General features: G+C 61.9%; 60 protein-coding genes and 1 tRNA gene (2 of these 61 running past the window's edge). 47 read left to right on the forward strand and 14 right to left on the reverse strand.

The window, feature by feature from the left end; all coding sequences use genetic code 11:
- The 3 genes from tgt to RQ479_RS05260 all read left to right on the forward strand — a co-directional run.
- On the forward strand, positions 1-66 hold the 3' end of the coding sequence (gene tgt, locus RQ479_RS05250; protein WP_292653462.1) for a tRNA guanosine(34) transglycosylase Tgt. 1,065 nt of this gene lie to the left of the window's left edge; 66 of the gene's 1,131 nt are visible here — the last part of the coding sequence; its start codon lies beyond the left edge, outside the window; its stop codon occupies positions 64-66.
- 215 nt (positions 67-281) lie between these two features.
- Positions 282-710, forward strand: coding sequence for a hypothetical protein (locus RQ479_RS05255; RefSeq protein WP_376704342.1), 429 nt, complete (start codon positions 282-284; stop codon positions 708-710).
- On the forward strand, positions 646-1,662 hold the full coding sequence (locus RQ479_RS05260) for a hypothetical protein (protein ID WP_376704343.1): 1,017 nt from the start codon (positions 646-648) through the stop codon (positions 1,660-1,662). Before RQ479_RS05255 ends, RQ479_RS05260 begins: the two co-directional genes overlap by 65 nt.
- A gap of 28 nt (positions 1,663-1,690) precedes the next feature.
- Here RQ479_RS05260 and RQ479_RS05265 read toward each other — a convergent pair whose 3' ends face one another.
- On the reverse strand, positions 1,691-2,110 hold the full coding sequence (locus tag RQ479_RS05265; protein WP_352466436.1) for a DUF4864 domain-containing protein: 420 nt from the start codon (positions 2,108-2,110) through the stop codon (positions 1,691-1,693).
- Between the two features lie 243 nt (positions 2,111-2,353).
- Here RQ479_RS05265 and RQ479_RS05270 point away from each other — a divergent pair, with 243 nt between their 5' ends.
- The 16 genes from RQ479_RS05270 (at position 2,354) to RQ479_RS05345 (ending at position 19,362) form a co-directional block, all read left to right on the forward strand.
- Positions 2,354-2,590, forward strand: a complete 237-nt coding sequence (locus RQ479_RS05270; protein ID WP_023674883.1) for an Lrp/AsnC ligand binding domain-containing protein — start codon at positions 2,354-2,356, stop codon at positions 2,588-2,590.
- Positions 2,591-2,760: 170 nt separating this feature from the next.
- Positions 2,761-4,173, forward strand: a complete 1,413-nt coding sequence (locus RQ479_RS05275; RefSeq protein ID WP_023674884.1) for a circularly permuted type 2 ATP-grasp protein — start codon at positions 2,761-2,763, stop codon at positions 4,171-4,173.
- 164 nt (positions 4,174-4,337) lie between these two features.
- The gene (locus RQ479_RS05280; protein ID WP_376704344.1) at positions 4,338-5,279 is read left to right on the forward strand and encodes an alpha-E domain-containing protein; all 942 of its coding nucleotides are present in this window, start codon (positions 4,338-4,340) and stop codon (positions 5,277-5,279) included.
- A 61-nt stretch (positions 5,280-5,340) separates the two neighbouring features.
- Complete coding sequence (locus RQ479_RS05285; protein WP_352466439.1) at positions 5,341-6,135, forward strand: transglutaminase family protein; 795 nt, start codon at positions 5,341-5,343, stop codon at positions 6,133-6,135.
- A 31-nt stretch (positions 6,136-6,166) separates the two neighbouring features.
- Positions 6,167-6,898 (forward strand): peptidase, encoded by a 732-nt coding sequence (locus RQ479_RS05290; RefSeq protein ID WP_376704345.1) that lies wholly within the window; start codon positions 6,167-6,169, stop codon positions 6,896-6,898.
- Positions 6,899-6,956: 58 nt separating this feature from the next.
- A complete protein-coding gene (locus RQ479_RS05295; protein WP_352466441.1) occupies positions 6,957-8,369 on the forward strand; it encodes a pyridoxal-dependent decarboxylase in 1,413 nt (470 codons plus the stop codon).
- A gap of 128 nt (positions 8,370-8,497) precedes the next feature.
- The gene (locus RQ479_RS05300; RefSeq protein ID WP_023674889.1) at positions 8,498-9,265 is read left to right on the forward strand and encodes a DeoR/GlpR family DNA-binding transcription regulator; all 768 of its coding nucleotides are present in this window, start codon (positions 8,498-8,500) and stop codon (positions 9,263-9,265) included.
- A 125-nt stretch (positions 9,266-9,390) separates the two neighbouring features.
- Positions 9,391-10,917 (forward strand): glycerol-3-phosphate dehydrogenase, encoded by a 1,527-nt coding sequence (gene glpD / locus RQ479_RS05305; RefSeq protein ID WP_352466442.1) that lies wholly within the window; start codon positions 9,391-9,393, stop codon positions 10,915-10,917.
- Between the two features lie 39 nt (positions 10,918-10,956).
- Positions 10,957-12,036, forward strand: coding sequence for an ABC transporter ATP-binding protein (locus RQ479_RS05310; RefSeq protein ID WP_254817350.1), 1,080 nt, complete (start codon positions 10,957-10,959; stop codon positions 12,034-12,036).
- 9 nt (positions 12,037-12,045) lie between these two features.
- A complete protein-coding gene (locus RQ479_RS05315) occupies positions 12,046-13,113 on the forward strand; it encodes an ABC transporter ATP-binding protein (RefSeq protein ID WP_352466444.1) in 1,068 nt (355 codons plus the stop codon).
- Between the two features lies 1 nt (position 13,114).
- Positions 13,115-13,981: a carbohydrate ABC transporter permease gene (locus RQ479_RS05320; RefSeq protein WP_023674893.1), complete on the forward strand. Its 867-nt coding sequence runs from the start codon at positions 13,115-13,117 to the stop codon at positions 13,979-13,981.
- 1 nt (position 13,982) lies between these two features.
- Positions 13,983-14,897 carry a carbohydrate ABC transporter permease gene (locus RQ479_RS05325; protein WP_023717772.1) on the forward strand — a complete coding sequence of 305 codons (915 nt, stop codon included), beginning with the start codon at positions 13,983-13,985 and terminating at the stop codon, positions 14,895-14,897.
- Between the two features lie 173 nt (positions 14,898-15,070).
- A complete protein-coding gene (locus RQ479_RS05330) occupies positions 15,071-15,337 on the forward strand; it encodes a DUF2160 domain-containing protein (RefSeq protein WP_031211283.1) in 267 nt (88 codons plus the stop codon).
- A 78-nt stretch (positions 15,338-15,415) separates the two neighbouring features.
- Complete coding sequence (locus RQ479_RS05335) at positions 15,416-17,143, forward strand: carbohydrate ABC transporter substrate-binding protein (protein WP_376704346.1); 1,728 nt, start codon at positions 15,416-15,418, stop codon at positions 17,141-17,143.
- Between the two features lie 146 nt (positions 17,144-17,289).
- Positions 17,290-18,783 (forward strand): glycerol kinase GlpK, encoded by a 1,494-nt coding sequence (gene glpK / locus RQ479_RS05340; RefSeq protein ID WP_376704347.1) that lies wholly within the window; start codon positions 17,290-17,292, stop codon positions 18,781-18,783.
- 102 nt (positions 18,784-18,885) lie between these two features.
- A complete protein-coding gene (locus RQ479_RS05345; RefSeq protein WP_376704348.1) occupies positions 18,886-19,362 on the forward strand; it encodes a DUF6882 domain-containing protein in 477 nt (158 codons plus the stop codon).
- Positions 19,363-19,483: 121 nt separating this feature from the next.
- On the opposite strand, the gene RQ479_RS05350 is transcribed toward RQ479_RS05345, so the two are convergent.
- The gene (locus RQ479_RS05350; RefSeq protein ID WP_376705873.1) at positions 19,484-19,942 is read right to left on the reverse strand and encodes a BA14K family protein; all 459 of its coding nucleotides are present in this window, start codon (positions 19,940-19,942) and stop codon (positions 19,484-19,486) included.
- Positions 19,943-20,250: 308 nt separating this feature from the next.
- Here RQ479_RS05350 and RQ479_RS05355 point away from each other — a divergent pair.
- Positions 20,251-20,326 (forward strand) — tRNA-Lys (locus tag RQ479_RS05355).
- Positions 20,327-20,858: 532 nt separating this feature from the next.
- Here the strand turns inward: RQ479_RS05355 and dprA are convergent.
- The 4 genes from dprA to RQ479_RS05375 are packed head-to-tail and all read right to left on the reverse strand — an operon-like array spanning position 20,859 to position 24,872.
- Positions 20,859-21,983, reverse strand: a complete 1,125-nt coding sequence (dprA, locus tag RQ479_RS05360; RefSeq protein WP_376704349.1) for a DNA-processing protein DprA — start codon at positions 21,981-21,983, stop codon at positions 20,859-20,861.
- Positions 21,980-22,567 (reverse strand): glycerol-3-phosphate 1-O-acyltransferase PlsY, encoded by a 588-nt coding sequence (gene plsY, locus RQ479_RS05365; RefSeq protein WP_376704350.1) that lies wholly within the window; start codon positions 22,565-22,567, stop codon positions 21,980-21,982. The genes dprA and plsY overlap by 4 nt, the downstream gene beginning before the upstream one ends.
- A 56-nt stretch (positions 22,568-22,623) precedes the next feature.
- Positions 22,624-23,910 carry a dihydroorotase gene (locus RQ479_RS05370; RefSeq protein ID WP_376704351.1) on the reverse strand — a complete coding sequence of 429 codons (1,287 nt, stop codon included), beginning with the start codon at positions 23,908-23,910 and terminating at the stop codon, positions 22,624-22,626.
- Positions 23,907-24,872 (reverse strand): aspartate carbamoyltransferase catalytic subunit, encoded by a 966-nt coding sequence (locus RQ479_RS05375; protein WP_376704352.1) that lies wholly within the window; start codon positions 24,870-24,872, stop codon positions 23,907-23,909. The genes RQ479_RS05370 and RQ479_RS05375 overlap by 4 nt, the downstream gene beginning before the upstream one ends.
- Before the next feature lie 155 nt (positions 24,873-25,027).
- Here RQ479_RS05375 and RQ479_RS05380 point away from each other — a divergent pair, with 155 nt between their 5' ends.
- From RQ479_RS05380 to RQ479_RS05390, 3 genes are all read left to right on the forward strand, one after another.
- The gene (locus RQ479_RS05380; protein WP_376704353.1) at positions 25,028-26,656 is read left to right on the forward strand and encodes a DNA alkylation response protein; all 1,629 of its coding nucleotides are present in this window, start codon (positions 25,028-25,030) and stop codon (positions 26,654-26,656) included.
- A gap of 160 nt (positions 26,657-26,816) precedes the next feature.
- Positions 26,817-27,371, forward strand: coding sequence for a hypothetical protein (locus tag RQ479_RS05385; protein WP_376704354.1), 555 nt, complete (start codon positions 26,817-26,819; stop codon positions 27,369-27,371).
- The gene (locus RQ479_RS05390) at positions 27,371-27,682 is read left to right on the forward strand and encodes a DUF6105 family protein (RefSeq protein WP_352466454.1); all 312 of its coding nucleotides are present in this window, start codon (positions 27,371-27,373) and stop codon (positions 27,680-27,682) included. The genes RQ479_RS05385 and RQ479_RS05390 overlap by 1 nt, the downstream gene beginning before the upstream one ends.
- Here the strand turns inward: RQ479_RS05390 and ruvX are convergent.
- The gene (ruvX, locus tag RQ479_RS05395) at positions 27,649-28,134 is read right to left on the reverse strand and encodes a Holliday junction resolvase RuvX (RefSeq protein ID WP_376704355.1); all 486 of its coding nucleotides are present in this window, start codon (positions 28,132-28,134) and stop codon (positions 27,649-27,651) included. The genes RQ479_RS05390 and ruvX overlap by 34 nt on opposite strands.
- A gap of 116 nt (positions 28,135-28,250) precedes the next feature.
- On the opposite strand from ruvX, the gene RQ479_RS05400 reads away from it, so the two are divergent.
- From RQ479_RS05400 to RQ479_RS05425, 6 genes are all read left to right on the forward strand, one after another.
- Positions 28,251-28,958 (forward strand): metal-dependent hydrolase, encoded by a 708-nt coding sequence (locus RQ479_RS05400; RefSeq protein WP_376704356.1) that lies wholly within the window; start codon positions 28,251-28,253, stop codon positions 28,956-28,958.
- Positions 28,959-28,982: 24 nt separating this feature from the next.
- Positions 28,983-29,399 carry a hypothetical protein gene (locus tag RQ479_RS05405; RefSeq protein WP_352516870.1) on the forward strand — a complete coding sequence of 139 codons (417 nt, stop codon included), beginning with the start codon at positions 28,983-28,985 and terminating at the stop codon, positions 29,397-29,399.
- 76 nt (positions 29,400-29,475) lie between these two features.
- Positions 29,476-29,763, forward strand: coding sequence for an Asp-tRNA(Asn)/Glu-tRNA(Gln) amidotransferase subunit GatC (gene gatC, locus RQ479_RS05410; protein ID WP_292653488.1), 288 nt, complete (start codon positions 29,476-29,478; stop codon positions 29,761-29,763).
- 7 nt (positions 29,764-29,770) lie between these two features.
- Entirely contained in the window at positions 29,771-30,229 is a 459-nt protein-coding gene (locus RQ479_RS05415; protein ID WP_376704357.1) for a GNAT family N-acetyltransferase, read from the forward strand.
- Positions 30,229-31,794 carry an amidase gene (locus RQ479_RS05420; RefSeq protein WP_376704358.1) on the forward strand — a complete coding sequence of 522 codons (1,566 nt, stop codon included), beginning with the start codon at positions 30,229-30,231 and terminating at the stop codon, positions 31,792-31,794. Before RQ479_RS05415 ends, RQ479_RS05420 begins: the two co-directional genes overlap by 1 nt.
- A gap of 28 nt (positions 31,795-31,822) precedes the next feature.
- The gene (locus tag RQ479_RS05425; protein WP_376704359.1) at positions 31,823-32,617 is read left to right on the forward strand and encodes a YdcF family protein; all 795 of its coding nucleotides are present in this window, start codon (positions 31,823-31,825) and stop codon (positions 32,615-32,617) included.
- Here the strand turns inward: RQ479_RS05425 and RQ479_RS05430 are convergent.
- Complete coding sequence (locus RQ479_RS05430; protein ID WP_352801719.1) at positions 32,566-33,309, reverse strand: DUF599 domain-containing protein; 744 nt, start codon at positions 33,307-33,309, stop codon at positions 32,566-32,568. The two genes, RQ479_RS05425 and RQ479_RS05430, sit on opposite strands and share 52 nt — an antisense overlap.
- Positions 33,310-33,479: 170 nt before the next feature.
- On the opposite strand from RQ479_RS05430, the gene RQ479_RS05435 reads away from it, so the two are divergent.
- The 4 genes from RQ479_RS05435 (at position 33,480) to RQ479_RS05450 (ending at position 36,959) form a co-directional block, all read left to right on the forward strand.
- Positions 33,480-34,883 carry an L-serine ammonia-lyase gene (locus RQ479_RS05435; protein ID WP_376704360.1) on the forward strand — a complete coding sequence of 468 codons (1,404 nt, stop codon included), beginning with the start codon at positions 33,480-33,482 and terminating at the stop codon, positions 34,881-34,883.
- Positions 34,884-34,967: 84 nt separating this feature from the next.
- Positions 34,968-35,405 (forward strand): DUF1489 family protein, encoded by a 438-nt coding sequence (locus RQ479_RS05440; protein WP_376704361.1) that lies wholly within the window; start codon positions 34,968-34,970, stop codon positions 35,403-35,405.
- Between the two features lie 124 nt (positions 35,406-35,529).
- Positions 35,530-36,261, forward strand: coding sequence for a VWA domain-containing protein (locus RQ479_RS05445; RefSeq protein WP_352720207.1), 732 nt, complete (start codon positions 35,530-35,532; stop codon positions 36,259-36,261).
- Positions 36,261-36,959: a DnaJ domain-containing protein gene (locus RQ479_RS05450; RefSeq protein WP_352720209.1), complete on the forward strand. Its 699-nt coding sequence runs from the start codon at positions 36,261-36,263 to the stop codon at positions 36,957-36,959. The genes RQ479_RS05445 and RQ479_RS05450 overlap by 1 nt, the downstream gene beginning before the upstream one ends.
- A gap of 48 nt (positions 36,960-37,007) precedes the next feature.
- On the opposite strand, the gene RQ479_RS05455 is transcribed toward RQ479_RS05450, so the two are convergent.
- Positions 37,008-38,396 (reverse strand): D-alanyl-D-alanine carboxypeptidase, encoded by a 1,389-nt coding sequence (locus RQ479_RS05455; RefSeq protein ID WP_376704362.1) that lies wholly within the window; start codon positions 38,394-38,396, stop codon positions 37,008-37,010.
- Between the two features lie 299 nt (positions 38,397-38,695).
- Between RQ479_RS05455 and RQ479_RS05460 the strand changes: the two genes are divergently transcribed.
- The 3 genes from RQ479_RS05460 (at position 38,696) to clpA (ending at position 42,099) form a co-directional block, all read left to right on the forward strand.
- Positions 38,696-39,025, forward strand: a complete 330-nt coding sequence (locus RQ479_RS05460; RefSeq protein WP_352466467.1) for a phasin family protein — start codon at positions 38,696-38,698, stop codon at positions 39,023-39,025.
- A 272-nt stretch (positions 39,026-39,297) separates the two neighbouring features.
- On the forward strand, positions 39,298-39,624 hold the full coding sequence (gene clpS, locus RQ479_RS05465; RefSeq protein ID WP_023717744.1) for an ATP-dependent Clp protease adapter ClpS: 327 nt from the start codon (positions 39,298-39,300) through the stop codon (positions 39,622-39,624).
- A 6-nt stretch (positions 39,625-39,630) separates the two neighbouring features.
- Positions 39,631-42,099: an ATP-dependent Clp protease ATP-binding subunit ClpA gene (clpA, locus tag RQ479_RS05470; protein WP_376704363.1), complete on the forward strand. Its 2,469-nt coding sequence runs from the start codon at positions 39,631-39,633 to the stop codon at positions 42,097-42,099.
- 93 nt (positions 42,100-42,192) lie between these two features.
- On the opposite strand, the gene RQ479_RS05475 is transcribed toward clpA, so the two are convergent.
- From RQ479_RS05475 to RQ479_RS05490, 4 genes are all read right to left on the reverse strand, one after another.
- Complete coding sequence (locus RQ479_RS05475) at positions 42,193-42,624, reverse strand: HIT family protein (protein WP_376704364.1); 432 nt, start codon at positions 42,622-42,624, stop codon at positions 42,193-42,195.
- A gap of 120 nt (positions 42,625-42,744) precedes the next feature.
- Complete coding sequence (locus RQ479_RS05480) at positions 42,745-43,959, reverse strand: GNAT family N-acetyltransferase (protein ID WP_376704365.1); 1,215 nt, start codon at positions 43,957-43,959, stop codon at positions 42,745-42,747.
- Between the two features lie 40 nt (positions 43,960-43,999).
- Entirely contained in the window at positions 44,000-44,728 is a 729-nt protein-coding gene (locus tag RQ479_RS05485) for a glycerophosphodiester phosphodiesterase (RefSeq protein ID WP_292653501.1), read from the reverse strand.
- 14 nt (positions 44,729-44,742) lie between these two features.
- A complete protein-coding gene (locus tag RQ479_RS05490; RefSeq protein ID WP_352516873.1) occupies positions 44,743-45,207 on the reverse strand; it encodes a RidA family protein in 465 nt (154 codons plus the stop codon).
- 138 nt (positions 45,208-45,345) lie between these two features.
- Between RQ479_RS05490 and RQ479_RS05495 the strand changes: the two genes are divergently transcribed.
- The 5 genes from RQ479_RS05495 (at position 45,346) to tsf (ending at position 49,974) form a co-directional block, all read left to right on the forward strand.
- Positions 45,346-46,173: a cell envelope integrity EipB family protein gene (locus RQ479_RS05495; RefSeq protein WP_292653503.1), complete on the forward strand. Its 828-nt coding sequence runs from the start codon at positions 45,346-45,348 to the stop codon at positions 46,171-46,173.
- A gap of 135 nt (positions 46,174-46,308) precedes the next feature.
- The gene (locus RQ479_RS05500) at positions 46,309-47,607 is read left to right on the forward strand and encodes a hypothetical protein (protein WP_376704366.1); all 1,299 of its coding nucleotides are present in this window, start codon (positions 46,309-46,311) and stop codon (positions 47,605-47,607) included.
- Between the two features lie 43 nt (positions 47,608-47,650).
- Positions 47,651-47,929, forward strand: coding sequence for a DUF4031 domain-containing protein (locus RQ479_RS05505; RefSeq protein ID WP_376704367.1), 279 nt, complete (start codon positions 47,651-47,653; stop codon positions 47,927-47,929).
- A 204-nt stretch (positions 47,930-48,133) separates the two neighbouring features.
- Positions 48,134-48,931, forward strand: coding sequence for a 30S ribosomal protein S2 (gene rpsB, locus RQ479_RS05510; protein ID WP_031211288.1), 798 nt, complete (start codon positions 48,134-48,136; stop codon positions 48,929-48,931).
- 119 nt (positions 48,932-49,050) lie between these two features.
- Entirely contained in the window at positions 49,051-49,974 is a 924-nt protein-coding gene (tsf, locus tag RQ479_RS05515; RefSeq protein WP_376704368.1) for a translation elongation factor Ts, read from the forward strand.
- A gap of 1 nt (position 49,975) precedes the next feature.
- On the opposite strand, the gene RQ479_RS05520 is transcribed toward tsf, so the two are convergent.
- Positions 49,976-50,914: a LysR family transcriptional regulator gene (locus RQ479_RS05520; protein ID WP_376704369.1), complete on the reverse strand. Its 939-nt coding sequence runs from the start codon at positions 50,912-50,914 to the stop codon at positions 49,976-49,978.
- Between the two features lie 201 nt (positions 50,915-51,115).
- Here RQ479_RS05520 and RQ479_RS05525 point away from each other — a divergent pair, with 201 nt between their 5' ends.
- The 6 genes from RQ479_RS05525 to RQ479_RS05550 form a co-directional block, all read left to right on the forward strand.
- Positions 51,116-51,457 carry a nuclear transport factor 2 family protein gene (locus RQ479_RS05525; RefSeq protein ID WP_376704370.1) on the forward strand — a complete coding sequence of 114 codons (342 nt, stop codon included), beginning with the start codon at positions 51,116-51,118 and terminating at the stop codon, positions 51,455-51,457.
- Between the two features lie 55 nt (positions 51,458-51,512).
- A complete protein-coding gene (locus RQ479_RS05530) occupies positions 51,513-52,619 on the forward strand; it encodes an aldo/keto reductase (protein WP_376704371.1) in 1,107 nt (368 codons plus the stop codon).
- 132 nt (positions 52,620-52,751) lie between these two features.
- Entirely contained in the window at positions 52,752-53,474 is a 723-nt protein-coding gene (gene pyrH / locus RQ479_RS05535) for a UMP kinase (RefSeq protein ID WP_023674934.1), read from the forward strand.
- Between the two features lie 96 nt (positions 53,475-53,570).
- Entirely contained in the window at positions 53,571-54,125 is a 555-nt protein-coding gene (frr, locus tag RQ479_RS05540; protein WP_084640965.1) for a ribosome recycling factor, read from the forward strand.
- 32 nt (positions 54,126-54,157) lie between these two features.
- Positions 54,158-54,880: an isoprenyl transferase gene (locus tag RQ479_RS05545; RefSeq protein WP_023674936.1), complete on the forward strand. Its 723-nt coding sequence runs from the start codon at positions 54,158-54,160 to the stop codon at positions 54,878-54,880.
- A gap of 3 nt (positions 54,881-54,883) precedes the next feature.
- Positions 54,884-55,699, forward strand: the 5' portion of a protein-coding gene (locus tag RQ479_RS05550; RefSeq protein ID WP_376704372.1) for a phosphatidate cytidylyltransferase. The gene runs 18 nt beyond the window's last position; only the first 816 of its 834 coding nucleotides appear in the window; it begins with the start codon at positions 54,884-54,886; its stop codon lies beyond the right edge, outside the window.

The following is a 55,699-nucleotide window of genomic DNA, read 5'->3' on the forward strand; positions in this document are numbered from 1 at the left end:
AGGTTCGCCGAACAAGCCGAGATCATCACGCAGCAATGGGCAAACGGTGACCTCGCCGTCCGGTAGGCATGCTCGCCAGGAATCCGGCTCCAACGAGGAGCTGCACCTGCCATGAACTGTTTTGAAACGTCTGCCTAATAAGCATTGCCGGACAACGTTGGGCGAGGATCAAGAACCTGTTCGTCTCGGGGCAAGTTTCAGTTCCTGGCACGACGGTGCGGACGAATGGCATCGCTTCGCCTTCGTCTTCCGTGGCGGTCCAGCAATGGACGGCGGGGTCGTTGCTTGCCGCTCTGGTGATCGCCGTGACCGGTCTGGTCTTGCGCTTGCTTGGCGCGCGCGGCGACCTTTGGCTGGACGAGATCTGGAGCTTTGCACTGATCGAGCCGCTGACCTCGATCGATCAGATATTCTGGCGCGTCAATCACGACAACAATCATTTCCTCAACTCGGTCTATCTCTATCTCATCGGCCCCGACGCTTCGCCGCTGATCCAGCGAGGCCTGTCGATAGCATTAGGTGTTGCCACGATCGGTGCGGCGGCAGCGAGCGCCGCATCGCGCGGACGACAGGCGATGATTGCCACAAGCCTGTTGTTTGCCGTGAGCTATCCAATGGTCCATTACGGCTCGGAGGCGCGCGGCTATGCCGGCCCTTGTGCTGTTCACGCTGCTTTCGGTGGTTTTTCTAGAGCGCCGGCTCGACAATAAACGGTGGTCTGGAATGGCCTTGGCAGCGGCGATCCTTTTCGGGTTCCTATGCCACCTCACCATGATCGGAATGGTGGCAGTCCTCGCAACCTGGACCGCGTGGCTCGCCTGGCAGCGTACGGCGCGGGCCGGCCGTGTCGTTGCGGACCTGGCGTCGATCTTCCTGCCGGCCCTGCTTGCCGTGCTGCCGCTGGCTGTCTGCGTGTTTGTCGGCGGCAGGCTGTTCGGCTTCAGTGTCGGTGGTGTTTCGCCGTTCTCGATTGCCGCCTTCGCGCAGGGCTATGGCGGGATGATCCGCTCTCTGTTCGGGCTGCCACCCTGGTTCGGCGACGGGCCCTATATCGTTGCCGCCTGTGGTCTTGTCGGCCTCTCCGCCGGTGTCTGGCGCGGTCGCCGGGCCAGCCTTTATGCCATCGGGATTATCGGACTGCCTTTGCTCATGGCGGCGGCACATCTGCCCAACCTCGAGTTCCCGCGCTATTTCATCATCAGCGGAACATTGCTGCTGCTCTGGGCCGGCGAGATGATTGGCCGCGGCCTGGATGCGCGCGGGACTGCCAGGCTACTTGCGATGGGGGCGCTGGCGATCGTGGTGAGTGGAAGCATTTCGTCGCTGCTCCAGTTCTATCAGTACGGACGCGGCTCGTACGCTGCTATGGTCGACGAGATGACCAGAAGTGGCGCTGCCACCTATGCCAGCAACAGTGATTTCCGCACCGCCATGGTCGTCGACTATTTTGCGGCGCGAATGGATCGTCGGGCATTGCTGGTTCCAGACGACAGGTTGTGCACCGAACGGCCCGCCTGGCTGATCCTCGAGGGGGACGTGGACAAACAAGCCGAACATGTCGAACCGGCGGCCGCATGCGCTCTGGCCTATGAACGGGCCGACGCGTCGAGACACTGGGGGTTTTCAGGCCTGAGCTGGACGCTCTACCGGCGACAGGAGTGAGACAGCTTTGCCCCTCCTCAAGCGCCCCTCAGGTGCTGAGCGACGTGGACGCGCGCAAGCTGCAGCCGGTGATCCGAAAGCTGCCGTCAGGCTGTAATTCGAGCGTGTAGACCGCCTCGTAGTCCTTGCCATCCGGGCCGACGATCAGCACCTGCTGGACGATCGAGGTCGGGCTCGTCTCGCGAACCTTGCCGAAGGAGTAGGTCTGCGGTTGGCGCACCGGCGGATAGCCGTTGGTCACCATGTTCATGAAGGTATCGACGGTCGGAAAGATGCGTTTCACATTCGGTGCGGCAAAGCTGTAGGCCGTCGCTCCATCATTGGCGATGAAGGCCTTCAATTGACCATCGATGACCGTCTGCGCCGCCGTGACTTCGGCGTCGCCGGCAAAGGCCGGGGAGGCGAAAATGAATGGAACGACTGCGAATGCGAAAAACGCGCGGCGCATGGCCTGTCTCCGTTGTCCCTGAGAAATCGCTGTCCGAAGTTACATGATACCATACGCTTTGCCGTGCTTCAGGGTTTCAGCCGAGCGCAAACATTCGGCGCCGCAGTCCGTGTCCAGACCGAGAACGCATTGTCGAGGCGAGAACAGCCTGAGCGATGCCCGATGCTTGAAAGGCGAACGGCAGTCTGCCACAAGGGCCGCTCGATTATACCTAGAGCGTGCGATCTTGGGCAGGACCAGGCAATGAAGGCATTTTTCGTGCAGATAAAGTGCGATCTGGGCAAGGCCTATGACGTTGCCAGCGCTTTGGCCGATGCCGAGATCGCTTCGGAAATCTACTCGACAGCCGGAAACTACGACCTGCTCGCCAAATTTTATGTCGACGACGAGGAAGACATCGGCCACTTCGTCAACGAGAAAGTGCAGATTCTTCCCGGCATCAAGGACACTTTCACGGTCGTCACCTTTCGCGCCTTTTGATCTCGTCCGGCATTGCCCGGACACGAGGCAAAGCCTGATCAAGGCCCTATTGGTGCTGCCTTAATTTTAGGCAACCGCGATATACTGATCGCCGGCGCCCGTCAAATCACCGATTGCGCTTGATTTTCTCCAGAGAGGCCAGTGAAATGGCGTCACAGGGGAGTATGCGATTGGCAGCGTTCGACGAAATGCTTCCGGAAGTTTCCGGGCTGAGAAAACCGTATTCGGCTTACGATCGCTGGCTGAAGGAACAGGACCCGGCCAGGCTTACCGAGAAGATGCAAGACGCCGAACGCGTCTTTCGCAAGACCGGCATCACTTTCGCCGTGTACGGCGAGCAGGAAGCGTCGGAGCGTCTGATACCCTTCGACATCGTTCCGCGCATCATTTCGGGCAATGAATGGCGACGGCTGACGCAAGGCATCGAGCAGCGCGTCCAGGCACTGAACGCCTTTCTCGACGACATCTACCATCGCCAGGAGATCTTGCGCGCCGGCCGGGTGCCGAAGGAGTTGATCGCCAAGAACGAGGCGTTCCTGCCCGAGATGATCGGGGTGCGGCCGCCGGCCGGCGTCTATACCCACATCATCGGCGTCGACATCGTACGCATCAGCGAGAACGAGTTCTACGTGCTGGAGGACAATGCGCGCACGCCGTCCGGCGTCTCCTACATGCTGGAGAACCGCGAGACGATGATGCAGCTCTTTCCCGAGTTGTTCCAGCAGATCAAGGTGCGGCCGGTGGAGAATTATCCGCAGCTCTTGCGCCAGTCGCTGGCGGCGGTGCGGCCGCAAAGCACCAAGGGCGCGCCGACCATTGCCGTGCTGACGCCGGGCAGCTTCAACTCAGCCTATTTCGAACATGCCTTCCTTGCCGACCAGATGGGCGTGCAGCTTGTTGAAGGACAGGATCTGCGCGTCGTCGATGGTCATGTCGCGATGCGCACTACCGAGGGCTACAAGCAGATCGATGTGCTCTACCGGCGTGTCGACGACTCGTTCCTCGATCCGCTGACCTTCCGCCCCGACTCGGCACTTGGCGTGCCGGGCATTATGGACGTCTACCGCGCCGGCAATATCACCATCGCCAATGCGCCGGGAACCGGCATCGCCGACGACAAGGCGATCTATTCGTACATGCCCGAAATCGTCGAATTCTACACCGGCCGCAAGGCGATGCTTGGCAACATCCCGACCTGGCGCTGCTCGGAGCCGGACAGCCTGAAATATGTGCTGGAGCACATCGACGAACTGGTGATCAAGGAAGTCCACGGGTCCGGCGGTTACGGCATGCTGGTCGGTCCGGCGGCGACCAAGAAGGAATGCGAAGAGTTTTCCAAAAAGCTCGCAGCAAAACCGTCGAACTACATTGCCCAGCCGACGCTGGCGCTGTCGACCTGTCCGATCCTGACGGACAAGGGACTGGCGCCGCGCCATGTCGATCTGCGCCCCTATGTGCTGGTTTCCGACCGTATACAGATCGTGCCCGGCGGGCTGACCAGAGTAGCGCTCAAGGAAGGCTCACTGGTCGTAAATTCCTCGCAAGGCGGCGGCACGAAGGATACGTGGGTGTTGGATGATTAGAGAGTGAATAGTGAATAGTGAATAGTGAATAGTGAATAGATAAGGATATGTGTCGTTGATGTTGGTGAAATACCCTGAAGTGAAGCACGCGGCATCGTGCCCTGGAATCTGGACAGTCACCATTCGCTATTCTCCATTCACTATTCACCGCAGGACCGCCTGACATGCTTCTCGGCCGCACCGCCAACGGGCTCTACTGGATGAACCGCTATATCGAGCGGGCGGAAAACATGGCGCGGCTGGTGGACGCCGGCTTGCGCATGGCGCTAACTCGTACTCAGAACGCTTCGGAGGAGTGGAATTCGGTGCTGCTCAGCGCCGGTTCGGACGCCGCCTTCACGCAGAAATATTTCGACTACACCGCCGCCAATGTCGCCGACTATCTGCTGCGCGATACGTCGAACCCGTCGAGCACGATGTCGTCTATCGAAACGGCCCGTAACAATGCCCGCATGGTGCGTACCGCACTGACGCGTGAAACCTGGGAAAGCATCAACGAAGCCTGGATGTCGCTGAAGCGGATGCTGGCCAAGCCGATCGACGAGCGCGACCTGCCCAACGCGCTCGACGCGATCAAACGCGAGACGGCGCTGATCCGCGGCTCGTTCTACGGCACGATGCTGCGCAACGAGATTTTCGATTTTTCGCAGCTCGGCACTTATGTCGAACGCGCCGACAACACCGCGCGCATCCTGGATGTGAAATACTACGTGCTGCTGCCGTCGATCTCCTGGGTCGGCTCGACGCTCGACAACTACCAGTGGGAATCGATCCTGCGCTCGGTGTCGGCGCACCGTTCCTATCGCTGGGTTTATGACGCCGACTACAAGCCGAGCAACATCGCCGATTATCTGATCCTCAACGTCCGCATGCCGCGCTCGCTGACCTTTTGCTACCGCTTCCTGACGGAGCATCTCAAATTCCTGGGTGACGACTATGGGGAGCGCCACGCCTGTCATGCGACGGCTGCCAAGACCCAGGCCATGCTGACGGCCGGCTCGATCAAGGATATTTTCGACGCCGGCCTGCATGAATTCCTGGCCAATTTCATCCGCGACAACACGAGGCTCGGCGACGAGATCGCGCAGGATTACAGGTTCTATTGAGCATGACCCCAAAAAGCGGAGACCGGTTTTCGGAAAAGCTCATGCTCCAGGGACGAGTGCGATGCGGCTGAAGATCACCCACCGGACGGAATACCGCTACGATGCGCCGGTGCATTATCTGTTGCAGCGTTTGCGGCTGCTCCCGGTGAACGGGCGCACCCAGACGGTACTGTCCTGGGCGCTGAAGATCGAAGGCGCACGCGAGGAAGTGCGCTTCACCGACCATTTCGGCAATGATACCCGGCTGTTGAGCGTCGAGGGCGAGCGCGACTTCATCACCGTCGAAGCAGCCGGCGAAGTGGTGACGCGCGACACCGCCGGCGTCTGCGGGCCGCACCAAGGTTTCGCGCCGCTCTGGCTGTTCGGCCATGAAACGCCGCTGACGACGATCGGCAGCGGCATTCGCGAACTTGCTGCCTCGGTCGGCAAGGGTACCGACATCGAAAGGCTGCACCGGTTGATGGCGGTGATCGGTGAGCGTGTCGCTTATACGCCAGACACCACCAACGCGACGACGCCGGCCGAAGAGGCCCTGGCGCTCAAGACCGGCGTTTGCCAGGACCACAGCCACATCTTCGTTGCCGCGGCGCGCGCCATGGATTTCCCGGCGCGCTACGTCAGCGGCTATCTGATGATGGATACAGCGATCGAGCAGGCAGCAAGCCACGCGTGGGCCGAGGCGCATGTCTCGGGCCTCGGCTGGGTCGCCTTCGATGTCGCCAACGGCATTTCTCCCGACGAACGCTATGTAAAGGTAGCGACCGGCCGCGATTATCGCGACGCAACCCCGGTATCGGGAATTCGGCTGGGACAGGCGGAAGAACAGCTTGCGGTCACCGTCACCGTGGAGCAGTAATCCCCGGCAAGATTGTTGCCAAAGAGATTCGATGACCTATTGCGTCGGCCTGAAAATCAATCGCGGGCTCGTGTTCATGTCGGACACGCGCACCAATGCCGGTATGGATTCGATCTCGACCTTCAGGAAGATGCATGTCTGGGAAGAGCCGGGCGAGCGTGTCATCGTTTTGATGTCGGCCGGCAATCTGGCGACGACGCAGGCCGTAGTCAGCCTGCTCGACGAACGCACCAAGGCAGTGGCGGAGCGCCGTGCCACGCTGCTCGAAACGCCCTCCATGTACCAGACAGTCCGGTTGGTCGGAGACACCGTCAAGGAGGTCATCGCCAGTTCGTCGCCGGCGGGCGAAAAGGCGGATTCCTACTTCAACGCCTCCTTCATCCTCGGCGGTCAGATCAAGGGCAGCGCCCCGCGCCTGTTCATGATCTATCCGGAGGGCAATTTCATCGAATCGACCGACGACACGCCGTTCTTCCAGATCGGTGAGACCAAATACGGCAAGCCGATCATCATCCGGGCTTATGAAAGGACGATGAGTTTCGCCGAGACGGTGAAGTTGCTGCTGGTGTCGTTCGACTCGACGCTGAAGTCGAACCTGTCGGTCGGCCTGCCGCTCGACCTGCTGTTCTATGAAGAGGACACTTTCAAGGTCGGCCTCAAAAAGCGAATAACCCAGGACGACCAATATTATCGCACGATCTCGGATAGCTGGTCGAACGCGCTGAAGACCGCCTTTGCCAGCTTGCCTGATTTTCCCGAATGAAAACCTTCGCTTTTCGTGCTCTTTGATCGCGGCTCGATGAGGCGCTACGGAGGCGAAGATGAATAGCAACGAATTCCGCGAATGGTCGCTGCGAGCGGCTGAATGGGGCGCCGACTACAGAAACAGCCTTCGCGAAAGACCGGTGCGGCCGCTTGTCGAGCCGGGCGAAATCTTCAAAAGCATCGATGCCGCGCCGCCGGAAGACGGCGAAACGATGCAGGCAATCTTCGCCGATTTCGAGCAAAAGATCCTGCCAGGCATGACGCACTGGCAGCATCCGCGTTTCTTTGCCTATTTCCCGGCTAACGCGGCACCGGCCTCCGTCGTGGCCGAGTATCTGGTTTCCGCGATGGCTGCGCAATGCATGCTCTGGCAGACCTCGCCGGCGGCGACCGAGCTCGAGATGCGGGTCGTCGACTGGATGCGGCAGGCGCTTGGTCTGCCGGCGGGATTCTCCGGCGTCATGCAGGATTCGGCTTCATCGGCGACGCTTGCCGCCGTGCTGACCATGCGCGAGTGCGCGCTCGACTGGCAAGGAAACAAGAACGGCCTGCAAGGCCAGCCTATCGTGCGGGTCTATTCTTCCGACCAAGTCCATACTTCCATCGACCGGGCGATCTGGGTGTCGGGCGTCGGCGAGGCGAACCTCGTGCGCATTCCGGTCGCCGGACGCTTTCGCGCCATGCAGACGGCGGCTCTGGAAGCGGCGATCGTCGCCGACCGCGAAAACGGCATGCTGCCGGCCGGCATTATTGCCAGCGTCGGCGGCACAAGTACCGGCGGCACCGACGATGTCGCGGCTGTTGCCGCGGTGGCGAAGCGGCACGGGCTCTACCTGCACGTCGATGCCGCATGGGCCGGCTCCGCCATGATCTGCCCCGAGTTCCGGCATTTCTGGGCCGGCGTCGAACATGCCGATTCCATCGTCTTCAACCCGCACAAATGGCTGGGCGCACAGTTCGATTGCTCGATGCAATTCATCCGCCAGCCGGAAGACCTCGTGCGCACGCTGGCGATCAAGCCCGAATTCCTCAAGACGCATGGCCGCGACGGGGTCATCAACTACTCCGAATGGTCGGTGCCGCTCGGCCGAAGGTTCCGCGCGCTGAAACTTTGGTTCCTGCTGCGTGCGCATGGCTTGGAAAATCTGCGGAACATGATCCGCAACCATGTCGCCTGGAGCGAGGGCCTCGCCGCCTGGCTGGCTCGGGAACCGGATTTCGAGATCGTCACGGAACCGATGCTGTCGCTGTTCTCATTCCGCCATCTCGCGGCTGCGGGAATCGACCTTGACGAGCACAATTTGCGGCTGGTCAACGCGATCAACGATGACGGCCGCATTTACCTGACGCAGACCCGGGTGGACGGGCAGGTGGCGATCCGCTTCCAGGTCGGGCAGTTCGAAACGACTGCGGCGGACGTCGATACTGCTTTCGAGGTCATCACTGAGATCGCGCGGGGCCTGAGTTGATAGCCTCGTCGAGATTGCGCCGGAGCTTTTCTCTCTGCAGTCGCCCGATTTTCATTAGCCGGCTCATACCTGTTCATGGCTTTCGTTTTCAGCTATAGACGAGAAAAACGAAAATGAGAGGTTGCTAGATGTATCTGTCGCCGCGTCATTCCGAAATCATCCAGATGGCCAAAGATCATGGCCGCGTACTGGTCGAGGAGTTGGCGACGCATTTCAACGTGACGCCGCAGACGATCCGCAAGGATCTCAACGATCTCTGCGACCAGCGGCTTTTGTCCCGCATTCATGGCGGGGCATTGTTCCCGTCCGGCATCGAGAACATGGAATATGAGGCTCGGCGCAAGATCGCCGCCGAGGAGAAGGAGGCGATCGGCCGCGCAGCGGCCCGGCTGATCCCCGACAACGCCTCTCTGTTCATCAATATCGGGACAACGACGGAAGCGGTCAGCAAGTCGCTGCTCGATCACAGCGGCCTGATGGTCATCACCAATAACATCAATGTTGCCAACAGGATGCGCATATATCCTTCGATCGAGGTGGTGATCGCCGGCGGTGTCGTGCGCGGTTCCGACGGCGGTGTGGTCGGCGAGGCAGCGGTCGATTTCATCAGGCAGTTCAAAGTCGATTTTGCGGTGATCGGCGCCTCGGCCATCGACCATGACGGCGCACTGCTCGACTTCGATTTTCGCGAGGTGAAAGTGGCCCAGGCGATCATCGCCAACGCCCGGCATGTGATCCTGGTGTCGGACCAGACCAAATTCGAGCGCACCGCGCCCGTCCGCATTGGCCATCTGTCGCAGGTCAACACCTTTATCACCGATCGTTGCGACATTCCGTCGGTGCGCAAGATCTGCCAGGAGGCAGAAGTTCAGCTGATCGAAACGTCGCTCTCCTAGAGGTGCCGTTGCGGCATCTGCCGCCGTCCATATTTCGTTTGACATTCGTTATCATTTCGAAATAATCCCGCCACGGTTTCGCAAAACTCAAAAATGCTGCAATGCGAAATCGAGGGAGGATTTCTTTGGGCGCATCACCGATCCATGACATTTTCGTCATCGGTGGCGGCATCAATGGCTGCGGCATTGCCCGCGATGCCGTTGGGCGTGGCTTTTCGGTCTTTCTTGCCGAGATGAACGATCTGGCCAGCGGAACTTCTTCGGGTTCGACCAAACTGATCCATGGCGGCTTGCGCTATCTCGAATTCTACGAATTCCGCCTGGTGCGCGAAGCGCTGATGGAACGCGAAGTCCTGTGGAGGAACGCGCCGCATATCATCTGGCCGATGCGCTTCGTACTGCCATACGCCAAGGGGCTGCGTCCGGCCTGGCTGATCCGGCTCGGGCTTTTCCTCTACGACCATATTGGCGGGCGCAAATTGCTGCCGCCGACGAAAACGCTGGACATGGCCAAGGATCCGGCCGGTAAGCCGCTGAAGCCGCTGTTTCGAAAGGCGTTCGAATATTCCGACGGTTGGGTCAACGATGCCCGGCTGGTTGTGTTGAACGCCCGTGACGCCACTGAGCGCGGCGCTATCATTCGAACCCGTACAAGGGTCGTCAGCGCACGCCGCGAAGGCAATCTCTGGACGGTCAGGCTTGAAAACGTGCGGACCGGCGATACCGAGGAGGTCAAGGCGCGGCTGCTGGTCAATGCCGCCGGCCCGTGGGTCGATCAGGTGCTTTCAGCCACCGTCGGCTTGAACGACGTGCACAATGTCCGCCTCGTGCAAGGCAGCCACATCGTCGTTGGCAAGAAATTCGACGACCCACGCGCCTATTTCTTTCAGAACAAGGACGGGCGCATAATTTTCGCCATCCCCTACGAAGACGAGTTCACGCTCATCGGCACCACCGACCGGGACTACCCCGGCGATCCGCACGACGTCAGGATCAGTGATGCCGAGATCGACTATCTCTGCGCTGCGGCAAGCGAATATTTCGCGCAGCCGGTCAGTCCGTCGGATATCGTCTGGACCTATTCCGCGGTGCGCCCGCTCTACGACGATGGCGCCTCAAAGGCGCAGGAAGCCACCCGCGACTATGTGCTGAAGGCCGATGGAGGCGAGGGTGCCGCCCCGATCGTCAACGCCTTTGGCGGCAAGATCACGACCTACCGCCGATTGTCGGAATCGATGCTCGAGAAGATCGAGGGTTTTCTCGGCAAGCGCGGCAAACCATGGACGGCAAACGCGCCGCTGCCCGGCGGTGACTTTCCCGTCACCGGCTTCGATGCCGAGGTGGCGAAACTGAAAACGGCGTACCCGTTCCTCGACGCGCGGCTGGCCCGCCGGTTGACCCGGCTCTACGGCACTCGCGCAAGGAAGCTGCTGGGCCTCGCCAAATCGAACGCCGATCTTGGCCGCAACTTCGGCGCCGATCTCTACGAAGCCGAGGTACGTTACCTCGTCGAAAACGAATGGGCGATGACTGCCGAGGATGTATTGTGGCGCCGGACCAAGCGCGGCCTGCGTCTCAGCCGTGAGCAGGCGGCAGTGCTCGACGAGTTCATGCGCGGAATAAGCCGGCAGCACGTAGCGGCTGCCGAATAGGGGCCGCCGACTGATGCAGAAAGCCTGGGAGGAGGCATCATGCTTGAACTGAGAAACGTGACGAAGACGGTGGGTGCGGCGGAACATATCCGCGACGTGTCGCTGACGCTTCAGCACGGCTCGCTCAACGTCCTGCTCGGGCCGACGCTCTCCGGCAAGACCAGCCTGATGCGGCTGATGGCGGGCCTCGACGTGCCGACCTCCGGCTCGGTCTGGTTCGATGGCAAGGATGTCACCGGCATGCCGGTGCAAAAGCGCAACGTCGCCATGGTCTACCAGCAATTCATCAATTATCCGGCGATGACGGTCTACGAAAACATCGCCTCACCGCTGCGGGTGGCCGGCACGGATCAGGCAACGATCGACAGGGAGGTGCGCAATGCCGCCGCCCTTCTCAAACTCACGCCCTATCTCGACCGGACGCCTCTCAGTCTGTCGGGCGGCCAGCAGCAGCGCACCGCGCTGGCCCGCGCGATCGTCAAGAATGCCAGCCTCGTGCTGCTCGACGAGCCGCTCGCCAATCTCGACTACAAGCTGCGCGAAGAATTACGGGCGGAACTGCCGAAAGTCTTCGCGGCCGCCGGCACAATCTTCGTTTATGCCACGACCGAGCCGCACGAGGCCTTGCTGCTCGGCGGCAACACGGCGACGCTTTCCGAAGGCAGCATCACCCAGTTCGGGCCGACCATCGAAGTGTTCCGCAAGCCGGTCGATCTGGTGACGGCGAGAACCTTCGCCGATCCGCCGCTCAACACCATCGTGCTTGCCAAGAAGGGCCTGGATTTCCTGCTCGAGGGCGGCGTGAAATTGCCGGTGCCGGCCGAACTCTTCGGCATTGCCGATGCGATCTATACGATCGGCTTCCAGCCTCATCATCTTTCCCTCGATCGGCCCAACGCCGCCGCAGTGCCGGTGCGCGCAAAGGTGACGATCACTGAGATCACTGGATCGGAAAGCTTCATCCATCTCGATTTTGCCGATGCGCGCTGGGTCATGCTGACCCACGGCATTCGCGACTTCGAGCCGGACGAGGAGGTCGAGGTGTTCATCGACCCTCGCCACATCATGGTCTTCGACGAGCACGGCCGCGCCGTGGCCGCGCCGAAGCTGGCGGCTTAGGAAGAAGCGATGGCGCGCATCGATGTCAATCATATCCGCCACACCTATCTGCAGAACCCGCGCACGGATGCCGATTTCGCCCTGAAGGAAGTGCACCACACGTTCGAGGATGGCGGCGCTTATGCGCTGCTCGGCCCGTCCGGCTGCGGCAAGACTACGCTGCTCAACATCATTTCGGGATTGCTGCATCCCTCGCACGGCCAGTTGCTGTTCAACGGCAGGGACGTAACCAATCTGTCGACCCAAGAGCGCAACATTGCCCAGGTCTTCCAGTTCCCGGTGATCTACGACACGATGACCGTCTACGACAATCTGGCATTCCCGCTGCGCAATCGCGGCGTGCCGGAGGCCGACGTCGACCGCAAGGTGCGCGAGACGCTGGAGATGACCGGGCTGGCCGATATGGCCAAACGAAAGGCGCGCGGACTGACCGCCGACCAGAAGCAGAAAATCTCGCTCGGACGCGGGCTGGTGCGCTCCGACGTCAATGCCATCCTGTTCGACGAGCCTTTGACCGTCATCGACCCGCATATGAAATGGGTGCTGCGCTCGCAGTTGAAGCAGCTTCACCGCCGCTTCGGCTACACCATGGTCTATGTCACGCACGACCAGACCGAGGCGTTGACCTTCGCCGACAGGGTGGTCGTCATGTATGACGGCGAAATCGTGCAGATCGGCACACCGGCGGAGCTGTTCGAGCGCCCGCGCCACACCTTTGTCGGCTATTTCATCGGCTCGCCCGGCATGAATGTCATGCCGGTGGCGATCGACGGCAAGACCGCGAAGCTGGGCTCGCAGCAGATCGAACTGCCGGGCGTGCCCAAGGCGGGCGGCGGCGCCATCGAGCTCGGCATCCGTCCCGAATATGTGCGCCTGGGCAGCCAGGGCATGGCCGTCCGGGTCAGCAAGATCGAGGACGTCGGCCGCCACAAGGTGGTCCGTGCCAATCTCGAAGGGCGCGAGATCGCCGCCATCATCGGCGAGGACGAGACAGTTCCGGCTGATCCGAAGGTGCGGTTCGACCCGGCCGGCATCAACATCTACGCCAATTCCTGGCGCGTCGAGATGGGAGCCTGAAGTGGAAAAGACCTGGAACAACAGAGCCTGGTTCCTGGTGCTGCCGGTGCTGCTGCTGGTGGCGTTCTCGGCGGTCATACCGCTGATGACGGTTGTCAATTATTCGGTGCAGGACACTTTCGGCAACAACGTCTTCTTCTGGGCCGGCACCGAGTGGTTCGAGGAACTGCTTTCCTCCAGCCGCTTCTGGCAGGCGATGATCCGCAACCTTGTCTTCTCCTTCATCATCCTGGCGATCGAAGTGCCGCTCGGCATCTTCATTGCGCTCAATATGCCGAAGAAGGGTTGGGGCGTGCCTGTTTGCCTTGTTTTGATGGCGTTGCCGCTGCTGATCCCGTGGAACGTCGTCGGCACCATCTGGCAGGTGTTCGGGCGCAACGACATTGGCCTGCTCGGCTATTACGTCAACGCGCTCGGCATCGACTATAATTATGTGCAAGACCCTTATGACGCCTGGGTGACGGTCATCATCATGGACGTCTGGCATTGGACCAGCCTCGTCGTTCTGCTCTGCTATGCCGGCCTGGTCTCGATCCCGGATGCCTTTTATCAGGCGGCCAAGATCGACGGCGCCTCGCGCTGGGCGGTGTTCCGTTACATCCAGCTGCCGAAGATGAACCGCGTGCTGCTGATCGCCGTGCTGCTGCGCTTTATGGATAGCTTCATGATCTACACGGAACCGTTCGTGGTGACCGGCGGCGGACCCGGCAACTCGACGACCTTTCTTTCGATCGATCTCGTCAAGACGGCGCTCGGCCAGTTCGACCTCGGCCCGGCGGCGGCGATGTCGCTGGTCTACTTCCTTATCGTCCTGTTGTTGTCATGGGTGTTCTACACCGTGATGACCAATTACGACGCGGAGCGCTGAGATGAGCCGCGCTGACGAAAGAGCCGACAGAGTGAGCGAGACGACAGCTTCGCAAGGATTGGCCAGCACGCTGCGGCAGGACGAGATCGCACGGCTCATGCGCCGTCGCGGCGAGGAGTCGCGTTGGTGGTGGATCGTGCCGACGCTCTACATCATCGTTCTGCTTTTGCCGATCTACTGGCTCATCAATATGAGCTTCAAGACCAATGGCGAGATCGTCTCGTCGCTGACGCTCTACCCGCACGCACCGACATTAGCGAATTACCGCACCATCTTCACCGACGCGTCCTGGTATTCGGGCTACATCAACTCGATCACCTATGTGGTTATGAACATGGTGATTTCGGTGGCCGCAGCACTGCCTGCTGCCTACGCCTTTTCGCGCTATCGCTTCCTCGGCGACAAACATCTGTTCTTCTGGCTGCTGACCAACCGCATGGCGCCGCCGGCGGTGTTCGCGCTGCCATTCTTCCAGCTTTATTCGGCCTTCGGCCTTATCGACACCCATATCGCCGTGGCTCTGGCGCATTGCCTGTTCAACGTGCCGCTGGCGGTGTGGATCCTCGAAGGCTTCATGTCGGGCGTGCCGAAGGAGATCGATGAGACCGCCTATATCGACGGCTATTCGTTCCCGCGCTTCTTCATCAAGATCTTCATGCCGCTGATTGCGAGCGGCATCGGCGTGGCGTGCTTCTTCTGCTTCATGTTCTCGTGGGTCGAGCTGCTGATCGCCCGCACGCTGACGACCACGGACGCCAAGCCGATCGCCGCGACCATGACCCGCACCGTTTCGGCCGCCGGCATGGATTGGGGGCTGCTCGCCGCAGCCGGCGTGCTGACGCTGATTCCCGGCGCGCTCGTCATCTGGTTTGTGCGCAACTACATCGCCAAGGGCTTTGCCCTGGGGAGGGTATGATGGAGCAGGTCGACAGAAGCCCCTGGTGGTGGGCCGTGCTGTTTCTCGCCCTGGTCGTAGTGGCCTGGGTGGCACTTCAAATCGATTTCGTGGCAATAACGGTAGGCTTCAGCGATCCGGCCAATATCCGCCTGTGGGGATTTAACCTCTCGTCCAACCTCGATTTTTCGTGGATGGCCTGGACGTGGCCGACCGCGGCCTTCTTTGGAACCATCTTTCTGCTGCTTTGCGGCATGGCGGCGTGGGAATACGTCTCGCCGGGCGGCAATCCGCGCGTCGGCGTGCTGCGCTTCGAAACGACGCGCGGCGACCGCCTGTTCCTGTCGCTGCTTGGCAGCGCCTTTATCCATCTCGCTTGGCTGGGTCTAGTCGGACCCAATCTGTGGTGGGCTCTCGCTCTCTCCGTGGTCTACGCCGTCGGCGTGTTCCGCTACGTATAGAGGGGGAAACTGTTGGAACGGCGGCGTGCCGGCCGCCGATCCAGATCGCACTTGAAACTGAAACAGTGGAGGAAATACATGCGACGGCAATTCTTGACATCAACAACTGCGCTTGTCCTGTTGCTCGGGGCAAGCAATGCCTATGCCGGAATGGACGAGGCCAAGGCCTTCCTGGACAAGGAAATCGGTGACCTGTCGACACTCGACCGCGCCGGCCAGGAAGCCGAAATGCAATGGTTCATCGATGCCGCGAAACCTTTCGCCGGCATGGATATCAAGGTGGTTTCCGAAACCATCGCCACGCATCAGTATGAATCGCAGGTGCTCGCGCCGGCCTTTACGGCCATCACCGGCATCAAGGTTACGCACGACGTCACCCAGGAAGGCGACGTCGTCGAGAAGATCCAGACCCAGATGCAGACCGGCCAGAACCTCTATGACGGGTGGGTCAACGATTCCGATCTGATCGGCACGCACTGGCGCTACCAGCAGGTGCGCAACCTGACCGACTGGATGGCAGGCGACGGCAAGGATGTCACCAACCCGAATCTCGACCTGAAGGATTTCATCGGCACCTCGTTCACCACCGCGCCCGACAAGAAGCTCTACCAGCTTCCCGACCAGCAGTTCGCGAACCTCTACTGGTTCCGTTACGACTGGTTCAACGACGAGAAGAACAAGGCGGACTTCAAGGCCAAATACGGCTACGACCTCGGCGTGCCGGTCAATTGGTCGGCCTATGAGGACATCGCCGAGTTCTTCACCGGCCGCGAGATCGACGGCAAGAAGGTCTACGGCCATATGGACTATGGCAAGAAGGACCCGTCGCTCGGCTGGCGGTTCACCGACGCCTGGCTGTCGATGGCCGGCAATGGCGACAAGGGCATTCCGAACGGTCTGCCCGTCGACGAATGGGGCATCAAGGTCGACGAGAATTCGCGTCCCGTCGGTTCCTGCACGGCGCGCGGCGGCGACACCAATGGTCCGGCTTCCGTCTACTCCATCCAGAAGTATCTCGATTGGCTGAAGGCCTATGCACCGGCGGAAGCCCAAGGCATGACCTTCTCCGAATCGGGGCCAGTTCCGGCGCAGGGCGCGGTTGCCCAGCAGATCTTCTGGTACACCGCCTTCACCGCCAGCATGGTCGACGCCAGCGCCAAGGCCGTGCTGAACGACGACGGCACGCCGAAGTGGCGCATGGCGCCGTCGCCGCATGGCGTCTACTGGAAGGACGGCATGAAGCTGGGCTATCAGGACGTCGGTTCCTGGACGCTGATGAAGTCGACGCCGACCGACCGCGCCAAGGCGGCCTGGCTCTACGCGCAGTTCGTCACCTCGAAGACGGTCGACGTGAAGAAGAGCCATGTCGGCCTGACCTTCATCCGCGAGAGCACGATCCACGACAAGAGCTTCACCGAACGTGCGCCAAAACTCGGCGGCTTGATCGAATTCTACCGCTCGCCGGCGCGCGTCCAGTGGTCGCCGACCGGCACCAACGTGCCGGACTATCCGAAGCTGGCACAGCTCTGGTGGCAGGCGATCGGCGATGCTTCGTCGGGCGCCAAGAGCCCACAGGAAGCGATGGACTCGCTCTGCGCCGAGCAGGAAAAGGTGATGAGCCGCATCGAGAAGTCGGGCGTCCAGGGCGATATTGGCCCGAAGATGGCCGAAGAGCATGACCTCGCCTACTGGAACGCCGACGCGGTCAAGAAGGGCAATCTCGCTCCTCAGCTCAAGATCGAGAACGAGAAGGAAAAGCCGGTCACCATCAACTACGACGAACTGGTGAAGAGCTGGCAGCAATAGGACCGTTTGATGCGGGCGTCCGCGCCCGCATCGCCATGCTCAGGGGAGGCGGCATGTTGCCGTCTCCCCTGTTTGCGTGAACGGCTCCGCGCCATCCGGCGTCGAGACACCGTAGCACCTTTGAATTCGCTTCGACGGGAGAGAGAATGACCGGATACATCCTTGCAATCGACCAGGGGACGACATCGACCCGGGCGATCCTGTTCGCCGACAAGATGAAGGTCGTCGGCAGCGGGCAAAAGGAATTCACCCAATATTATCCGGCCTCCGGCTGGGTCGAGCACGATCCCGAGGAGATATGGGCAAGCGTCGTGGAAACGGTGAAGGCCGCGCTGAAGACAGCCGGCCGCAACGCAGCGGAAGTCGCCGCGATCGGCATCACCAACCAGCGCGAAACCGTCGTCATCTGGGACAAGGAGACCGGCAAGCCGATCCACAACGCGATTGTCTGGCAGGACCGCCGCACCGCGCCGCTATGCCAGAAACTGAAGAAGCTGGGGCTGGAGAAGAAATTCACGAAAAAGACCGGCCTGCTGCTCGATCCCTATTTCTCCGGCACCAAGATCGCCTGGATGCTGGACAAGGTGAAGGGCGCCAGAAAACGCGCCGAAAAGGGCGAACTGCTGGCCGGCACCATCGACAGTTTTCTGATTTGGCGCCTGACTGGCGGCAAGGTCCACGCCACTGACGCCACCAACGCCGCGCGCACACTGGTCTACAACATCGAACAAAACGCCTGGGACGACGAGCTGCTGGCCATTCTCGGCATACCTGCAAGAATGCTGCCGCAGGTGAAAGATTGTGCCGATGATTTTGGAATCACCGACAAAAGCCTGTTTGGCGCAGAGATCAGAATCCTCGGTGTGGCCGGCGACCAGCATGCGGCGGCGATCGGCCAGGCCTGTTTCGAGCCGGGCATGATGAAATCGACCTACGGCACCGGTTGCTTCGCGCTGCTCAACACCGGCAGCGATCTGGTGCGTTCGAAGAACCGGCTTTTGACCACCATCGCCTATAGGCTGAACGGCAAGACCACCTATGCACTGGAGGGCTCGATCTTTATCGCCGGCGCCGCCGTACAATGGCTGCGCGACGGCATCAAGGTGATCGGCAAGGCCGAGCAGAGCGGCAAATTGGCGGCGGAAGCCGATCCGACGCAGAACGTCTATCTGGTGCCGGCTTTCGTCGGGCTCGGCGCACCGCACTGGGATGCCGAGGCGCGCGGCGCCATCTTCGGGCTGACCCGCAATTCGGGGCCGGCGGAATTTGCCCGCGCGGCACTGGAATCCGTTGCGTTCCAAACGCGCGATCTGCTTGACGCTATGCGCAAGGACTGGAAGGGCGCCTCGGCCAAGACCGTGCTCAGGGTCGATGGCGGCATGGTGGCGTCGGACTGGACCATGCAGCGGCTGGCCGACATTCTCGATGCGCCGGTCGACCGGCCGACAATTCTCGAGACGACTGCACTCGGTGCGGCTTGGCTGGCCGGCTCGAGGGCGGGTGTCTGGCCGAAGGCCGCGGAATTCGCCAGGAGTTGGGCGCTCGAGCGCCGGTTCAAGCCGGACATGGATGCTTCGACACGTGCCGCCAAGCTGGCAGGTTGGCGCCACGCTGTGCGCAGGACGCTAAGCATGCAATAAGCACGTACCCGCCGAATTCCCAACCTTGTTTAATGAGGCTGGGCTGGTGGCTGCTCGGATGTGTGGGTCGACTCGGAGAGCGGGTCAGGCAGGGTGAGGTCCATGAAACACCCAGATTGGTATCCTGCTTGGCGCCAAGAAGCCATCGAGCAACTGAACGCTAAGAATAGAGGCTTGCAAGACGATTTCGGCGTCGGCAGTTGGCCTCGTTATGATTATGACCTCAAGACTGGAAAGCTCCTTTTCTCAGATCAAGTTGTCGTCAAGGTCGTCGCCGAAATCCAGGTTGCAGGCTCCACAAGCGGCAAAGGTGGCAATTGGCTTTGGGCCTGGGGAAATTCAAACCTGCCTGGCGACGTAGTTACCGATGCCCAGCGAGTTCGATCCTTCGGGGAGAAGAACGGCATTGATGAACTGACTCAGCTTTTTGTGACAGATGATAATGACCTGACCGTGCTTGGGTGGGAACTGGCGGCCGTAATGGCTCGAATTTGCAACGCCCGTGGGGTCTATCGTTCTCCTCGTGGCGAAGGGGGAGGCCTCTATCTGACCATCAAGAGCATCAGCCGGGCAAACTGATCTTGATGTCTGCCTGCCGAACGTTCGAGACGCAGTGACGGTGGCGGAAATATCAGTGCTTCCTCGCCCAGCAATAACCCGCGCCGTTTCGGGCGCGGGCTTGCAGCCTCTAAGCTAGGACTCAGTAAGGCGACCGGCACTGCCGGCGCGGACCGTAGTTGGGCTGGTAAGTGTTGTCAGAAGCGCGATAGCTCCGATAACGATCATAGCACCACTGCACGTGGGCATCGCCACGATAGACACGATTCTGGTTGACAATCGCGCCCGTAATCAGCGCTCCGGCAGCAAACGCGGCCAGCGGGAACCAGAAGTCGCCGTGGCGGCGGTAGCCGGGACGGTAGTAGCGATAGCCGCGATGGCCACGCCAGTACATGCCGTCGTCACGCGAGAAATCGCGACGGGAGAAATCGCGGTTGAAGTTGCGTTTTCTCCATATCCTGTGGTCGACGGTCTGGACATCCGACGAGACGCTCTGGCCTAGCGGTACATAGACGGGCTGAGCATTGACTGGCACGATCTCAGCAACGGCGAACGATGCTGACAGGGCAGTGGCCAGCAGGCCCGACATGATCCTATTCATGATCTTCTCCTTGAAACGCGTGTCCCTTGTCGCGGAAAAACGGGCAGGCTGCGCAAATTGTTCCGCTAAAAATCCCAAGTTGCTGATCTGCAAAGGTTCTCCCGATTCGCTGCTTGCGCTTGTCCCGCAAAGCGCGAGCTTCGGCCTTGCGCTAGAGCGAGGCAGTTCCGTCAACGCCGAAGCGCACCGCACGGCATGATGGCACGGCAGGAAAGTCCGGTTCGAGAGCCGTCTTTTTCCGGTTGACCGGCAGAGGCACTCTCCCTATGTTCCGCGCAATTTCGAGGGCGGCCTTTCTGAGCCCGCGGGAGCGCGTAGCTCAGCCGGTAGAGCAACTGACTTTTAATCAGTAGGTCATGGGTTCGAATCCCATCGCGCTCACCAATCCAGATTGTGTACGGCCCGAAGACATGGGTAACAGTTTGTACCTAAGACATGGGTGACAACCTCGTGCCGAACGCATGCGGTGGCCTTAACCACCGACCCCATCGTCCATCATCGTGCCGGTGAGCGCCTCATAAGCTCTGCTGCACAGCTGTGAATGCGGACAATCGTTCACGATAAGCACCGGCAACACGGTGAGAACCGCTGCGGCAAGGATTTGCAGGAAACGACCGAGGGCGCTCACCTTCCTGCCGAACGCGCCGGCCAGGAAGAACTAGAGACCCTGGGCCATGCAGCCTGCCGTCAGAATGCCCAGAAGCGTGCTGGTCGCTCTTGCGAAGGGCGTTATGTAGCCGTCGGGAAAACCCAGCATGCCGAGATCCATCGACCATTGCAGAGCGCCAGCATGACGCTCAGCGCTGACCAGACAAGGGTCGTCGTACGAGCAAACAGCGTCTGCTTTGGTTTGTTGCTCGGATCGGCCATCAGGATCACAGCGGAATTGCTTGCCGGGACATGCGCAAGCTCTCGGTCAAATCAGCGAGACGTTGCCGCCGGCATGGCGTTCGAGCCGGCCGGCGAGGTCGAGCTCCAGCAGCACCATGAACACTTGGGCGGGATGCAGGCCGGTGTGGCGGATGATCTCGTCCACTGCTACCGGCGTCGGGCCGAGCGCCTCGACGACGCGGTCGCGGTCGTCCTCGCGCGGCGGCGGTGTTGCCGAAAAGTCGGGCGGCTCTTCAAGCGGCGATGTCCTTGGCGCCCAGGCGCCGACCAGCGGCGCGATCGCGCTGGTGATATCGGCGGCCTCAGTCACAAGGGTGGCGCCATCCTTGAGCAGGCCATTAGTGCCGGCGGCGCGCGGATCGAGCGGCGAACCGGGAACGGCGAAGACCAGGCGGCCCATCTCGCCGGCCAGCCGGGCGCTGATCAGCGAGCCGGAGCGCTGTGCGGCCTCGACCACGACCAATCCCAATGCAGCACCGGCGACGAGCCGGTTGCGGCGCGGAAAATCCTGTGCGCGCGGCTGCCAGCCAAACGGCATTTCGGAGATTATGGCGCCGCCACGCTCGGCGATCTCGTCGCACAGGCCGGCATTTTCGGGCGGGTAGGGCAAATCGAGGCCGCCGGCGAGCACCCCGATCGTGCCGGTCGAAAGGCTGCCCTGGTGCGCGGCCGTATCGATGCCGCGCGCCAGGCCGGAGACTATGCCATAGCCGTCGCGGCCGAGATCCGCCGCCAGCATCCGCGCCATCTTGATGCCGGCCAGCGATGCGTTGCGAGCTCCGACGATGGCGACCGCTGGCAAGCGGAACACCGCGCTATTGCCCCTGACCGCAAGCAGCGGCGGCGGATGATCCATGCTTTTCATCAGCGGCGGATAATCCGCCTCGCCGATGCCGACGAAACGGGCGCCCGCCCGCCGGGCCGTCTCCAGCTCGACCTCGGCCTCCGCAATGGACGGGATGCGGACGATTTTTTTGGCGCCACCCGAAATCATCAGCTCGGGCAGCATCGATAGCGCTGCTTCGGCCGAACCGAACCGGTTGATCAGGTCGCGAAAGGAGGCCGGGCCGACATTCGGCGTGCGGATCAGACGAAGCCAGCTCAGCCGCTGCCGGTCGCTGAGGCGCGGCCCGGCGTCGGGCTCGCTCACTCCTTGGCCCCGATCTTGCCCTCGGTGCCGGCAAGCAGCCGCGCAATGTTGGCGCGGTGCTTTACGATGACGATGAGGCTCATCGCCGCGAAAAGCCCGGCAATCTGCTGCGTGCTCAGGAAATACAGGGCCACGGGCACGACCACCGCTGCCGTCAGTGCCGCAAGCGAGGAGAAGCGGAACAGGAAGGCCACCGCCAGCCAGACGACGGCGAAGATCAGCGCCATCTGCCAGGCAAGGCCGATCAGCACGCCAAGGTAAGTGGCGACGCCCTTGCCGCCCTTGAAGCCGAGCCAGATCGGAAAGAGATGACCTAAAAACGCGCCGAAGCCGGCCCAAAGTCCGAGTTCGGGCGCAAAGCGCCCTGCGATCAACACCGCCGCGGTGCCCTTCAGCGCATCGAGCAGCAGAGTGGCCGCGGCCAAGCCCTTGTTGCCGGTGCGCAGCACATTGGTGGCGCCGATGTTGCCGGAGCCGATGTTGCGCACGTCGCCGAGGCCGGCGGCACGGGTGATCAGCAGGCCAAACGGGATCGAGCCGAGAAGATAGCCGAACACCAATGCCAAGACGGGACTGTAAACCATTGTTCCCCCGAACTTTCCTTGGCTGAGCGGATTGAAGACGTGACGCCCGCTCCGTCCTACGCCGAAAACACTGTGCGGCCCGCCACCATCGTTTGCAAGACCCTGCCTTGCAGCCGCGCGCCTTCGAAACAGGTGTTTTTCGAGCGCGAGCGGATGCCGCTCTCGCTGACGACCCATGGCTCGTCCAGATCGACAAGCGCAAGATCGGCCAACGCGCCCGGTTTCAGTGTGCCGCCCGGCAGGCCGAACAATCTTGCCGGCGCGGTCGACAGTGTTTCGACCAGCCGCAGCAGCGTCGCGTCGCCATTGTGATAGAGCCGCAGCGCTGCGCCCAGCAGCGTTTCCAGCCCGATGGCGCCGGCCGCGGCATCGGCAAAGGGCAGGCGCTTGGTGTCGACGTCTTGCGGGTCGTGGGAGGAGACGATGAGGTCGATGGTGCCGTCCTTGATCGCTTCGATCATCGCCAGCCGATCTTCTTCAGCGCGCAGCGGCGGCGTCAGCCGGAAGAAGGTGCGGTACTCGCCGACATCGTTCTCGTTGAGCGACAAATTGTGGATCGACACGCCTGATGTGACGTTGGCGCCATCGGCTTTCGCGCGTGCTACCGCGTTTGCCGCCATAGCCGTCGAAATCTTGGCAGCGTGATAGGCGCCGCCGGTCAGCCGAGCCAACGCGAGATCGCGGTCCAGGGGAATCGATTCGGCTTCGCGCGGAATGCCGGCAAGGCCAAGCCAGCTTGCGTAAAGGCCTTCGTTCATGACGCCGGCCGAGGCGAGATCGGCGTCTTGGGTTTCATGCGCGATGATGCCGCCGAAATCGCGCGCATAGGTCAGCGCGCGGCGCATCACCAGCGCGCTGGCGATAGAATGCCGGCCGTCGGTGAAGGCGACAGCGCCGGCCTCGCGCAGCAGGCCGAATTCGGTCATCTCGCGGCCTTCCAGCCCCTTGGTGATCGCTGCCGCCGGAAAGATGTTGACGATTGCAGTGTCCTTGGCGGTGCGCAGTACGAACTCGACCAATGCGACATTGTCGATCACCGGGTCGGTATCGGGCATCATGACGACTGAGGTGACGCCGCCGGCCGCCGCAGCGATGCTCGCCGAAGCAATGGTCTCGCGGTGTTCGCCGCCGGGTTCGCCGATGAAGACGCGCGCGTCGATCAATCCGGGGATGATAGTCTTGCCGGCGCAGTCGATGATCGTGGCGCCTTCGGGCGCGCCCTGGTTCAAGGCCGCCTTGCCGGCCGCAACGATTTTGCGGCCTTCGACCATGACGGTACCGACCTCATCGATGCCGCGCGACGGGTCGACGATGCGGGCCCGGCTGAAGATCGCTATGCTCATGCGCCGCGGCCCTCGTGATTTCGACGGGGATCGAGCAGTGCTTCCATCACCGCCATACGTACGGCGACGCCCATCTCAACCTGTTCCTGGATGACACTTTGAGGGCCGTCGGCGATCTCGGAGGCGATCTCGACGCCGCGGTTCATCGGGCCGGGATGCATGACCAGCGCGCCGTCCTTGGCTGCTTTCAGCTTCTCGGCGTCGAGGCCGAAATAGTGGAAATATTCGCGCACTGACGGTACGAAAGCGCCTTCCATGCGTTCGCGCTGCAGGCGCAGCATCATCACCACGTCGGCGTCCTTCAGACCCTCGGCCATCGAGCGGGTGACGATGACGCCCATCTTCTCGATGCCGGTGGGCAAAAGCGTCGAAGGGGCGACGACCCTGACCTGGGCACCAAGCGCGTTGAGCAGGATGATGTTGGAGCGCGCTACGCGCGAATGCAGGATATCGCCGCAGATCGCCACGATCAGCTTCGGCAGCGGACCCTTGACACGGCGGATGGTCAGTGCGTCGAGCAGCGCCTGGGTAGGGTGCTCATGGGCGCCGTCGCCGGCATTGACCACCGAACAGCCGACTTTTTGAGCAAGAAGTGCTGCCGCGCCGGCCGATTGATGGCGGATGATCAATATGTCGGGACGCATGGCATTCAGCGTCATCGCCGTATCGATCAGCGTCTCGCCCTTTTTCACCGACGAGCTCGCCACCGACATGTTCATGACGTCGGCGCCGAGCCGTTTGCCGGCCAGCTCGAACGACGATTGCGTGCGGGTCGAGGCTTCGTAGAAGAGATTGATCTGGGTGCGGCCGCGCAGCGTCGATGTCTTCTTGTCCGATTGCCGCGAGATGGCAACGGCCCGGTCCGCCCGGTCGAGCAGTAGCTCGATATCGGCGGGGGAAAGATCGCGGATGCCCAGAAGATGGCGGTGGGGATAAAGTGGCAGGGACGATGCGTCGGTCATCTCAAGTCGCTGCTATAGGGGGGAGGCCTCGCGGCTGCAAGCACCGGCTTGGGATTGGATTGGTTCTCCCCGGTATTTTCGTCGCGCCCCGCTGGCCATAGGCTATAAACCGCCTTGGCTTTGGATTCGCAGCCTTCAGGTGATAAGGACGAAGCGTGACTGACGACGTGACCAACCAGCCGCCGCCGCTGGCCGGCGGCAACGCCTGGCGGGGCGATCCGTTGCTGATCCAGCTTGCCGAGCGCTTTTCCGATCCGGTCCGCAAGGACCTCGACGGGCTTGGTCGTTTCGTTCTGACCCATGAGGCGCAGGAGTTGGCCCGTCTTGCCAATGTCGAGACGCCGAAGCTCAGGACCCATGATCGCCAGGGCCGGCGCATCGACCAGGTCGAGTTCCATCCCGCCTATCACGCGCTCATGCGCCGCTCTGTTGCCAACGGGCTGCATTCGTCGGTCTGGGAGAATGGCGACGCCGAGATCGGCCGCCGCCATCAGGTGCGCGCTGCACGCTTTTACCTCACGGCTGAGCTCGAAACCGGACATCTCTGCCCGATCACCCTGACCAGCGCTTCGCTGGCAGCGCTGATGGCCAGCCCGAAGCTGTTTCGCGAATGGGCGCCTCGGGTGACGACGCGCAAATACGATCAAAGCCAAAAGCCTCCGGTCGAAAAAGCCGGGCTGACACTCGGCATGGGCATGACCGAGAAGCAAGGCGGCACAGATGTCCGTGCCAACGTCACCAGGGCCGAGCGCGCCGGCAGCGGGTTTTATCGCCTGACCGGCCACAAATGGTTCATGTCGGCGCCGATGTCGGATGCCTTCCTGGTGCTCGGACAGGTGCCGGAGGGACTGTCGTGTTTTCTCGTGCCCCGCTTGCTCGGCGACGGATCCGGCAATGGCTTCCGTTTTCAACGGCTGAAGGACAAGCTCGGCAATCGATCCAATGCCTCGTCGGAGGTGGAATTCGTCAATGCCATCGGCGAGATGGTCGGCGAGCCCGGCGCCGGCGTGAAGACGATCATGGACATGGTGACCCTGACGCGGCTCGACTGTGCCGTCGCCTCGTCGGCGATCATGCGGGCCGGACTGGCCGAGGCTGTCCACCACACGCGCCACCGCAAGGTGTTTGGAACCAATCTGATCGAGCAGCCGCTGATGCAGCGTCTGCTGGCCGATATGGCGCTGGACGTTGCCGCCGCTACCGCGCTGTCGTTCCGGCTGGCGCGCTCCTTTGACGAGGCGGCCGGCGACCGCGGCGAGGCGGCCTTCGCCCGCGCCATGACGCCGGTCGTCAAATACTGGGTCTGCAAGATCGCGCCGCCGCTGCTCTATGAAGCAATGGAGTGCCTCGGCGGCAACGGCTATGTCGAAGAGGGGCCGCTCGCCCGCTACTATCGCGAAGCTCCGGTCAACGCGATCTGGGAAGGTTCAGGCAACGTCATGGCGCTCGACGTGCTACGTGTGCTGGGGCGTGCACCCGGCCTGTTCGATGACGTGCTGTCCGGCATCGACCGCGATCTCGGTGCAGGCGGACGCGGCACCGTCGGCGTGCTCAAGGCGGCAATGCAGGTCGCGGCTACCGACGAGGGCTCGGCGCGGCTGTTGACAGAACAATTGGCATTGTCGGCGGCGGCGGCAGAGCTTCGCAGGCTGGGGGCAGGGCGGATCGCCGACGCCTTCGTCGAAACGCGCCTCGCCGGCCAGTGGCGCAATACCTATGGCATGATCGATTCACGCCATGATGCGCGCATGATCATCGATACGCTCTACCCGCCGATCAACTAAGTGCCGTCGCCCAATTCGCTGCCGCTCTCGCGCCCCCTGTGGATGGCCGTTAACCTTAACGAATGGTTTCCATTGCGGCGACCGGTGGCAAAGCCCAGTGTTATGGTTAAGGCAAGGATTGTTCAGCTTGAGCAGCTTTGCCCTGCGAAGCAGGAGCGTCATGCGGCATATTCTGAGCTCTTTTCTGGCATTGCATTGGGCGGCCGTTTTCGCCCTGCTGGCGTTCATCTGCATCGACGGGAATCGAGGCGTGGCGACGGCCCTTGGCGTGCTGGGCGTCCCCGTCCAGAACACTCGATTTGCCGATCTCGAAAACGCCGTCGTCGTGGCGCCGCTCGCCGTGGCGCTGCTTGTCGTCGCGGTGCTGTTCTGCTGGGCCTTTGTTGAAGCGCTGACCAGCGACGCTGCCAACCCGGATCCCGCCGACAGCGTCGTGCGGATCGCCTTCATCTCCGCCTCGGGCGTGCTGTCGCTGATCGTCATCGGCGGCGCCGCGCAAGGCATCAACGGGCTGTTCATGGTTGTCGCGGTGCAATTGGCGGCACTTCTGGCGTCCTATGTCGCGATGCTCGCCGAGCGGCGGTCGGCCGTTGCCGCGGCAGCTCCAGGGACCGGCGAAATCCGAGCGGCCGCGCATGTCATGGCCAAGGCAGCGGCGCATAATTCCTCGCTTGCGCGCATTTCCGGCCGGCTGGATTCGAGGGATGACCGCTGATGCGCACCTTGTTCGCGCTGTGGGCGGCTCCGCTCCTCTTGTTTTGGGGCTGGTTCTTTCTGTCGCTCAATGACATCAATTTCGGCTATGTCATGCTGAGCCGCCAATTGCACGATCTCGTCTTCCAGCTCTATGGACAGATGCTGGGCGTCGATCCGGCGCTCATTCCGGGCATGGTGGCGAAAGCTTGCGTATTCGACGGGCTGCTGCTGATGGCGTTCTGGGCATTTCGCCGCCGCAAGGCGATCGGCAGCTGGATCACGGCGATGCGCAACCGCTATTTCGACCAGGCATCGACGCCGAGCGCCTGAAGGCGGTCGAGAACGCCCTGCAGGATAAAAGCGGCCGCCGCCGAATCGATCTTGCCGGCGCGTTTCTTGCGGGAAAAATCCATCTCGATCAGCGTCCGCTCGGCCGCCACCGTCGAGAGTCGTTCGTCCCAAAAGACGAACGGCAGATCGGTCAATCCAGCCATGTTGCGGACGAAAGCGCGGGATTTTTGGGCGCGCGGGCCTTCCGAGCCGTCCATGTTGATGGGGAGGCCGATCACCACGGCGCCGGCATGTTCCTTCTGTAGCAGTGCGAGCAGCACCGCGGCATCGAGCGAGAATTTCCTGCGCATGATGACAGGGCGTGGGTGCGCGAAGGACAAGCCGCGGTCGGAAACCGCCACGCCGATCGTTTTGTCGCCGAGGTCGAGACCGGCCAGGGTCTTGCCGCCGCCGAGCCGGGCCGGCAACTCCTCTATGGTGATGATGCCCAACGGCTTTTCCTTTGACCGCGACGCCGCACGTCCTATACGCGCAAAGCGTGCGCGGCACTTTAATTTCGCCGTCGGCGTTCTATCCTCTACCGAAGCAAAAATCGAGGAAAGCATTGATGAAACTGACTTGGCACGGACATTCGGCATTCCGAATCGAAATCGAAGGCGCGAAAATCCTCATCGACCCCTATCTGGTCGGCAATCCGTCATGGACAAGCGGCTGGGAAGGGCCGGCCGAAGGGGTCACGCACGTGTTGCTCACCCATGGCCACAGCGACCACATCAGCGGCGCCATCGAAGTGCTCAAGAAGAGCGGCGCGATGCTGGTCGCCAATTTCGAGATTTGCATGTACCTGGTCGGCAAGGGCGTCGGTGACAAGCAGATCAACCCCGGCAATATCGGCGGCACCGTCGATTGCGGCGGCTTCACCACCACCTTCGTTCAGGCTCTGCATTCATCGTCCTTTCCGGGCGAGGGTGGCCAGAATACCTATCTCGGCAATCCGGGCGGGCTCGTCCTGCACTTCCCCGAGGACAAGACGCTTTATCATATGGGCGACACTGACATTTTTTCCGACATGGCGCTGATCAACGAATTGCATGAACCGAAGATCGGCATCGTGCCGATCGGCGACCGCTTCACCATGGGTGGCGCGGTGGCAGCCCTTGCCTGCCAGCGTTTCTTCAAGTTCGAGACCGTCGTTCCCGCCCACTTCGGCACGTTTCCGATGATCGACCAGACCGCCGACAAATTCGTGGCCGGGCTGGATGGATCTGGTGTGAAAGTGGCGTTGCCGAAGATCGGCGAGACGATTACGCTGTAAAGAAAGCCGGTCCGGAACGATACGATGCGCTTGAGAAATTCTCTTTGCATTTCCATGCTGGTTGCCGCGTCGCCGGCGCTGGCCGCGGAGAATTTCATCGAGGGCGTCTATCTGCAATCGGAGGAACTCTGCGCGCAGGCCAAAAAGGATACGCTGCAGACGGTGATCGAGGGCGGCAATATCGTGCTGTCGGCAAATGGCTTAGAAAGCATCGAATATAATTGTGAATTCCTGCAGATCACCAAAGCGACTCGCTCGCCAAGCTGGGCGGTGACCGCCATATGCCAGGAACCGGGCTACGTCTTTCCCGATGTTCTCTCACTGACACAGATGAGCCCGAAGCAGATCGACCTGGTATCGGTTCGGCCTGCCGCCGACGAAGGCGAGCAGAGCGGCAACGGCGGCAGTTATTTCCTCTGCGACGGCGTCGCGATGCCATAGGGCAGCTGTTGGCACGATGCATGTTGCGCGGCACGCGCCGCGCCGCTATAGCGCTGGTTTTCCCCGAGGCACAAACATGTCCGTTGATATAAAAACCGTGAAGCGCGTCGCGCATCTTGCCCGTATTGCGGTGAGCGAGGAGGATGCAGAGCGCATGACCGGCGAATTGAACGCCATTTTGGGCTTTGTCGAGCAATTGAACGAGGTCGATGTTTCCGGCGTCGAGCCGATGACCTCGGTCACGCCGATGGCAATGAAAAAGCGCCAGGACGGCGTCACCGACGGCGGCAAGGCAGCCGACATCGTCGCCAACGCGCCGGCGACCGAAGAGAATTTCTTCCTTGTGCCGAAGGTCGTGGAGTAGCTGGCCGATGGCAATCGAGATCGCCGCGGAGACGCCGCTGCAGGACGATGTGCGTGGGCTGGTCGAGGAGCTCAACGCCACATTGCTGGAGCTGACGCCGCCGGAGCATTGCTACCATTTGACGGTCGAGCAGATGGCGGACGGCGACACGACCGTCTTCATCGCCCGCGATAACGGTCTTGCCATCGGTTGCGGCGCACTGAAGCGCCGCGATACTGTCGTCGGCGAGGTCAAGCGCATGTATACGCGACCTTCGCATCGCGGCCGCAAGATCGGCGCGAAGATTGTCGAGCGAATCGAGGCGCTGGCGCGCCAAGAAGGGCTTAAGCGTCTGGTGCTGGAGACGGGGGACCGTCATCCCGCCGCCTGGACCGTCTACGAACGCGCCGGTTTTTCTCGCTGCCGTCCGGTGCTGAATTATCCCGATTCCGAGTGGTCGGTGTTTTACGAAAAGAGCCTTGCCTGATGAGCGACCTGACCCAGCTGACGATTTCGCAGGCCCGCGCCAAATTGCGCTCCAGGGAGATCACTGCCACCGAAATCACCGAGGCTTATCTATCGGCGATCGAGCGAGCCAATCCGGCGCTCAACGCCTATGTCGTGGTCACCGACGACAGGGCGCGCGACATGGCCAAGGCCTCCGACGCGAAACTGGCCAAGGGCGAGGGCGGGTCGCTCGAGGGTATCCCGCTCGGCATCAAGGATCTGTTCGGCACCGAAGGCGTCCACACCCAGGCCTGCAGCCATGTGCTAGACGGCTTCAAGCCGCGCTACGAATCGACGGTCACCGCCAATCTGTGGGCGGATGGCGCCGTCATGCTCGGCAAGCTCAACATGGACGAGTTCGCCATGGGCTCGTCCAACGAGACCTCGTATTACGGGCCCGTCATCAACCCGTGGCGGCGTTCGCGCCTCGACACGGTGGTGATGCCGACAACGCATCAGGGCGAGGGCGGCTTCGTTTCGGCCGGCGGCACCAGGACCGCGCGCACGTTGGACAATGCCCAATTGGTGCCGGGCGGTTCATCCGGTGGCTCGGCATCAGCCGTCTCGGCCTTCCTGTGCGCCGGCGCCACCGCCACCGATACCGGCGGCTCGATCCGCCAGCCCGCTGCCCTCACCGGCACGGTCGGCATCAAGCCGACCTATGGCCGCTGCTCGCGCTGGGGCATCGTCGCCTTCGCCTCGTCGCTCGACCAGGCCGGGCCGATCGCGCGCGACGTCCGCGACGCCGCGATCCTGCTGAAGTCGATGGCTTCGGTCGACCCGAAGGACACGACCTCCGTCGACCTGCCGGTGCCGGATTACGAGGCGGCGATCGGCCGCCCGATCAGGGGCATGAAGGTCGGCATCCCCAAGGAATACCGTGTCGACGGCATGCCCGCGGAGATCGAGGCGCTGTGGCAGAAAGGCATTGCCTGGCTGAGGGATGCCGGCGCCGAGATCGTCGATATCTCGCTGCCGCACACGAAATACGCGCTGCCGGCCTATTACATTGTGGCGCCCGCCGAAGCTTCGTCCAACCTCGCCCGTTACGACGGCGTCCGCTATGGCTTGCGCGTGCCCGGCAAGGACATTGTCGACATGTATGAAAAGACCCGCGCCGCCGGCTTCGGGCGCGAGGTCAAGCGCCGCATCATGATCGGCACCTATGTGCTTTCCGCCGGCTACTACGATGCCTACTATCTACAGGCGCAGAAGGTTCGAACCTTGATCATGCGCGACTTCGAAAATGTGTTTGCCGCAGGCGTCGACGTCATTCTAACGCCGGCAACGCCGTCCGCCGCCTTTGGCATCGCCGACGAGGACATGGCAGCCGACCCGGTCAAAATGTACCTCAACGACATCTTTACGGTGACGGTGAACATGGCCGGCCTGCCCGGCATAGCGGTTCCGGCTGGGCTCGACGCCAAGGGGCTGCCGCTCGGCCTGCAGCTAATCGGCCGGCCCTTCGACGAGGAAACGCTGTTCCAGACCGCCCACGTCATCGAACAGGCGGCCGGCACATTTCAGCCGGAAAAATGGTGGTAGGATCGTTTCTCATCTGAGGGGGTGAGGGATGTTCTTCTATGTCTCCAAGATTCTCTGGTTCTTCGTCCAGCCGTTGAATCTCACGATCTTCCTGTTGCTGGCGGGGCTGGTCGCGGCGATGTTCGGCCGGCGACGGTTGGCGACCGCCGGCAGCGCTCTTGCCTTCCTCATTCTGGCGGTTTCGACATGGAGCCCGCTCGGCCCCATGATGCTCAATCGGCTGGAGGAACGCTTCCCCAGGCCGCCGCTACCGGAAAAGGTTGACGGTATCGTGGTGCTTGGCGGCAGTCTGGATGGCGCCGTCAATCTGGTGCGTGGTGGCTATGAAATGAACTCCGGCGGCGACCGGATGGTCGAGGCGGCCGTGCTGGCGCGGCGGTTTCCGACAGCGAAAGTCGTTATCTCCGGTGGCAGCATCGAAACGTTCCGCGGCGGCGAAGGCGATGCAGATACCGCGCCGCGTCTTTTCGCCGCTTTCGGCGTGGCGGCCGATCGGCTGATCCTCGAGAACAAATCCCGCAACACCTACGAGAATGCTGTCTTTACCAAGGAACTGGTGACGCCGAAACCGGGCGAGACCTGGTTGCTGGTGACCTCGGCCTTCCACATGCCACGCGCCAAGGCGCTGTTCGACAAAGCCGGCTTTTCGACCGTTCCGTGGCCAGTCGACTATCGCACCTCCGGTAGGGAAGGCATCACCACGTTCCCCTATCCCGGCGACTGGCTGGAGGTCAGCACTGTTGCGATCCGCGAATGGATAGGGCTCATCGCCTATTGGCTGTCGGGCCGCATCGATCGGCCTTTTCCCGGGCCGGGCGGCTGACCGAGCACCGCCTGCCGCGCCGCCGAGAAAAATTGGCGGCGCACCAGCACCGCCAGCAGCAGCAGCGTCGATAGCACGAAAACGGCGGGATCGACGAACCAGCCAAGATAGCCAATCGAGAAGAACACGCCGCGCAGGCCCGAATTGAAATGCTTCCCGGCCAGCATGTTCATGCGCGCCGCACGCCAGACTGCCGTTTCGGTGACTGGATTGCGCGACGCCTCGCCATGCGGAATCGGCACGGCGCCTATCAGGATCGAGCAATAATTGAATAGCCGGTAAGCCCAGCCGAACTTGAAGAAGGAAAAGGCCAGGATCAGCACCAACCCGAACACCTTCGTCTGGAACGCCGCGCGCGAGGACGTAGCGCCAAACGGCAGGTCGCTCAGCACGGTCAGAACCTGATCGGAGGCGCCGAGCAGGGCAAAACAGCCGCCGATCGCAATCAGCGAACTCGAGGCAAAGAAGGCGGTTCCCTGCTGCAGGCCGCTCATGATGGCGGTGTCGACGATGCGGATCTCGCGCTCGGCCATGGTCCGCATCCAGGCCTCGCGCTGCGCGTTCATCGCCCTCGTCAGCGACACGCGGCTGACCAGCATTCCGTCTGCGGCGAGCGTATGCAGCACCCACGCGGCAAGGAAGAACCCCAGCGCCGCAAGGTCGGCCATCGATAGATGAAAGGAATCGCTCATGCGTTGCTTTTACCACAGGCGGAGGGGACGCTTCGATGGTCGAAGCTGGAATGTCGCTGCCGGAGCAAACAAGGTCGGCAGGCGCAGCGCCGCGATCTTCAAAACAGCGGAAAACTTCATGGGAATTCCTATATGTAGACCTCAACAGGGTCCCAGGAGAAAACGCCCACGTGTTCCTTTCGGTTTTCGACCTGTTCAAGATCGGCATCGGCCCATCGAGTTCGCACACGATGGGGCCGATGACGGCTGCGCAGCGGTTTCTCGACGAGATTGCGGGAGACGACTGGCCGCGCCCGGCCGGCGCCAAGGTCGACCGCATCGCGGCCAGCCTGCATGGCTCGCTCGCCTATACCGGCATCGGCCATGGCTCCGATCGTGCCGTGGTGCTCGGCCTCGCCGGCCAGACGCCGCAGACGGTGGATCCCGACCAGGCGGACGGCATCGTCGCTCGCATCGCCGCCGAGAAGCGGATTTCGCCGCCCGGCCATCCGTCTTATCGTTTCGACCCGGCAACGGATCTTGTGCTGGATCGCAAGACGCCGATGCCGGGTCACGCCAATGGCATGGCCTTCGCTGCCTATGATGCCGGCGACCGGTTGCTGCTGAGGCGCGTCTACTATTCGATCGGCGGCGGCTTCGTAGTGTCCGAGGAAGAACTGCAGCGGCTGAAGGCAAGGGGCGCGGCGACAACAGAGGGCAAGAAGGTTCCGTATCCGTTCAAGAACGCCGTCGAAATGCTGTCCATGGCAGCGAGAAGCGGACTTTCCATTGCCGAGATGAAGCGCGTCAACGAGGAGACGCAGATGTCGCGCGAGGAGCTCGACGCCGGCCTCGACGGCATCTGGAGCGCCATGAAGGGGTGCATCGAGCGCGGCCTGTCGCAAGACGGCATCATGCCGGGCGGACTGAAAGTGCGCCGTCGTGCCCGGATGCTGCACGACAAGCTGCAGGAGCAATGGCAGCAGAACCGGCCCAACCCGCTGCTCGCCAATGACTGGCTGTCGATCTATGCGATGGCGGTCAACGAGGAGAACGCCGCCGGCGGCCGTGTCGTCACCGCGCCAACCAATGGGGCGGCCGGCACTCTGCCCGCGGTGCTGCGCTACTGGCTGCATTTCCATCCCGAAGCCGACCAGCCCGGCATCCGCGATTTCCTGCTGACGGCGGCGGCGGTGGGCGGCATCATCAAAACCAACGCTTCGATCTCGGGGGCGGAAGTCGGCTGCCAGGGCGAGGTCGGTTCGGCTTCGGCAATGGCTGCGGCGGGACTGTGCGCCGTCATGGGCGGCACACCCGAGCAGGTCGAGAACGCCGCCGAAATCGCGCTGGAACATCATCTCGGCATGACCTGCGATCCGGTCGGCGGCCTGGTGCAGGTGCCGTGCATCGAGCGCAACGCGCTTGGCGCCGTCAAGGCGGTGACCGCCGCTTCGCTGGCCATCAAGGGCGACGGCGTTCATTTCGTGCCGCTCGATGCCGCGATCGAGACGATGCGCCAGACCGGCCTCGACATGAACGAAAAGTACAAGGAAACCAGCCTTGGCGGATTGGCCGTCAATGTCGTGGAGTGCTGAGCGCCAATCTGGCGGCCTGGACCACCACTGTGGAGAAGTCGATCAGGCGTTGACGCGTTCGCGTGCTGGACTAAACCTTAAACGATGTCTCTCAATCTCATAAAGCTTTGCGTCGGCTGTGACAGCGTCGAGGATCTGGAAGAGTGGATTACCTTCCGTCTCGACGAGCGGCGCCGCGCCGGCGAACCGGCCGAGCACTACCACACCACCCGCATGATGCCGACACGCGGCGCCGAGATTACCGACGGCGGCTCGCTCTACTGGGTGATCAAGGGCAATGTTCAATGCCGGCAGCTGATCACCGAAATCCGGCCCTTTACCGATGACGAGGGTATCGGCCGTTGCCATCTGATCCTCGATCCCGAGGTCGTGCGCACCGACTGGCAACCGCGCCGTGCATTCCAGGGGTGGCGCTACCTGAAGCCGGCGGACGCGCCGGCCGATCTCGGCAAGGGCAAAGCCGGGCTGATCGAGATGCCGCCGAAGCTCAGGCGTGAGCTTGCCGATCTCGGCCTGCTCTGACGCCGAGAACCGCGACGCCAAGACCACCAGGCGAAGCGCTTGTCCGCAGTTGCCATCATCACCGGTCCTCCAGGTCCCTCATCTGGGCTTGCAAGCCGGGGAACAACGCCACATCTTGAATGTCATGAGCGACAAGAAGCAGCCAGTGCCTGCAAAGGCAAATCCTGCGCCGGTCGAGTCTCAATCGAGCACCGGCGAGATCGACGCGTTTCTCCGTCAGGCAAGAACGCTCGCTGCATCCGCCACCGGTTCAGGCAGGCTGATCCTGTCCCTCGACGCGACGATGAGCCGCCAGCCGACCTGGGATCTCGCCTGTGCGCTGCAGGCCGAGATGTTCGACGCCGTCGGCAAGACCGGGGCGCTCAAGGTTCAACTTGTCTATTTTCGCGGCCTTGGCGAGTGCCGCTCCTCCGCATTCGTCCCCGATACCGAAGCTCTGAAGCAGCTGATGACGCGGATCGAATGCCGCAGCGGCCATACCCAAATCGGCAAGGTGCTCGCCCATGCGCTGAAACAGACGGCGGCGGCCAAGGTCAACGCGCTGGTCTATATCGGCGACGCGATGGAAGAAAACATAGATGATCTGGCCGAAAAGGCCGGCAGCCTCGGTCTGCACGGCGTTCCTGTCTTCGTCTTTCAGGAGGGCCATGATGCCGCCGCGGAAAAGGCGTTCAAGGAAATTGCGCGGCTGTCGAAAGGGGCCTGGTTCCGGTTCGATCGGCGGGCTGCCGCAACCTTGGCCGGCCTGCTTTCGTCCGTCGCCGTGTTTGCGACCGGCGGGCTGAAAGCACTGGAGGCCCGGGGCAGGCCGGAGGACCGGCTGATGATCGAGCATCTGAGGGGCGGCGGAAACTGATGGGCGCAATTATCGCTTTTGTAGCATTGCTTCTGGTGTTTCTCGGCACGGTCACTGTCTTCCTGCGCGCCGATCCGGCCAAGCTTGCAGGCGGCATGAGGACGCTTGGACCTGTGCTGCTCGGGCTGATCGGCGTCGCCGTGCTGCTGGTCGGGCGCGAGGGTATCGGCGGCTTGATCCTGTCGGCTGCGCTCGCCTGGTACGGCTCCATGCGCATGAATCGGCCGGCAGCAAAACTGGCACCAGGCAAGCGTTCGACAGTTCGTACAGCGGCGCTTGAGATGGAACTCGATCACGATACCGGCGGCCTCGAAGGCCTCGTGCTGGCTGGGCGCCATGAAGGCAAGATGCTTGGCTCGATGGGGCTTGCCGAATTGCAGCAACTCTATCGCGAACTCTCCGGCGATCCGGAGAGCCGCCAATTGCTAGAGACGTATCTTGACGGCAGATTTCCCATCTGGCGCAAAGACGCTGATGCGAATGGTGGCGAAGGGCTGGGTGTTGCGCCAGGTTCTGGCGCCATGACTAAGGAGGAGGCCTACAAGATCCTTGGTCTTGAAGCGGGGGCTGCCGCGGCGGATGTCCGCAAGGCGCACCGCCGCCTGATGCAGCGCCTGCACCCCGATATCGGTGGCACGTCTTTCCTGGCGGCGCGGATCAATGAAGCCAAGGACGTCTTGCTCTCCAATCACAACTAGTCTCCTTCGACGCAGAACTTTCGGGAAAGATATCGTTTCGCGCGCTGCTTACTGCTGGACGGCGTAGCACTCGATCTTCTTCTTTTTCAAAGCGTTGCAGGCCTTCCAGGCAGCGTTCTTCGAACCGAAACCACCGAACCGGGCGCGGTAGTAGGTGACACCGTCCTTGTCGAAGGCGACGGTGAAACCGGAGGCATCGGCCAGAACGGAGGGCGCCTGCTTCGTCGCCTTGTCGAGGAAAGCCTTCGCTTCGGCCTGTTTTGGCGAAGAGGCGACCTGTATTGTCCAGCCGGATGGCACTGACGCCGTGCTGACCGGATCGACCTCTGCCGCCGGTTCGGCATAGGCTGCGGCGACCCGGGCTGTCGCCACGTCGTCCACCGTCGACACAGCCGTCGTCTTGACCCTCTTGGCCTGAACGACCGGAGTGGTTTCTTCAACGACGGGCGCATTTTCCTCGACAAGGGAGGCAACGGCATCGTCGTCCGGCTTACTGTCCGGTGTCGGCGCGTCATGCTTCGGTAGAAGTACCTTGGCCAGGGCTGAAATCGGATTGCCGCCACCAGCCTTGGCAATCAGCACGCCGCCGCCGCTCGACGACGCCTTCGGCATGTAGGCATTGATCAACCCGGCCATCTGGCTGTCGCGGCTGCCGCCGGACCTGCCGCCCATGACCACCGCTACGATGCGCCGATCGCCATCCGAGACCGAGGAGACCAGATTGTAACCGGAGGCGCGGGTGTAACCGGTCTTGATGCCGTCGACGCCCTTGATACGTCCGAGCAGACGGTTGTGGCCGTTGATACGCTGCCGCCCATAAAGAAAGGAGCGCTGCGAGAAATAGCCGTAATATTGCGGAAAATGCTCTCTCAGGGCGATGCCGAGCATCGCCATGTCGCGCGCGGTCGTGAACTGGCCGGGATCAGGCAAGCCGTTGGCGTTGCGGAAAACGGTTCCCCTCATGCCCAGCGCCCGCGCCTTGGCGGTCATCATGCGGGCGAAATTGGCTTCATTGCCGCCGAGCATCTCGCCAAGCGCCGTTGCGGAATCGTTTGCCGATTTGGTCACCATCGACAGGATCGCGGTCTCGACCGTGACCGAGCCGCCCCGCTTGACGCCGAGCTTCGTCGGCGGTTCGGCAGCGGCATTGGCCGAGAACACGACCGGGGAATTCTTGCTGATCCTGCCCTTCGCCAATGCCTCGAACGTCAGATAGAGCGTCATCATCTTGGTAAGCGACGCCGGATAGCGCCGGCCATCGGCGTCCGACGAATAAAGCACCTTGCCGGTCTTGGCATCGATGACGATGGCCGCCGACTTGGCCGCCATGGATGAAGCCGCGTCCGCGACGACGAAGCTCATCGCCATAACGAGGATCATGATCGTTTTGAGGGGGGACGCGGATTTGGAAACGAAGCCCGACAACGCCTTACGCACTGATAGTTCCTTTGAATTTCCGTTGCCTTGGAGGCGGCAAAGGGTCCTGCCTCACCTTCGGCCACGCTAACGCGGGCAGCGTTACCAATCCGTTTATGGTAACCGCCGCGTTCACCATTTTCTGCGGGATTGAGCTTCTCTTTATTCGAATCTTAGCGATTGCCGGCAGCTCACGATGCGCATTGCCGCGGGAATCTTGACTTTTTGTGCACTGCACAATATATTTACACGCATTGCACAACGCGACCCGGACAAGGCGCGTCTATCGTCCAAGGCAACCGTTCAAGGGAATGTGTGAAATGACCCAGACCTATGAAGATTTCAGCAAATACGGCAAGGAATTTGCCGACACCGGATTGAAGAGCTTCGCCTCGCTGTCCAAGGGTGCGCAGGCTATCGCCGCCGAGGCGGGCGAGTACACCAAGAAAAGCTTCGAAGCCGGTAGCGCCGTTGTCGAGAAGCTCTTTTCCGCCAAGTCGCTGGACAAGGCGATCGAGATCCAGTCCGACTATGCCAAGCAGTCCTATGAGAGCTTCGTCACCGAGGCCACCAAGCTTGGCGATCTCTATGCCGAACTCGCCAAGGAAGCCTACAAGCCGTTCGAATCGATCGTCGCCAAGGCGAAGTAAATTCGACGAACGTTCCGAGCCGGCCCTGGGCTCGCAAGGACAGACCCGGTCGCAAACGCGCGGCCGGGTTTTTTCATGCCAGCTCGAAATCGGGGCCTGCGGTCTTCACGATTTGAAAAATCGGTCAAGTTTGGCCACCTAGCCATATTGTCAGCTAAACAGAAGGGCTTAAAATCGTCCATCGAACACCTACATGTCGAGCATGCATGAGGATTCGAAAGAGGCAGGACTACGTGACTACAGGTTTGACTGCCACGAGCTACGTGGTGCGAATGCAGAACGGCAGCAACGGCAATGAGGCCGGTCGCGGCACGGCCGTCATCACGCGCACAAAAACCAAGACCAAGAAGCCCAGTCTGTATCGGGTCCTCATTCTTAACGACGACTACACACCCATGGAATTCGTGGTCCACGTGCTGGAGCGCTTTTTCCAGAAGGACCGCGAAGCCGCCACACGCATAATGCTTCATGTTCACAATCATGGGGTGGGCGAGTGCGGGGTCTATACATTCGAGGTGGCCGAGACCAAAGTGTCCCAGGTCATGGATTTCGCCCGACAGAATCAGCATCCGCTGCAATGCGTGATGGAGAAGAAGTGAGGTAACATGCCGGCTTTCTCCCAAGGCCTGGAAAAGGCGCTTCACCAAGCGCTGACGCTCGCCAATGAGCGGCACCATGAATATGCAACCCTTGAACATTTGCTGCTCGCCCTGATCGACGACACCGAGGCGGCCGCCGTCATGCGTGCCTGCAACGTCGATCTCGACGAGTTGAAGCATACGGTCCTCACCTATATCGACACCGAGCTCGACAATCTCGTCACCGGCTACGATGAAGATTCCAAGCCGACTGCCGGTTTCCAGCGCGTCATCCAGCGCGCGGTGATCCATGTGCAGTCGTCAGGCCGCGAGGAGGTGTCCGGCGCCAACGTGCTCGTCGCCATCTTCGCTGAGCGCGAGAGCCACGCCGCTTACTTCCTGCAGGAACAGCAGATGACCCGCTACGACGCGGTCAACTACATCTCGCATGGCATCGCCAAGCGCCCCGGCGCTTCCGAGACGCGGACGCCGCGCGGCGCCGACGACGAGCAAGGCAGCCAGAGCGGGGCCGAGCCGCAAGAGGAAGGCGGCAAGAAGAAGCAGCAGCAGGACGCGCTGACTGCCTATTGCGTCAACCTGAACAACAAGGCCAAGGCCGGCAAGATCGATCCGCTGATCGGTCGCGAGAGCGAGATCAACCGGACCATCCAGGTGCTGTGCCGCCGCTCCAAGAACAACCCGCTCTATGTCGGTGATCCCGGCGTCGGCAAGACGGCGATCGCCGAGGGCCTCGCCAAGCGCATCGTCGAGGGCGACGTTCCCGAAGTGCTGCACAATGCCACCATCTTCGCGCTCGACATGGGCACGCTGCTGGCCGGCACCCGCTATCGCGGCGATTTCGAGGAGCGGCTGAAGCAGGTCGTCAAGGAGCTCGAAGACTATCCCGGCGCCGTGCTGTTCATCGATGAAATCCACACCGTGATCGGGGCAGGGGCCACCTCCGGCGGCGCCATGGATGCGTCGAACCTGTTGAAGCCGGCGCTGTCGTCCGGCGCCATCCGCTGTATCGGCTCGACCACCTACAAGGAGTTCCGCCAGTTCTTCGAGAAGGACCGCGCGCTGGTGCGGCGCTTCCAGAAGATCGACGTCAACGAGCCGACCGTCGAGGACGCCATCGAGATCATGAAGGGCCTGAAACCCTATTTCGAGGAGTTCCACAAGGTCCGCTACACGAGCGAGGCGATCAAGGCTTCGGTCGAACTCTCGGCGCGTTACATCAACGACCGCAAGCTGCCGGACAAGGCGATCGACGTGATCGACGAGACCGGCGCCTCGCAGATGCTGGTGCCGGAAGCCAAGCGCAAGAAGACCATCGGCATCAAGGAGATCGAAGCGACGATCGCCACCATGGCGCGCATCCCGCCGAAGACGGTTTCCGCCGACGACGAGAAGGTGCTGCAAGGCCTCGACATCGAGTTGAAGCGCGTCGTTTACGGCCAGGACACCGCGATCACAGCGCTGACCTCGGCCATCAAGCTGGCGCGGGCCGGCCTGCGCGAACCGGAAAAGCCGATCGGCTCGTACCTGTTCTCGGGCCCGACTGGCGTCGGCAAGACGGAAGTGGCCAAGCAGCTCGCCGCCTCGCTCGGCGTGGAACTGATCCGCTTCGACATGTCGGAATATATGGAACGCCATACCGTTTCGCGGCTGATCGGCGCGCCTCCCGGCTATGTCGGCTTCGACCAGGGCGGCCTTCTGACCGACGGCGTCGACCAGCATCCGCATTGCGTGCTGTTGCTGGACGAAGTCGAGAAGGCGCATCCGGACCTGTTCAACATCCTGTTGCAGGTCATGGATCACGGCAAGCTGACCGACCACAACGGCAAGCAGATAGACTTCCGCAACGTCATCCTGATCATGACCACCAATGCGGGTGCATCCGATGCGCAGCGCGCGGCGATCGGTTTCGGTTCGACGAAGCGCGAAGGCGACGATGTCGAGGCGATCAACCGGCTGTTCACGCCGGAGTTCCGCAACCGCCTCGATGCGATTATTCCGTTCGGCTCGCTGCCGGTGCCGGTCATCCATCAGGTGGTGCAGAAGTTCGTCATGCAGCTGGAAGCGCAGCTTTCCGAGCGTGGCGTGACCTTCGACTTGTCGCAGGATGCAATCGCATGGCTGGCCGACAAGGGCTATGACGAGCGCATGGGCGCCCGGCCGCTTGGCCGTGTCATCCAGGAGCACATCAAGAAGCCGCTGGCCGATGAGGTGCTGTTCGGCAAGCTCAAGAAGGGCGGCACGGTGCGTGTCACCGTCGAGAAGAAGGAAACCGGCGAGACTGGCCTGAAGCTCGAATCGCTCGCCGACGAGGCGCCGGTGAAGCCAAAGAAGGAAGACCCGGACGACGTGCCGAAAGCCAAGAAGGCGGTGGCGAAAAAGCCCGCCGCCAAAAAGGTGGTGGCGCAGAAGCCGGAGCCCAAAGGTAAGGACGGCGGCAAGCGCAGCCTTGTGCCGCAACTGCCGCGCAAGAGCTGACGAACCAGCCAGCAAAAAAGCCCCGGAAACGGGGCTTTTTTTATGACACCTTCCGTTAAGCACCCGGCGCCCGCCGGAGCGGTTTGCGCCGGTTCAGCTTGCCAGCGCTATCCGTATCTTGCCGGCATTCTCGGCCAGGACTTCAGGCTTTTCCATCTGTCCGCTGTGCGGCTTCAAGGGAATGCCGTCGAAGCGCGGAATGACATGGACGTGAAGGTGAAAGACGGTCTGCCCCGAAGCTGGTTCGTTGAACTGCAAGACCGTGACGCCATCGGCATCGAAGGCCTTTTTTACGGCCCGCGCAACTTTCTGGACGTGAACGAAGAGCGGGCCAAGCACCACCGGATCCGCGTCGAGCAGGTTGCGCGACGGCGCTTTCGGCACCACCAGCGTGTGACCTTGTCCTTGCGGCATCACATCCATGAAGACGATGACCGCGTCATCCTCGTAGACGCGATGCGAAGGGATTTCTCCGCGCAGGATTTTGGCGAAGATGTTGCTGCTGTCGTAGGTTGCTTCGGCCATGGCGCGCGCTCCGGTTCTTGGCTCGCTGTCTCGTGTAGCGAAGCTGCTCCGGACGGGCAAGACGATCGATCGACATCGGCCATGCCGGCCCGCGCGGCTGAGCGATTGGGTCTCGCTACCCTACTCCGCCAGGTCCTTGCGGAACGGGGTGTGCTCTTCCAGATATTCGCTCATCCGCTCGACTTCGCGCCGCTCGCGTTGGAGGTAGTCGGCCACTGCATTGCGCAGACCTGGATGGGCGATGTAGTGCGCCGAATGCATCGTCACGGGCCGGTAGCCGCGCGCCAGCTTGTGCTCGCCCTGCGCACCGGCTTCAACCACCTTCAGCTTGCGCGAGATGGCGAAATCGATCGCCTGATGGTAGCAGACCTCGAAATGCAGGAATGGGTGGTCCTCGATGCAGCCCCAATTGCGGCCGTAGAGCGCGTCGGAACCGATGAAGTTGATGGCACCGGCAATGTAGCGCCCGTTGCGTTTGGCCATAATCAGCAGGATGTCGTCGGCCATGCGCTCGCCGATCAGCGAGAAGAAATCGCGGTTGAGGTAGGGCCGGCCCCATTTCCTGCTGCCGGTATCCATGTAGAACGCGAAAAAGTCGTCCCAGGCCTTTTCGGTCAGATCCTTGCCGGTCAGCCAGTCGATCGAGATGCCGCCGGCGAGCGCCTCGCGCCGCTCTTTCTTCATCGCCTTGCGCTTGCGCGAGGCTAACGTCGCGAGAAAATCGTCGTAGCTCGAAAAGCCTTCGTTGAAGAAGTGAAACTGCTGGTCGGTGCGATGCAGGAAGCCGGCCGCCGCCAATATCTGGACGTCGTCCTCCGGCGCGAAAGTAACATGCGCGGAAGACACGCCGAGTTTATCCGTCACCGCCTTCAGGCCGGCCGCAAGACCGGCCTTGACGGTGGGGCTGTCCTCGCCCTTGCCGACCAGCAGGCGAGGGCCGGTGACGGGCGTGAACGGCACCGCGCATTGCAGCTTCGGATAGTAGCGCCCGCCGGCGCGTTCGAATGCGTCCGACCAGCCATGGTCGAAGACATATTCGCCCTGGCTGTGCGACTTCAGATAGCAGGGGACCGCCCCGAGCAGCTTGCCTCGCGCGGTTTCCAGCCTGAGGTGATGGCCTTGCCAGCCGGTGCGCCGAACAGCGCAGCCGGAATCTTCCAGCGCGCTCAAAAAAGCGAATGAAACAAGCGGGTTGTAGCCGTTTTCTGCATCGCCGCGCGTAGTGCCGCCGAGGCTGTCCCATTCAGCGCTGGTGAAGGCGCCGATGCCCGCGGCGATGCGGATTGACAGCTCCGCATTCGCCGTTTGTCTTTCGCAATCGTCCCCTTGATCCATGAGGCTTACTTAAGCTCGCTGCGGACCCATACAAGCCCGCTCAGGCAAGCCGTACAAGATCGGGCTCGAATCCTTCGAACGTCATCTGGTCGGCATATTTGAAGGTCAGATCGACGGCAGGCTGGTCATGCACGGTCCAGGTGATCACCGGCATGCCGAGTCTCTCTCGCACGAAGGAGACGAACCGGTTCGGCAGGTCGCCGGCGGCGTAGGAGGTGAAGGCGATGTCATGCGCCAGCATCGCGAAATGCGCCTCGATCAGGTGGTTGTCGTTGCCGTAGGCGGTCAACCCGCCGGGTATGCCGGGTGCATATTTCGCGAACTCGCGGATCAGCCAATGGTCGAACGACATGATCGCGGTCTTGCCCTTGTATTGCTTGAGCATCTTGCCGACGCTTTCGACCAGGCCTTCGTCGTGCCCGGCAGCTCCTTTCAGTTCGACAACCATCGGCACACGGCCGTCGACCAGATCAAGCGCCTGCTGCAGCGTCGGCAAATGGTCGGCGGTGCCGCCGACCTTCAGCGCCGTGATCTCGGCAGCCGTACGCTGCCAAACGAAGCCGTCCTTGCCGGTCAGCCGCCGCAGATCGCCATCGTGGATGATGACGGGGACGCCGTCGGATGACAGGTGCACATCGCATTCGATCGCGTAGCCGCGCTCGGCTGCCGCGGCGAAAGCGGAAAGCGTGTTCTCCCAGCGCGTCTTGTTCATGTCGTGGAGGCCGCGATGGGCGACGGGCCGGGCAGTCAGCCAGGAAAGATCGGTCATGGTCGCAGTCCCGGTCATTCGACTTCGAAGATCGCTTCGATTTCCACTGCGGCATTAAGCGGCAGGGAGGCGGTGCCGACGGCGGAGCGAGCGTGCTTGCCGCAATCGCCGAGCACGGCGACGAGAAAATCCGAGGCGCCGTTGGCAACCAGATGCTGTTCGACAAAATCCGGTGCCGAGGCGACGAAGACGGTGATCTTCACCAAGCGACGGATTTTCTCGAGATCGCCAAGTGCCGCCTGGGCCTGCGCCAATATGTTGATCGCACAGTATTTTGCGGCTTCCTTGCCGGTCGCGGTGTCGACATCGCGGCCAAGCAGTCCGCTCGCCTGGAGCTTGCCCTCCTTGAGCGGCAACTGCCCGGCGGTGAACAGCAGATTGCCGGTCCTGCAATATGGCACGTAATTGGCGGCGGGCGCGGCGGCGGCCGGCAGCGTCACGCCGAGTTCGCTTAGCCGCTTTTCGATTGTTTCGCTCATGCTATTTCCCTATTGCTTGAAGGCGCCGCGCAGGCCGGGCCGAAATTGCTATTTTTGCCTCGCTTCCGCCACGACTTTTTTTAAGCTGGACCATGTTTCCATGCGGCCTGCCATTAGCCGCGATGATCGGAGCACCCCATGCGCGCAACGCGCCTCGCATTCAACGCCGTCCTCCTGACAGCGGCTTCCTGGGCGGCTCCCGCTTTTGCGGTGCCTGCGCTGCAGGCGCATCGTGCTGTTTACGACATTTCACTCGACAAGGCCTCCGATCGCTCCGGCATTACTGGCATCACCGGCCGCATGGTCTACGAGTTCAACGGCTCGCCTTGCGAGGGCTATACGGTAAAGTTCCGTTTGGTGACCCAGATCGTAACCAACGACAACACTAGGCTGACCGACCAGCAGATGACCACCTTCGAGGATGCCGAGGGCAAGACCTTCTCCTTCGTGAACAAATCCTTTGTCGACCAGAACCTCGACAAGGAGGTCAAGGGTACCGCAACGAAGGAGGCCAATGGTCTCAAGGTCGATATCGACAAGCCCGAAAAGAGCAGCCTGGAACTCGCGCCGACCCAGTTCCCGACCCAGCAAATGGTCGAAATGATCGGCAAGGCGGAAAAGGGCGAGCGGTTCTACGAAACCAACCTGTTCGACGGCTCTGAGGACGCCAACAAGGTGGTGACCACCACCGTCGTCGTCGGCAAGCAAGCCGATGCCGACAACACCGATCCGGAAGCGCCGGCGCTGGCCAAGCTCGCCACCGACAAATACTGGCCGGTCGACATCGCCTATTTCGACGATGCCGACAAGGGCGGCGAGGAGGTGCCGGAATACCGGATCAGCTTCAAGCTGCACGAGAACGGCATCACGCGCGATCTCGTCATGGACTATGGCGAGTTCTCGATGACCGGCAAACTGGTCAATCTGTCGCTGTTCGATCAGCCAAAGACCTGCCCGTCGAAATAGGCTCGAACCAACGACAAGCCGCCGGCGCTATCCGGGATAGTAGCGCTTGATCTTGCGGGGCATGTCGCATCGACTTGAGCATGCCGCAATTGCCTATCAACGTCTTACGACGGTAAGCGCCGTGGGGGGAGCAGGTTGAGCAGGATCGACGTTTTTGTGGCGCCGCGGCCCAATGCGACGCTGATCAAGGCCATGACATTCGTCAACCGGATTGTCATGCTGCACGGCATTCCGGGGCTTCGCGACCTGTTGCCATTCAACCGTCTGGCCGTTTTGCGCGGCGTCGCCAATGTCCGCCACATCGATTTTCCGGAGGATGACCGGCAAAGGCTGAAGGCTTGTTGCGGTGCGGGCAAGGCGACGTTCATCACACCCAACCATCCCGAATTCTTTACCGACTGGATGATCGACAAGGAGGTCGTGTCGCGGGTAAGCCCGCTGGCGGCATCCTGGGCCACGCATGGCGTCGTCAATGGGCTTGGCCGGCTGATGCAGAAATTCTGGCTGGCCAACAATCTGATCGCGCAAATCCCGGGCAATAGCGCGGCGGCCAAGGAACATTCGGTGGCCTGGGCGCTGAAAGGGCACGGCGTGCTCCTGCATCCCGAAGGCGGTGTCGGCTGGCATGCCAACATCGTTGCCCCGCTGCTGCCAGGCGCGGTCGAGATGGGGTTCGAGGCGCTGAAGCGCGGTCGCCTGACGGATCCGGATTTCAAGGTTTGGATCGCGCCCGTGATCTGGAAGCTCGCTTTCACGGGGAATGTCGAGGCAGCGCTGGCAAAGGAATGCGCCTATGTCGAGCACAGCCTGAAGATCGAACGCCGTGCCGCCGATACGCTGCCGGAGCGCGTCCATCATATCTACGCGACGCTACTATCGCGCGACGAGGCTGCAAATGGCCTGCGGCCCGATGAGCGGGCTTCATATGACACACGTCAGAAGGATCTGCTGACCGAACTCCTCCGTCGCCTTGCTGAACTTGTTTCGCTCGAAGCCGGCACGCTCGACAATGCCGAGCTTTTGCGCCGGTCGCGGCGCTGGCTGCGGGAAAACACGGACGGCACCGGAAGCCAAAAGCAGGTCCGAACGCTGGCAGATACGATCCAGCGCCTGCAGCGTGTCGGGCCGTGGGCTTCGGCCAATCCGCGCATCACGCAGGAGGAGATCGCCGAACATTTGAAGCGGATCCGCAACGATTATTGCAAGGGTACGCTGCGCGATACGATCAACCGTTTCGTGCCGCAGCCGGCAGGCCCACGCCGCGCCCATATCCGGGTACCGGAGCCGCTAGGCTTGCACGCCTATCAAGGCACCGTCGAGGAGGCACTCGCCGAACTGCACGACCGCATGCAGGCGACCATCACCAACACCATGGCGCAACTCGAGGCCGGCGGCGGCTTCATTTTCTATGCCAATCCCTTCTATCATCGTTAGCGGCGTGTTGGTCGGCGCAAGATGAAGGAGTGCGGCAAGCCTCATGGCGGTCTATGTCGATGCGGCGATCTGGAAATGGGTCGGCCACCGCTGGTGTCATCTGCTGGCAGACGACACCGACGAGTTGCATCGCTTTGCCGGGCAGCTCGGCATCAAGCGCTCGTCCTACCAAGGGCCGCCCAAGACATCGGCGCCGCACTATGACATAACCGGGTTCGAGCGCGATCGCGCGGTGCGGCTCGGCGCCATCGAATGCAGCCGCGAGGAGATCGTCGCTGTTTTCCGGCGTGTGCGGATGCCGAAGGGGAAGATGCGGCGATGACACCGGTGCGCTGATCGCCGCACGCTGAACCGCAACACGCCACAACGCTTGCGTTTGTCGCGCTTCCCCTCTATATGCGCGCTCATTCCACACACGGACTTTGGTGTCTGCCCGGGAGAAATCCGGCTGAAACCTCCGGTGGCGTTCGAGGACAAAGTCCAAAAATGCCTGTGTCCGTGGAGGCTAACCGGAAAGGAAATAAGAATGGCTCTGCCTGATTTCAGCATGCGCCAGCTATTGGAAGCTGGCATTCACTTCGGCCACCAGACCCACCGCTGGAACCCGAAAATGGCGCCCTATATCTACGGCGCCCGCAACAACATCCACATCATCGACCTCTCGCAGACGGTGCCCTTGCTGCACCAGGCACTGAAGCAGGTTTCCGACACTGTTGCCAAGGGCGGCCGCGTGCTGTTCGTCGGCACCAAGCGCCAGGCCTCCGACATCGTCGCCGATGCCGCGCAGCGTTCGGCCCAGTACTATGTCAACTCGCGCTGGCTCGGCGGCATGCTGACCAACTGGAAGACGATCTCGAATTCCATCCAGCGCCTGCGCAAGCTCGACGAAATGCTCGCCGGCGAGGCTCAGGGCCTGACCAAGAAGGAGCGCCTCAACCTCGATCGCGAGCGTGAGAAGCTCGACAAGGCGCTGGGCGGCATCAAGGATATGGGTTCGACGCCCGATTTGATGTTCGTGATCGACACCAACAAGGAAGCGATCGCCATTCTCGAGGCCAAGCGTCTCGGCATCCCGGTCGTTGCTATCATCGATTCCAACTGCGACCCGGACAAGATCGACTTTCCGATCCCCGGCAACGACGACGCGGCCCGCGCCATCCAGCTGTATTGCGATCTGATCGCCAAGGCAGCTATCGACGGCATCGCCCGCCAGCAAGGCGCGCTCGGCGTCGACATCGGCGCATCGGTCGAGGCTCCGGTCGAGCCGGCGCTCGATCAGACCCCGGCCGCCGAGAGCCCGGCAGCCCAGACCCCGGAAGCATAGTAGCGAAGGCCGGCTGCGGCCTTCATCCTTCCAATATGTTGGCGCGGTAAGCGCTACCGGCACCAGGCGCATCATCGAAAATCGATGGTGCGTCGGTGCATTTAGACAAAGAGGCGACAATGAGCATTTCGGCTGCACAGGTCAAAGAACTCCGCGACTTGACCGGCGCGGGCATGATGGACTGCAAGGCGGCGTTGAACGAGACCAACGGCAATATGGAAGAAGCCATCGACTGGCTGCGCAAGAAGGGCATTTCCAAGGCCGACAAGAAGGCCGGCCGTACCGCTGCCGAAGGCCTGATCGGCGTCGATTCCGGCGTCCGCGAGGCAGCGATCGTCGAGGTCAATTCCGAGACGGACTTCGTTGCCCGCAATGCTGCGTTCCAGGAGATCGTCGCCAATGTCGCGAAGGTCGCGCTTGCCTATGGCGGCAAGACCGAGGCCGTTGCCGCCGCTCCCTATCCGGGCTCGGGCAAGTCGGTCGCCGAGACCATCAAGGACGCTGTCGGCACCATCGGCGAGAATCTGGGCTTCCGCCGCTCGGCCAAGCTCACCGTCGAGCACGGCACTGTCGCAACCTACGTTCACAATGCGGTCGCCGACGGCCTTGGCAAGCTCGGCGTGCTGGTGGCCATCGAGACGACAGGCAACGCGCATGTCGCCAACGCCTTCGCCCGCCAGGTTGCCATGCATGTCGCTGCCACCAATCCGATGGCCTTGACCACCGAAGAGCTCGATCCGGCCGCGGTGGAGCGCGAGAAGGCGATCTTCGCCGACCAGGCGCGCCAGTCCGGCAAGCCGGAAGCGATCATCGAGAAGATGGTCGAAGGCCGTTTGCGCAAGTTCTACGAAGAGGTCGTGCTGCTCAAGCAGGCTTTCGTGCTCAATCCCGACATCACCGTCGAGAAGGCGCTGAAGGATGCCGAAAGCGAGATCGGCGCGCCAGCCAAAATCGCTGCCTATCTGCGCTTCGCGCTCGGTGAGGGCATCGAGAAGGAAGAGACCGATTTCGCGGCGGAAGTCGCGGCAGCGGTCAAGAAGTAAACTATCCGCTCGAAAGGCTTTTCCGGCCGGGTGTCCGCGAGGATGCCCGGCCGATTTCTTGCGCGGTGTCGATGAAGGCGCGGAGCTTCGGGGCCATCGCGGCGCGGCGCGGGAAATAGAGGAACAGTCCCGGTTCCTCGATCGATGCCTCGCCAAGGACTTCGACCAGCCGGCCTGCCTCGATGTCGGGCTTGACAAGCGGCTCGAACAGATAAGCGAGGCCGATGCCGGCAAGCGCCATGTCCCTTGCCGACAGCGGATCGCTGACGACCACGCTGCCGCGTGTCTCGACGCTGATATCCTTGCCATGGTCTGACAGATCCCAACGGTAGAGCGCACGTGATCGCAACAGCCGATAGCCGATGCAGTTGCAGGCGGAGAGATCAGCAATTGTTCGAGGCTTTCCGTGGCGGCCGACATAGGCCGGAGAGGCGACAATGGTCGCCCGGAACGGCTGAGTCAGCCGCACCGTCCCCATATCCTCGGCGATCATCTCGCCCAGCCGGATGCCGGCGTCGAAACCCTCGCCGACGATATCGCTCAGACGTTCGTCGGTGACGATCTCCACCGTCACGTCAGGGTAACGTTCCGCCATCGCCGTCAGGATGGGCATCAGCGCCAAAGGCAGCGCCAGACGCGGCGCGTTGATCCTGAGCAGTCCGCTTGCCCGGCCTTTGACAGAGCGGATGCGTTCAATCCGGTCGGCAATGTCTTCCAGCGCCGGCTCCGCCGCAGCGACAAGCGCGGTGCCAGCCTCGGTCAGCGAGACGCTGCGCGTGGTGCGGGCAAACAACGGCTGGCCGATTCGCTCCTCTACCAGCCGCACCGCATGGCTGACCGCTGACGGGCTCATGCCGAGCTCGGCGGCCGCCGAGGCGAAGCCGCCACGCCGCGCGACGGCAACGATTATAGGTAGGTGGCTAAGCAGATCGCGGTCCATTCATGCATGATATCGCATAGTCCATTCGGATAATGCAATCTTATCGGCGGGATAAGGAGGGCGCATCTTTGGCTGCATCACACGGCAATCGCCGAGCAGCCAAGGAGACGTCAAATGACCGACCTCGATTCCGAACGAACCCGTAATCTCGAGACCGTGCGTAAATTCTTTGATCTGATGCACCCGCAAGGACATTGAGGCATGGGGCAACCTTGGGCTGAAGACGGCCGTATCCTTGTCCTCTACCCGCCGGCAGGATTTGGAAACAGCATCGATGGCAAGGCCGCGATCCTGGCGGCCTTCCGAGGCCTCTTCGGCAATTTCGAATTTTTCGATTCGCAGCTGACAGCCATCTATCCGGCAGCGGATTCGGACTCGATCGTCGTTGAGTACAAGAACCGCGCGGTGCTGATCGGCGGCACTGAATACACCAACAGCAATATCGCGATCTTCCGTTTCGAGAGCGGTCTGATCAGCGCCTACTACGATTATTTCGATCCGCGCCGGTTCCAGGTGGTGGTCGATGCGCTGGCCAAGGCCTGACTGCGTATCCCAGGCAAGACCTCAATCCCGCTTTTCAAACTTCAGGAGAAAATCCATGACCATGTCCTACTACACGCTCGGCAACAGCGGGCTGCGTGTCACTCGCCTGGCGCTCGGCACCATGACATTCGGCACGGAATGGGGCTGGGGCGCGGAGAAGGAAACCGCGCGCGCCTTGGTTGATGCCTATGTCGAAGCCGGTGGCAATTTCTTCGATACCGCCGATCTCTATACCGGTGGCACGGCCGAAACCTGGCTCGGCGAATTCATCGCCGAGCGAGAGCTGCGCGACAAGGCGGTGATCAGTACCAAATTCACCTACAACGCCGAACCGGGCAATCCGAATGCCGGCGGCAACGGCCGTAAGAACATCCTGCGAGCGGTAGACGGTTCGCTGAAGCGGCTCGGCACCGACTACATCGACCTCTACATCCTCCATACCTGGGACAGGCTGACGCCCCCGGAGGAGGTGATGCGGACGCTGGACGATCTGATGCGCGCCGGAAAGATCCGGCATGTCGGCCTGTCCGACGTGCCGGCCTGGTACGCAAGCCGGGCGCAGGCGGTCGCCGAGCATCGCGGCTATGAACCGGTTTCGGCGCTTCAGCTCGAATACTCGCTGGCCGAGCGCAACATCGAGCACGAGTTCGTGCCGTTCGGCACGCGCTATGGCGCCGGAATCATGGTCTGGAGTCCATTGGCCAGCGGCGTGCTCAGCGGAAAATACCATTTCGATACAATCGTCAAGGATGGTGGCCGGCTGGAGACAATGCGTGGTTCGACCAATCCCGGTTTCCAGAAATTTACCGATCGCAACTGGCAAATCGTCGCCGAACTGGAGACGGTTGCCGGCCAGCTCGGCCGCAGCATGGCCCAGGTCGCGCTGAACTGGACGGCAAACAGGCCAGGCATTGCGTCCGTCATCGTCGGCGCCACCAGGCTTAACCAACTCAAGGACAATCTCGGCGCGCTTGATTTCGACATTCCCGAAGATCTTCGGGCACGGCTCGATGAGGTGAGCCGGCCGGTCACGCCCTTTCCGTATTCGTTCTTCGGCCCTGAAATACAAGGCGGCCTGACCGGTGGGCAGGCGGTTGGCGGTAAGCCGGCAAGTTATCTGCCGGACCTGCTCATGCAAGGCACTTTTGCCGGCGTGAGCTGACGGCTATCCCGGTCCACGATCTCAACTTTCCGGCTCGGGCGCTGCGTGACATCGCGGCGCCCTTCGTGTATCGGAACGCCCAGTGTTTCGGGGCGCACCGAAACGCGTCACACGCACGATGACGAGGACCAGATGACGGTGAAGCCCCTCTACCGACGTGTCTTGCTGAAAGCATCGGGCGAAGCGTTGATGGGCGAGCAGCATTTCGGCATCGACGTATCGGTGGTCGACCGCATCGCCGCCGACATCGCCGAGGCCCGCGCACTGGGCATCGAAGTCGGTGTCGTCATAGGCGGCGGCAACATCTTCCGCGGCGTCGCGGTTGCCTCGAAGGGCGGCGATCGTGTTACCGGTGACCATATGGGCATGCTCGCCACCGTCATAAACTCGCTGGCGCTACGCACCTCGCTCAACAAGATCGGCGTCGACGCCGTGGTGCTGTCGGCGATCGCTATGCCCGAGCTTTGCGAAAGTTTTTCGCAGCGTCAGGCGACCGCCTACATGAACCAGGGCAAGGTCGTTATCTTCGCCGGCGGCACCGGCAATCCGTTCTTCACCACCGATTCGGCTGCAGCCCTTCGCGCCGCCGAGATCGGCGCCGATGCTCTGTTCAAGGGCACCCAGGTCGACGGAGTCTATTCGGCTGATCCCAAGAAGGACCCGCACGCGACACGTTTCGAGCGGATCAGCCATGACGAAGTCATCAAACGCGGGCTTTCGATCATGGATACGGCGGCGATTGCACTTGCGCGCGAAAACAACATTCCGATAATCGTCTATTCGATCCACGAGAAGGGTGGTTTCGGCGATATCCTGAGGGGCGGCGGCCGTTGCACGGTTGTCGCAGACGATTGACCGAACCATGAACCCGAAAGGGACCGGTTGCGGATGAGGCTCGAACAGGGCTTACCCTAAGCAGTGAACCCGGGTTAACGGGTCGAGGAGACGATGATGAGTGGCGAATACGACGATCTCAAACGGCGCATGGACGGGGCGATCGCCGCGTTCAAGCATGATCTGGCTTCGCTGCGCACCGGCCGCGCGTCGAGCAACCTGCTCGATGCCGTCCAGGTGCAGGCCTATGGCACCACCATGCCGATCAACCAGGTGGCAACAGTGTCGGTGCCGGAACCGCGCATGATTTCGGTTTCGGTCTGGGACAAGTCGATGGTCAGCGCAGTCGACCGTGCCATCCGTGAAGCCAATCTCGGCTTCAATCCTATCGTCGACGGTACCAATCTCAGGATTCCGCTGCCCGAGCTCAACGAACAGCGCCGCAAGGAGCTGGTCAAGATCTCCCACGGTTATGCCGAGAATGCCCGCGTCGCCGCACGCCACGTTCGCAGGGATGGCATGGACTTTCTGAAAAAGGCAGAAAAGGACGGCGACATCAGTGAGGACGACCATCGCAAACGGGCCGACCAGGTTCAGAAACTGACCGACGAGACAATCAGCACCATCGACCACCTGCTTTCCGACAAGGAAGCGGAAATCATGCAGGTCTAGGGTCTGGCCACGGCTGGCCCGGAAGCGAGAATATGGCAACGCCCGCGCATGTCGCGATCATCATGGACGGAAACGGACGCTGGGCCAAGGCGCGCGGCTTGCCGCGGCTGGCCGGTCACCGCGCCGGCGTCGAGGCGCTGCGCAAGACAGTGCGCGCCGCCCCCGGCCTCGGCATCTCCTTCCTGACCGTCTACGCTTTTTCGTCGGAAAACTGGTCACGGCCGAAATCCGAAGTCAGCGACCTCATGGGCCTGCTGAAGCTTTTCATCCGACGTGACCTCGCCGAGCTGCATCAGAGTGGGGTGCGGATCAGGGTCATCGGTGACAGGGCAGGGCTGCAGCCCGACATAAGGGGCCTGCTCGAGGAAGCCGAAACGCTCACTCTCAGCAACGAGGCGCTGACACTGGTCATTGCCTTCAATTACGGCGGGCGCGATGAGATCGTGCGCACCGCGCGCAAGCTCGCAGCGGCGGTGGCGCGCGGTGAGATCGAGAGCGAGGCGATCACGGCCGATTCCTTTGCCAGCTCGCTCGATACAGAGGGCATTCCGGACCCGGAACTGGTCATCCGCACCAGCGGCGAGCTTCGGCTGTCCAATTTCCTGTTGTGGCAGGCAGCCTATAGCGAGCTCGTTTTCCTGCCTTGCTACTGGCCCGACTTCAGTCGCGAGCACCTGTCCGATGCACTGCGCGATTTCGCCGGCCGCGAGCGCCGCTTCGGCGGACTTGCCGCCCAAGATGTCGCCTCAGGCTGAGGAATGAGCAACCTTCAGCTCCGGGTCATTTCGGCCGTCGTGCTTGCCATCGTCACGCTTGGCCTGACCTGGCTCGGCGGACTGCCCTTCCGGTTGCTTTGCGCTGCCATGGCGGCGGTGATCTTCTACGAGTGGACGCGGATGAGCCGCCCCGTTGCGCCGGCAGGTGCTAATGGTAGGGCAGGTCTCGGCTTTCTGCCCGAGGCGCTGATCGTGGTCTTTATTGGTGCCCTCGTCGCCGGCCTGCCTGCGTCTTTGCTGCTGCCGCTCGTCGCGGCTCTGGTTGCTGTCGCTGCCGTCGCGGCTTTCATGCGCAGGGCAGGACCGTGGGAAGCATCCGGCCTGGCCTATGCGGCCGCGTCCGGCCTGTCGCTGGCTTTGCTGCGCGACGGCGACCTTTCCGGGCTGCTAGCCATTCTGTTCCTATTCGCCGTGGTTTGGGCGACCGATATTTTTGCCTATTTCGTCGGCCGCTCCGTCGGCGGCCCAAGGCTGGCGCCGTCGATCTCGCCGGGCAAGACGCGGAGCGGGGCGCTCGGTGGGGTGGTCGGCGGCGTAGTGGCCGGGCTGCTTCTGGCCGCCGTAGCCGGAACGGGCAACCTCGTCGTGCTTGGCGTGGTCGCACTGGTACTTTCGATCGTCGCGCAGGCCGGCGATCTGTTCGAATCATGGGTCAAGCGACGCCACGGCCGTAAAGATTCCGGCACGCTGATACCCGGCCATGGCGGCATCATGGACCGGGTCGATGGGCTTGTCGCGGCGGCTTTCGCCCTATACGTCATCGGCTGGATTTCCGCGACCGCCGACCATCCGGCACAG

Source organism: Mesorhizobium sp. ISC25, assembly GCF_042295465.1.
Classification (GTDB): domain Bacteria; phylum Pseudomonadota; class Alphaproteobacteria; order Rhizobiales; family Rhizobiaceae; genus Mesorhizobium.

Excerpts from the sequence above, each read along its gene's own strand:
- RQ479_RS05450 (WP_352720209.1), top strand. The coding sequence starts at position 36,261 with ATGGGCGCAATTATCGCTTTTGTAGCATTGCTTCTGGTGTTTCTCGGC.
- pyrH (WP_023674934.1), top strand. The coding sequence starts at position 52,752 with ATGACGGTGAAGCCCCTCTACCGACGTGTCTTGCTGAAAGCATCGGGC.
- RQ479_RS05525 (WP_376704370.1), top strand. The coding sequence starts at position 51,116 with ATGGGGCAACCTTGGGCTGAAGACGGCCGTATCCTTGTCCTCTACCCG.
- RQ479_RS05370 (WP_376704351.1), bottom strand. The coding sequence starts at position 23,910 with ATGAGCATAGCGATCTTCAGCCGGGCCCGCATCGTCGACCCGTCGCGC.
- RQ479_RS05415 (WP_376704357.1), top strand. The coding sequence starts at position 29,771 with ATGGCAATCGAGATCGCCGCGGAGACGCCGCTGCAGGACGATGTGCGT.
- RQ479_RS05270 (WP_023674883.1), top strand. The coding sequence starts at position 2,354 with ATGAAGGCATTTTTCGTGCAGATAAAGTGCGATCTGGGCAAGGCCTAT.
- RQ479_RS05310 (WP_254817350.1), top strand. The coding sequence starts at position 10,957 with ATGCTTGAACTGAGAAACGTGACGAAGACGGTGGGTGCGGCGGAACAT.
- clpA (WP_376704363.1), top strand. The coding sequence starts at position 39,631 with ATGCCGGCTTTCTCCCAAGGCCTGGAAAAGGCGCTTCACCAAGCGCTG.
- rpsB (WP_031211288.1), top strand. The coding sequence starts at position 48,134 with ATGGCTCTGCCTGATTTCAGCATGCGCCAGCTATTGGAAGCTGGCATT.
- RQ479_RS05290 (WP_376704345.1), top strand. The coding sequence starts at position 6,167 with ATGACCTATTGCGTCGGCCTGAAAATCAATCGCGGGCTCGTGTTCATG.
- RQ479_RS05300 (WP_023674889.1), top strand. The coding sequence starts at position 8,498 with ATGTATCTGTCGCCGCGTCATTCCGAAATCATCCAGATGGCCAAAGAT.
- RQ479_RS05260 (WP_376704343.1), top strand. The coding sequence starts at position 646 with ATGCCGGCCCTTGTGCTGTTCACGCTGCTTTCGGTGGTTTTTCTAGAG.
- RQ479_RS05330 (WP_031211283.1), top strand. The coding sequence starts at position 15,071 with ATGGCCTGGACGTGGCCGACCGCGGCCTTCTTTGGAACCATCTTTCTG.
- RQ479_RS05335 (WP_376704346.1), top strand. The coding sequence starts at position 15,416 with ATGCGACGGCAATTCTTGACATCAACAACTGCGCTTGTCCTGTTGCTC.
- RQ479_RS05285 (WP_352466439.1), top strand. The coding sequence starts at position 5,341 with ATGCGGCTGAAGATCACCCACCGGACGGAATACCGCTACGATGCGCCG.
- RQ479_RS05425 (WP_376704359.1), top strand. The coding sequence starts at position 31,823 with ATGTTCTTCTATGTCTCCAAGATTCTCTGGTTCTTCGTCCAGCCGTTG.
- RQ479_RS05315 (WP_352466444.1), top strand. The coding sequence starts at position 12,046 with ATGGCGCGCATCGATGTCAATCATATCCGCCACACCTATCTGCAGAAC.
- RQ479_RS05490 (WP_352516873.1), bottom strand. The coding sequence starts at position 45,207 with ATGAGCGAAACAATCGAAAAGCGGCTAAGCGAACTCGGCGTGACGCTG.
- RQ479_RS05460 (WP_352466467.1), top strand. The coding sequence starts at position 38,696 with ATGACCCAGACCTATGAAGATTTCAGCAAATACGGCAAGGAATTTGCC.
- RQ479_RS05440 (WP_376704361.1), top strand. The coding sequence starts at position 34,968 with ATGTCTCTCAATCTCATAAAGCTTTGCGTCGGCTGTGACAGCGTCGAG.
- RQ479_RS05265 (WP_352466436.1), bottom strand. The coding sequence starts at position 2,110 with ATGCGCCGCGCGTTTTTCGCATTCGCAGTCGTTCCATTCATTTTCGCC.
- clpS (WP_023717744.1), top strand. The coding sequence starts at position 39,298 with ATGCAGAACGGCAGCAACGGCAATGAGGCCGGTCGCGGCACGGCCGTC.
- tsf (WP_376704368.1), top strand. The coding sequence starts at position 49,051 with ATGAGCATTTCGGCTGCACAGGTCAAAGAACTCCGCGACTTGACCGGC.
- RQ479_RS05520 (WP_376704369.1), bottom strand. The coding sequence starts at position 50,914 with ATGGACCGCGATCTGCTTAGCCACCTACCTATAATCGTTGCCGTCGCG.
- RQ479_RS05475 (WP_376704364.1), bottom strand. The coding sequence starts at position 42,624 with ATGGCCGAAGCAACCTACGACAGCAGCAACATCTTCGCCAAAATCCTG.
- RQ479_RS05420 (WP_376704358.1), top strand. The coding sequence starts at position 30,229 with ATGAGCGACCTGACCCAGCTGACGATTTCGCAGGCCCGCGCCAAATTG.
- RQ479_RS05375 (WP_376704352.1), bottom strand. The coding sequence starts at position 24,872 with ATGACCGACGCATCGTCCCTGCCACTTTATCCCCACCGCCATCTTCTG.
- RQ479_RS05350 (WP_376705873.1), bottom strand. The coding sequence starts at position 19,942 with ATGAATAGGATCATGTCGGGCCTGCTGGCCACTGCCCTGTCAGCATCG.
- RQ479_RS05495 (WP_292653503.1), top strand. The coding sequence starts at position 45,346 with ATGCGCGCAACGCGCCTCGCATTCAACGCCGTCCTCCTGACAGCGGCT.
- plsY (WP_376704350.1), bottom strand. The coding sequence starts at position 22,567 with ATGGTTTACAGTCCCGTCTTGGCATTGGTGTTCGGCTATCTTCTCGGC.
- RQ479_RS05530 (WP_376704371.1), top strand. The coding sequence starts at position 51,513 with ATGACCATGTCCTACTACACGCTCGGCAACAGCGGGCTGCGTGTCACT.
- RQ479_RS05505 (WP_376704367.1), top strand. The coding sequence starts at position 47,651 with ATGGCGGTCTATGTCGATGCGGCGATCTGGAAATGGGTCGGCCACCGC.
- gatC (WP_292653488.1), top strand. The coding sequence starts at position 29,476 with ATGTCCGTTGATATAAAAACCGTGAAGCGCGTCGCGCATCTTGCCCGT.
- frr (WP_084640965.1), top strand. The coding sequence starts at position 53,571 with ATGAGTGGCGAATACGACGATCTCAAACGGCGCATGGACGGGGCGATC.
- RQ479_RS05345 (WP_376704348.1), top strand. The coding sequence starts at position 18,886 with ATGAAACACCCAGATTGGTATCCTGCTTGGCGCCAAGAAGCCATCGAG.
- RQ479_RS05390 (WP_352466454.1), top strand. The coding sequence starts at position 27,371 with ATGCGCACCTTGTTCGCGCTGTGGGCGGCTCCGCTCCTCTTGTTTTGG.
- glpK (WP_376704347.1), top strand. The coding sequence starts at position 17,290 with ATGACCGGATACATCCTTGCAATCGACCAGGGGACGACATCGACCCGG.
- RQ479_RS05280 (WP_376704344.1), top strand. The coding sequence starts at position 4,338 with ATGCTTCTCGGCCGCACCGCCAACGGGCTCTACTGGATGAACCGCTAT.
- RQ479_RS05400 (WP_376704356.1), top strand. The coding sequence starts at position 28,251 with ATGAAACTGACTTGGCACGGACATTCGGCATTCCGAATCGAAATCGAA.
- RQ479_RS05480 (WP_376704365.1), bottom strand. The coding sequence starts at position 43,959 with ATGGATCAAGGGGACGATTGCGAAAGACAAACGGCGAATGCGGAGCTG.
- RQ479_RS05430 (WP_352801719.1), bottom strand. The coding sequence starts at position 33,309 with ATGAGCGATTCCTTTCATCTATCGATGGCCGACCTTGCGGCGCTGGGG.
- RQ479_RS05445 (WP_352720207.1), top strand. The coding sequence starts at position 35,530 with ATGAGCGACAAGAAGCAGCCAGTGCCTGCAAAGGCAAATCCTGCGCCG.
- RQ479_RS05385 (WP_376704354.1), top strand. The coding sequence starts at position 26,817 with ATGCGGCATATTCTGAGCTCTTTTCTGGCATTGCATTGGGCGGCCGTT.
- RQ479_RS05485 (WP_292653501.1), bottom strand. The coding sequence starts at position 44,728 with ATGACCGATCTTTCCTGGCTGACTGCCCGGCCCGTCGCCCATCGCGGC.
- RQ479_RS05295 (WP_352466441.1), top strand. The coding sequence starts at position 6,957 with ATGAATAGCAACGAATTCCGCGAATGGTCGCTGCGAGCGGCTGAATGG.
- RQ479_RS05325 (WP_023717772.1), top strand. The coding sequence starts at position 13,983 with ATGAGCCGCGCTGACGAAAGAGCCGACAGAGTGAGCGAGACGACAGCT.
- RQ479_RS05545 (WP_023674936.1), top strand. The coding sequence starts at position 54,158 with ATGGCAACGCCCGCGCATGTCGCGATCATCATGGACGGAAACGGACGC.
- RQ479_RS05405 (WP_352516870.1), top strand. The coding sequence starts at position 28,983 with ATGCGCTTGAGAAATTCTCTTTGCATTTCCATGCTGGTTGCCGCGTCG.